50 protein-coding genes and 1 pseudogene (2 of these 51 only partly in view) are annotated in these 56834 nt (G+C 71.1%); 27 read left to right on the forward strand and 24 right to left on the reverse strand.

Going from position 1 to position 56834, the window contains the following annotated elements; translation table 11 throughout:
* Window positions 1-309 carry the 3' portion of a hypothetical protein gene (locus ACIBK8_RS24705; RefSeq protein ID WP_399044027.1) on the forward strand. 42 nt of this gene lie to the left of the window's left edge, so only the last 309 of its 351 coding nucleotides appear in the window; its start codon lies beyond the left edge, outside the window; it ends in the stop codon at window positions 307-309.
* Between the two features lie 30 nt (window positions 310-339).
* On the opposite strand, the gene ACIBK8_RS24710 is transcribed toward ACIBK8_RS24705, so the two are convergent.
* On the reverse strand, window positions 340-840 hold the full coding sequence (locus ACIBK8_RS24710) for a GNAT family N-acetyltransferase (RefSeq protein ID WP_399044028.1): 501 nt from the start codon (window positions 838-840) through the stop codon (window positions 340-342).
* Between the two features lie 238 nt (window positions 841-1078).
* Entirely contained in the window at window positions 1079-1642 is a 564-nt protein-coding gene (locus ACIBK8_RS24715) for a TetR/AcrR family transcriptional regulator (protein WP_399044029.1), read from the reverse strand.
* A gap of 124 nt (window positions 1643-1766) precedes the next feature.
* On the opposite strand from ACIBK8_RS24715, the gene ACIBK8_RS24720 reads away from it, so the two are divergent.
* The gene (locus tag ACIBK8_RS24720; protein WP_399044030.1) at window positions 1767-2672 is read left to right on the forward strand and encodes an SDR family oxidoreductase; all 906 of its coding nucleotides are present in this window, start codon (window positions 1767-1769) and stop codon (window positions 2670-2672) included.
* Window positions 2673-2757: 85 nt separating this feature from the next.
* Here the strand turns inward: ACIBK8_RS24720 and ACIBK8_RS24725 are convergent, their stop codons facing one another.
* Window positions 2758-3897, reverse strand: coding sequence for a lipase (locus ACIBK8_RS24725; protein WP_399044100.1), 1140 nt, complete (start codon window positions 3895-3897; stop codon window positions 2758-2760).
* A 135-nt stretch (window positions 3898-4032) separates the two neighbouring features.
* The gene (locus ACIBK8_RS24730; protein ID WP_399044031.1) at window positions 4033-5142 is read right to left on the reverse strand and encodes an FAD-dependent monooxygenase; all 1110 of its coding nucleotides are present in this window, start codon (window positions 5140-5142) and stop codon (window positions 4033-4035) included.
* Between the two features lie 197 nt (window positions 5143-5339).
* Between ACIBK8_RS24730 and ACIBK8_RS24735 the strand changes: the two genes are divergently transcribed.
* From ACIBK8_RS24735 to ACIBK8_RS24745, 3 genes are all read left to right on the forward strand, one after another.
* A complete protein-coding gene (locus ACIBK8_RS24735; protein ID WP_399044032.1) occupies window positions 5340-6290 on the forward strand; it encodes a TetR/AcrR family transcriptional regulator C-terminal domain-containing protein in 951 nt (316 codons plus the stop codon).
* Window positions 6291-6473: 183 nt separating this feature from the next.
* The gene (locus tag ACIBK8_RS24740) at window positions 6474-6800 is read left to right on the forward strand and encodes a plasmid stabilization protein (protein ID WP_399044033.1); all 327 of its coding nucleotides are present in this window, start codon (window positions 6474-6476) and stop codon (window positions 6798-6800) included.
* Between the two features lie 13 nt (window positions 6801-6813).
* Window positions 6814-7935 carry an amidinotransferase gene (locus tag ACIBK8_RS24745; RefSeq protein ID WP_399044034.1) on the forward strand — a complete coding sequence of 374 codons (1122 nt, stop codon included), beginning with the start codon at window positions 6814-6816 and terminating at the stop codon, window positions 7933-7935.
* Here ACIBK8_RS24745 and ACIBK8_RS24750 read toward each other — a convergent pair whose 3' ends face one another.
* The gene (locus ACIBK8_RS24750; RefSeq protein ID WP_399044035.1) at window positions 7936-8517 is read right to left on the reverse strand and encodes a TetR/AcrR family transcriptional regulator; all 582 of its coding nucleotides are present in this window, start codon (window positions 8515-8517) and stop codon (window positions 7936-7938) included. It lies immediately after the preceding gene.
* A 98-nt stretch (window positions 8518-8615) separates the two neighbouring features.
* Here ACIBK8_RS24750 and ACIBK8_RS24755 point away from each other — a divergent pair, with 98 nt between their 5' ends.
* Both ACIBK8_RS24755 and ACIBK8_RS24760 read left to right on the forward strand, forming a co-directional pair.
* On the forward strand, window positions 8616-9878 hold the full coding sequence (locus ACIBK8_RS24755) for an NADH:flavin oxidoreductase/NADH oxidase family protein (RefSeq protein WP_399044036.1): 1263 nt from the start codon (window positions 8616-8618) through the stop codon (window positions 9876-9878).
* A gap of 236 nt (window positions 9879-10114) precedes the next feature.
* Complete coding sequence (locus ACIBK8_RS24760) at window positions 10115-11089, forward strand: alpha/beta hydrolase (RefSeq protein ID WP_399044037.1); 975 nt, start codon at window positions 10115-10117, stop codon at window positions 11087-11089.
* A 10-nt stretch (window positions 11090-11099) separates the two neighbouring features.
* On the opposite strand, the gene ACIBK8_RS24765 is transcribed toward ACIBK8_RS24760, so the two are convergent.
* Complete coding sequence (locus ACIBK8_RS24765) at window positions 11100-12296, reverse strand: erythromycin esterase family protein (RefSeq protein WP_399044038.1); 1197 nt, start codon at window positions 12294-12296, stop codon at window positions 11100-11102.
* Window positions 12297-12512: 216 nt separating this feature from the next.
* Here ACIBK8_RS24765 and ACIBK8_RS24770 point away from each other — a divergent pair, with 216 nt between their 5' ends.
* Together ACIBK8_RS24770 and ACIBK8_RS24775 are read left to right on the forward strand one after the other, a co-directional pair.
* Window positions 12513-13361 carry a Crp/Fnr family transcriptional regulator gene (locus tag ACIBK8_RS24770; protein ID WP_399044039.1) on the forward strand — a complete coding sequence of 283 codons (849 nt, stop codon included), beginning with the start codon at window positions 12513-12515 and terminating at the stop codon, window positions 13359-13361.
* A 157-nt stretch (window positions 13362-13518) separates the two neighbouring features.
* Complete coding sequence (locus ACIBK8_RS24775) at window positions 13519-14013, forward strand: hypothetical protein (protein WP_399044040.1); 495 nt, start codon at window positions 13519-13521, stop codon at window positions 14011-14013.
* Window positions 14014-14165: 152 nt separating this feature from the next.
* Here the strand turns inward: ACIBK8_RS24775 and ACIBK8_RS24780 are convergent, their stop codons facing one another.
* Window positions 14166-15296 (reverse strand): PQQ-dependent sugar dehydrogenase, encoded by a 1131-nt coding sequence (locus ACIBK8_RS24780; RefSeq protein WP_399044041.1) that lies wholly within the window; start codon window positions 15294-15296, stop codon window positions 14166-14168.
* 677 nt (window positions 15297-15973) lie between these two features.
* Between ACIBK8_RS24780 and ACIBK8_RS24785 the strand changes: the two genes are divergently transcribed.
* From ACIBK8_RS24785 to ACIBK8_RS24820, 8 genes are all read left to right on the forward strand, one after another.
* Window positions 15974-16159 (forward strand): pyrroloquinoline quinone precursor peptide PqqA, encoded by a 186-nt coding sequence (locus ACIBK8_RS24785; protein WP_399044042.1) that lies wholly within the window; start codon window positions 15974-15976, stop codon window positions 16157-16159.
* A gap of 10 nt (window positions 16160-16169) precedes the next feature.
* Window positions 16170-17078, forward strand: a complete 909-nt coding sequence (gene pqqB / locus ACIBK8_RS24790; RefSeq protein ID WP_399044043.1) for a pyrroloquinoline quinone biosynthesis protein PqqB — start codon at window positions 16170-16172, stop codon at window positions 17076-17078.
* A gap of 5 nt (window positions 17079-17083) precedes the next feature.
* Entirely contained in the window at window positions 17084-17827 is a 744-nt protein-coding gene (pqqC, locus tag ACIBK8_RS24795; protein ID WP_399044101.1) for a pyrroloquinoline-quinone synthase PqqC, read from the forward strand.
* On the forward strand, window positions 17824-18081 hold the full coding sequence (gene pqqD / locus ACIBK8_RS24800) for a pyrroloquinoline quinone biosynthesis peptide chaperone PqqD (RefSeq protein ID WP_393686846.1): 258 nt from the start codon (window positions 17824-17826) through the stop codon (window positions 18079-18081). Before pqqC ends, pqqD begins: the two co-directional genes overlap by 4 nt.
* Window positions 18078-19226 (forward strand): pyrroloquinoline quinone biosynthesis protein PqqE, encoded by a 1149-nt coding sequence (pqqE, locus tag ACIBK8_RS24805; protein ID WP_399044044.1) that lies wholly within the window; start codon window positions 18078-18080, stop codon window positions 19224-19226. The genes pqqD and pqqE overlap by 4 nt, the downstream gene beginning before the upstream one ends.
* The gene (locus tag ACIBK8_RS24810; protein ID WP_399044045.1) at window positions 19226-20266 is read left to right on the forward strand and encodes a chitinase; all 1041 of its coding nucleotides are present in this window, start codon (window positions 19226-19228) and stop codon (window positions 20264-20266) included. The genes pqqE and ACIBK8_RS24810 overlap by 1 nt, the downstream gene beginning before the upstream one ends.
* Before the next feature lie 132 nt (window positions 20267-20398).
* Window positions 20399-21451: a DUF6801 domain-containing protein gene (locus tag ACIBK8_RS24815; RefSeq protein ID WP_399044046.1), complete on the forward strand. Its 1053-nt coding sequence runs from the start codon at window positions 20399-20401 to the stop codon at window positions 21449-21451.
* Window positions 21444-23615: an NACHT domain-containing protein gene (locus ACIBK8_RS24820; RefSeq protein ID WP_399044047.1), complete on the forward strand. Its 2172-nt coding sequence runs from the start codon at window positions 21444-21446 to the stop codon at window positions 23613-23615. The genes ACIBK8_RS24815 and ACIBK8_RS24820 overlap by 8 nt, the downstream gene beginning before the upstream one ends.
* A 74-nt stretch (window positions 23616-23689) precedes the next feature.
* Here the strand turns inward: ACIBK8_RS24820 and ACIBK8_RS24825 are convergent, their stop codons facing one another.
* The 4 genes from ACIBK8_RS24825 to dnaK form a co-directional block, all read right to left on the reverse strand.
* On the reverse strand, window positions 23690-24490 hold the full coding sequence (locus ACIBK8_RS24825) for an SAM-dependent methyltransferase (protein WP_399044048.1): 801 nt from the start codon (window positions 24488-24490) through the stop codon (window positions 23690-23692).
* A gap of 183 nt (window positions 24491-24673) precedes the next feature.
* A complete protein-coding gene (locus tag ACIBK8_RS24830; protein WP_399044049.1) occupies window positions 24674-26317 on the reverse strand; it encodes a serine/threonine-protein kinase in 1644 nt (547 codons plus the stop codon).
* Window positions 26318-26565: 248 nt separating this feature from the next.
* Window positions 26566-27147 carry a nucleotide exchange factor GrpE gene (grpE, locus tag ACIBK8_RS24835; protein ID WP_399044050.1) on the reverse strand — a complete coding sequence of 194 codons (582 nt, stop codon included), beginning with the start codon at window positions 27145-27147 and terminating at the stop codon, window positions 26566-26568.
* The gene (gene dnaK, locus ACIBK8_RS24840) at window positions 27144-29006 is read right to left on the reverse strand and encodes a molecular chaperone DnaK (RefSeq protein ID WP_399044051.1); all 1863 of its coding nucleotides are present in this window, start codon (window positions 29004-29006) and stop codon (window positions 27144-27146) included. The genes grpE and dnaK overlap by 4 nt, the downstream gene beginning before the upstream one ends.
* Window positions 29007-29265: 259 nt before the next feature.
* On the opposite strand from dnaK, the gene ACIBK8_RS24845 reads away from it, so the two are divergent.
* A complete protein-coding gene (locus ACIBK8_RS24845; RefSeq protein ID WP_399044052.1) occupies window positions 29266-30486 on the forward strand; it encodes an alpha/beta hydrolase family protein in 1221 nt (406 codons plus the stop codon).
* On the opposite strand, the gene ACIBK8_RS24850 is transcribed toward ACIBK8_RS24845, so the two are convergent.
* The 10 genes from ACIBK8_RS24850 to ACIBK8_RS24895 form a co-directional block, all read right to left on the reverse strand.
* Window positions 30476-31102, reverse strand: coding sequence for a TetR/AcrR family transcriptional regulator C-terminal ligand-binding domain-containing protein (locus tag ACIBK8_RS24850; protein ID WP_399044053.1), 627 nt, complete (start codon window positions 31100-31102; stop codon window positions 30476-30478). The genes ACIBK8_RS24845 and ACIBK8_RS24850 overlap by 11 nt on opposite strands.
* A gap of 89 nt (window positions 31103-31191) precedes the next feature.
* Window positions 31192-34290 carry an NACHT domain-containing protein gene (locus ACIBK8_RS24855; protein ID WP_399044054.1) on the reverse strand — a complete coding sequence of 1033 codons (3099 nt, stop codon included), beginning with the start codon at window positions 34288-34290 and terminating at the stop codon, window positions 31192-31194.
* A 102-nt stretch (window positions 34291-34392) separates the two neighbouring features.
* Window positions 34393-35637 carry a beta-ketoacyl-[acyl-carrier-protein] synthase family protein gene (locus tag ACIBK8_RS24860; protein ID WP_399044055.1) on the reverse strand — a complete coding sequence of 415 codons (1245 nt, stop codon included), beginning with the start codon at window positions 35635-35637 and terminating at the stop codon, window positions 34393-34395.
* Complete coding sequence (locus ACIBK8_RS24865) at window positions 35634-35900, reverse strand: acyl carrier protein (protein ID WP_399044056.1); 267 nt, start codon at window positions 35898-35900, stop codon at window positions 35634-35636. The genes ACIBK8_RS24860 and ACIBK8_RS24865 overlap by 4 nt, the downstream gene beginning before the upstream one ends.
* Complete coding sequence (locus ACIBK8_RS24870) at window positions 35873-36988, reverse strand: beta-ketoacyl-ACP synthase III (protein ID WP_399044057.1); 1116 nt, start codon at window positions 36986-36988, stop codon at window positions 35873-35875. Before ACIBK8_RS24870 ends, ACIBK8_RS24865 begins: the two co-directional genes overlap by 28 nt.
* A gap of 28 nt (window positions 36989-37016) precedes the next feature.
* Complete coding sequence (locus ACIBK8_RS24875) at window positions 37017-37859, reverse strand: SDR family NAD(P)-dependent oxidoreductase (protein ID WP_399044058.1); 843 nt, start codon at window positions 37857-37859, stop codon at window positions 37017-37019.
* Window positions 37860-37896: 37 nt separating this feature from the next.
* Window positions 37897-38946 carry a 3-oxoacyl-ACP synthase III family protein gene (locus ACIBK8_RS24880; protein WP_399044059.1) on the reverse strand — a complete coding sequence of 350 codons (1050 nt, stop codon included), beginning with the start codon at window positions 38944-38946 and terminating at the stop codon, window positions 37897-37899.
* Between the two features lie 14 nt (window positions 38947-38960).
* Window positions 38961-40826: an acyl-CoA dehydrogenase gene (locus tag ACIBK8_RS24885; RefSeq protein WP_399044060.1), complete on the reverse strand. Its 1866-nt coding sequence runs from the start codon at window positions 40824-40826 to the stop codon at window positions 38961-38963.
* Window positions 40798-41724, reverse strand: coding sequence for an acyltransferase domain-containing protein (locus tag ACIBK8_RS24890; protein WP_399044061.1), 927 nt, complete (start codon window positions 41722-41724; stop codon window positions 40798-40800). The genes ACIBK8_RS24885 and ACIBK8_RS24890 overlap by 29 nt, the downstream gene beginning before the upstream one ends.
* Window positions 41725-41992: 268 nt before the next feature.
* On the reverse strand, window positions 41993-43360 hold the full coding sequence (locus ACIBK8_RS24895) for a hypothetical protein (protein WP_399044062.1): 1368 nt from the start codon (window positions 43358-43360) through the stop codon (window positions 41993-41995).
* A gap of 438 nt (window positions 43361-43798) precedes the next feature.
* Between ACIBK8_RS24895 and ACIBK8_RS24900 the strand changes: the two genes are divergently transcribed.
* Both ACIBK8_RS24900 and ACIBK8_RS24905 read left to right on the forward strand, forming a co-directional pair.
* Window positions 43799-45001 (forward strand): hypothetical protein, encoded by a 1203-nt coding sequence (locus ACIBK8_RS24900; protein ID WP_399044063.1) that lies wholly within the window; start codon window positions 43799-43801, stop codon window positions 44999-45001.
* Between the two features lie 375 nt (window positions 45002-45376).
* A complete protein-coding gene (locus tag ACIBK8_RS24905; protein ID WP_399044064.1) occupies window positions 45377-45790 on the forward strand; it encodes a hypothetical protein in 414 nt (137 codons plus the stop codon).
* On the opposite strand, the gene ACIBK8_RS24910 is transcribed toward ACIBK8_RS24905, so the two are convergent.
* Window positions 45791-47023, reverse strand: coding sequence for a hypothetical protein (locus tag ACIBK8_RS24910; RefSeq protein ID WP_399044065.1), 1233 nt, complete (start codon window positions 47021-47023; stop codon window positions 45791-45793).
* Between the two features lie 379 nt (window positions 47024-47402).
* Here ACIBK8_RS24910 and ACIBK8_RS24915 point away from each other — a divergent pair.
* From ACIBK8_RS24915 to ACIBK8_RS24935, 5 genes and pseudogenes are all read left to right on the forward strand, one after another.
* Window positions 47403-48434 (forward strand): annotated as a pseudogene (locus ACIBK8_RS24915) (alpha/beta hydrolase family esterase); the annotation flags it as partial.
* A 207-nt stretch (window positions 48435-48641) separates the two neighbouring features.
* On the forward strand, window positions 48642-49436 hold the full coding sequence (locus tag ACIBK8_RS24920; RefSeq protein WP_399044066.1) for a 3-hydroxybutyrate dehydrogenase: 795 nt from the start codon (window positions 48642-48644) through the stop codon (window positions 49434-49436).
* A gap of 60 nt (window positions 49437-49496) precedes the next feature.
* Entirely contained in the window at window positions 49497-50891 is a 1395-nt protein-coding gene (locus tag ACIBK8_RS24925; RefSeq protein WP_399044067.1) for an MFS transporter, read from the forward strand.
* A gap of 12 nt (window positions 50892-50903) precedes the next feature.
* Window positions 50904-52826, forward strand: coding sequence for a helix-turn-helix domain-containing protein (locus ACIBK8_RS24930; RefSeq protein WP_399044068.1), 1923 nt, complete (start codon window positions 50904-50906; stop codon window positions 52824-52826).
* Between the two features lie 78 nt (window positions 52827-52904).
* On the forward strand, window positions 52905-53825 hold the full coding sequence (locus ACIBK8_RS24935) for a hypothetical protein (protein WP_399044069.1): 921 nt from the start codon (window positions 52905-52907) through the stop codon (window positions 53823-53825).
* A gap of 101 nt (window positions 53826-53926) precedes the next feature.
* Here ACIBK8_RS24935 and ACIBK8_RS24940 read toward each other — a convergent pair whose 3' ends face one another.
* On the reverse strand, window positions 53927-54823 hold the full coding sequence (locus ACIBK8_RS24940) for a zinc metalloprotease (RefSeq protein ID WP_399044070.1): 897 nt from the start codon (window positions 54821-54823) through the stop codon (window positions 53927-53929).
* Window positions 54824-55031: 208 nt separating this feature from the next.
* Between ACIBK8_RS24940 and ACIBK8_RS24945 the strand changes: the two genes are divergently transcribed.
* Window positions 55032-55349, forward strand: a complete 318-nt coding sequence (locus ACIBK8_RS24945) for a hypothetical protein (RefSeq protein WP_399044071.1) — start codon at window positions 55032-55034, stop codon at window positions 55347-55349.
* Between the two features lie 57 nt (window positions 55350-55406).
* Here ACIBK8_RS24945 and ACIBK8_RS24950 read toward each other — a convergent pair whose 3' ends face one another.
* Window positions 55407-56171 (reverse strand): hypothetical protein, encoded by a 765-nt coding sequence (locus ACIBK8_RS24950; RefSeq protein ID WP_399044072.1) that lies wholly within the window; start codon window positions 56169-56171, stop codon window positions 55407-55409.
* Between the two features lie 399 nt (window positions 56172-56570).
* On the opposite strand from ACIBK8_RS24950, the gene ACIBK8_RS24955 reads away from it, so the two are divergent.
* Window positions 56571-56834 carry the start of a M4 family metallopeptidase gene (locus ACIBK8_RS24955; RefSeq protein ID WP_399044073.1) on the forward strand. It continues 1356 nt past the right edge of the window, so 264 of the gene's 1620 nt are visible here — the first part of the coding sequence; the start codon lies at window positions 56571-56573; its stop codon lies off the right edge, out of view.

Below are 56834 nucleotides of genomic sequence, written 5' to 3' on the forward strand. Positions count from 1 at the left end.
CCCCAGCTCCACGAACTCGGCTCGGTACTCCCGCACTTGGTCTCCGAAGCCGTGGAGTGCCCCGAGGAACCGTACGACGGTGACCTGCAGCCGGGCGATGTGGAGATCCGCTTCCGGAAGCTGGGACCGCTGGACCGCTGCGGCCTGGACATCGTGATCGAGGTCCGCTCCAAGTGGTTCGAGAGCCGAGCCGCCAACCGCCAGGAACGCGTGGATACGCTGCACGACGCCATCGGCGCCGCGACCGGACTCAGCGACTTCGGCGTCTACTTGTCCCTCCCGGTGGCCGCGTGGTCGCAGGGAGACTGAAGCGGCCGGGTCCGCCGCCCGCCGCGTAGCTCAGCAGGCCGGGACGTCGAACGCGATCCAGACGTCGGGCGGCAGCTCCGGCCGTCCGGGCACCGGCCTGCGCTCCTCGGTCCATGCGTCGCCCGCTATCGCGGTGGCGACGCGGCGCCAGAAGCGCACCGCGGCCACGTTCTCGTCCTGGAAGGCGACTTCCCAAGGCCCGGGGTGCTCGGCCACCACCGCTCGCACCGCCCGCAGCCCGATCCCCGTCCGCCGCGCCCCACGCACCACGAAGAAGCTGTTCAACACGCGCGTCGGACCCGGAAGACCGCGCACGAACGCGAGGCCGACGGGGCTCTCGCCGCTGGTCAGGAGGTACGGTGCCCAGTCGCCGCGGGTGAGGGCATCATCCAGCCGGTCGCTGCGGAACGTGCCGTCCGGGCGGGGCAGCAGACCGTGGAACTCGGACAGGTCGTGACGGAACATCAGCCACAGGCGCTCCAGGACGGGGCGGTCGGCGGCGGTCGCCGGGCGCACGGATACGTCGGACATGAAACTCCTTCACCGGGACGGGGCCACACGGGCGGGGCCTTGCCGGGACCGGTGGTGGTCCCGGCAACGGCCGGCGCCCTGCGGAGAGGTGCGCGGTTCCGGGGCGATACGGCCACCGGGGCACGAAAAAGCCTCCCTGGCGGAGGTGCGTTTGGCCGGGAGGCTTACGGATGGCGTGACCCTAGCAGGTTCCCGGCCGCTTCGGAGGGGCGGCCGGTGCGCGCGTGGGTGCGCTCTCTCAGCCTGCGGTCGCGGACTTGAGGTGGTCGAGGGAGTCGCGGATGAGGTCGGACAGCGTCCGCCCGCCGGGTTCGCCGAGCCACCGCTCGAACGCGACCTTGAAGACCGCGACCGCGGCCTCGGCGGCGAGGCTCGCGGTCGGCTCCGTGACCCCGCGCCGGCGCAGCGCGTCGGCCGTCGCGGCGGCGAGCGAGGCGAGCTTCAGCAGTTCGCGTTCCCGGAGCGCGGCGTTCGCGGCGATCACGGTCCGGCGCTGCCCGGAGAGTTCGCGGCGCTCTTCGAACCGGGCGGACGCGGTCCGGATGGCGTCGGTCGCCGCGTCGATGGGGGCGGTGGCCTCGGGGGCGCCGGCGATGGTGTTCACGACGGTTTCGAGCAGCTCGGCCTGTCCGGAGAACAGCACTTCGCGCTTGTCGGCGAAGTGGCGGAAGAACGTCCGCTCCGTGAGGCCCGCGCGGTGGGCGATCTCCGCCACCGTCGTCCGCTCGAAGCCCAGCTCGATGTAGAGCTCCAACGCCGCCCGTTCAAGCCGCTCGCGCGCGCCCGGTTCCCATCGCCCCATGGCCTGATCCTACGTGATGACAGCTCCTGACATCAGGTGTACGGTGCGATGGCAGTCACTGACATCAGCTTGTCCGGGCGCAACCCCGCGCCGCGGACGGGCCTCTGGCATGGAGATCTCACTGATGCGTGTATTCGTCACCGGCGCGTCCGGTTTCATCGGTTCCGCCGTCGTCCCCGAACTCCTCCGCGCCGGCCACCAGGTCGTCGGACTCGCCCGCTCGGACGCCTCGGCCGAGAAGGTCGCCGCCGCCGGAGCCGAGGTGCACCGCGGTGCCCTCGATGACCTGGACAGCCTGCGCGCGGGCGCCGCCGCGGCCGACGGGGTCGTGCACCTCGCCTTCATCCACGACTTCGCGGACTTCGATGACGCCGCCAAGACCGACCTGCGCGCCATCGAGGCCATCGGCGGCGTGCTGGGGGGCTCCGGCCGCCCCCTCGTCGTCGCCTCCGGACTGATCGGGGTCGCCCAGGGGCGGTTGGCGACCGAGCGGGACCGGCCAGGACCCGGTTCGTCCGCGGGCCCCCGGGACGCCGGCGCGCGGGCGGTGCTCGAACTCGCCGAGCGCGGCGTGCGGTCGTCCCTCGTGCGTCTTGGCGCATCGGTCCACGACGAGGGCGATCACGGCTTCGTCCCGAGGCTGATAGAGATCGCGCGGGAGAAGGGCGTCTCCGGCTATGTCGGTGACGGGTCAGGCCGCTGGCCCGCGGTCTACCGGCTCGATGCCGCGCGGCTGTTCCGGCTGGCACTGGAGAGCGCCCCGGCCGGATCGGTGCTGCACGGCACCGCCGAGGAGGGCCTGCCGATCCGCACCCTCGCGGAGGTGATCGGCCGCCACCTCGACCTGCCGGTGACGTCCGTCCCCGCGGAGGAGGCGGACGCGCACTTCGGCTGGCTGGGCCGCTTCTTCGGCGCCGACATCCCGGCGTCCAACGAGCTGACGCGCGAACTGCTGGGCTGGCAGCCGACGGGCCCCGGCCTCATCGAGGACCTCGAAGGCGGCCACTACTTCCGCACTCGGGCCGTCTGAGGCCGCGGTCCGTCTGAGCCCGCCGCCCGCCGCGTTCGCGATCCGGCCGACGGAGAGCGCCAACCGCGCGGCGGGTGGCGGCCGTTCAGCGGAACGGACCGTCGGGTGTGAAGGCGTGGGCGGCGAAGCGCTTGCCCATCCGGTGGTAGGCGGCGGCGGTGGGGTGCAGGCCGTCGGGCAGGTCGTCCGTCTCGTCCGGGCCGAGCAGTTCGCGGCCGTCGAGGTGGTGGAGGTGGGGGTCGTGGGCCTGCCGGGCCGTCACGATCCGGGCGAGTTCGGCACGGACCACCGCCAGGGTCAGCGCCCCGCCCGCCACATCCGCCGGGTCGCCCAGGGCGATGACCTTGCCGTCCGGGCCCGTCGCGGTCGGGCCCGGGGTCTCCTCGAACGCCGGACAGCTCACCGGGGACACCAGCAGGAGCGGGGTGTCCGGGTGCCCGTCCCGGATCGTGTCGAGGAATCCGTGCACCGCCGGGCCGAACGTCCGTAGCCGGAAGGCGGCCAGGCTCACGATGTTGATGCCCACCTTGAGGCTGATCAGGTCGGCGGGCATGTCGCGGATCGTCCGGGCGATGTAGGGGTCGAGCATCGCGTTGCCCGCCTGGCTGAGGTTGATCACCTCGGCCCCGCCGAGTCCGGCCGCCACCACCGGCCAGGTGCCGGTCGGGCCGTCGGCCTCGATGCAGTGGCTGAGGGAACTGCCGTGGTGCACCCAGCGGCGCCGCCCGTCCGGCAGCGGCGCCAGCACCTCGCCGTCCGCGCGCAGCGCCACCAGTTCCGTGGGGGTCTGCTGCGGCAGCCACAGCTCGATGCTCTTCATGCCGGCCGGCAGCCCGGTGAACCGTACGGTCCCCGGCTCGCCGGGGATCAGCCGCTGCGCGGCACCGGGCCCCGCCATCCGCAGCACGTTGCCGAGCGGCGCCTGCCGACGCCCGGCCGGAGCGCCGTCCACCAGCAGATCCAGCATCCCGGTCGGCCGGGGCGCGGGGTCCGTATCGAGCTGTCCCGTGGAGGTGAGCATCTCGAACTCCAGCTCACGCGCATCGGTACGGAACACCAGCCGCACCCCCGAAGGCATCACGGTCACCCCGTAGGCCGACGGGTCCTGGTACTGCTCCTTGGTCCACGCGGGCAGCCGGCGCGGCATCACCCCCGCCTCCGTGACCTCCAGGTCCAGCGCGCCCCGCACCTCCACCGGCCCGCCCACCAGCGGAACCGTCCGCATCGTCACCGTCACCACTCCCACCCCTGGTTCACTGCCGCAACGAACCTACTGATCACCGCCCTTCGATGACAATCGACCCGCCTGCACCGCCCCCGCCGCGTCCGCCGTGCCCGGAGCCGGCGTCCGCCCGCGTCCTCAACCGTCCAGCGCGATGGCGTTCTTGGCCCGCGCCACCGACTCCTCGGAGGCAGGGCCGTCCGGATTCTCCGTCGCCAGGGCCTGGTTGAGCGCGACGAACGGCCGCATGCGCGCCTCGTAGCGGTTGAACGCGCCGCGGTGGCCGTCGCCCGCCCTGCCCAGTTCGTCGGCGAGTACGCGGGCACCGACCAAGGCCAGACTCGTCCCCTGTCCCGACAGCGGGGAGGCGCAGTAGCCCGCGTCCCCGAGCAGCGCGAACCGGCCCCGCGTCCAGTGATCCATCCGGATCTGGGCCATCGCGTCACAGAAGAAGTCGGGCGCTTCGGCAGCGGCCTTCGCCAGCCTCGTCGGCTCCCAGCGCAGCGCGGCGAGCTTGTCGGTGACCAGCCCGCGGAGCCACTCGGTGTCGCGGTGGTCGCCGTCGAGCGGGCCGGAGTGGAAGCCGAAGGCGATCCGCAGTTCCGCGTTGTCGCGTACCGGCATGATGCCGAATCCCGCGTCGCCGTCCTGGAGCCACAGCTGCCAGTTGTCCAGCGCCAGGAAGTTGTCCGCGCCGAACACCGATACATAGCTGCCCAGATGGTGGGCGAAGCGCTCTTCCGGGCCGAACACAAGACGCCGGACCGTCGAGTGCAGCCCGTCGGCGCCCACCACCAGATCGAAGGTGCGGGAGGGACCGTGCGCGAAGTCGGCACGCACACCGTCCGCGCCCTCGCTGAGCGCCGTGATGCTGTCGCCGAAGACGTACTCGACGTCCTGGCGCGTGTGCTCGTGCAGCAGGTGGACCAGATCGTCCCGCAGCAGCTCGATGTCGGCGCTGTCGAGCCGGCCACTGCTGAAGGTCGCCTCGGTGGAGCGGTCGATCTCGTTGCCGTCCGGGTCGAGTACCGACATTCCGCGCATCCGGGTGCGCATCCCGCGGGCCTGTTCCAGCAGGCCCATGCCGTCGACGACGTCGAGTGCGACACCGCGGACGTCTACGGCCTGACCGCCTCGGCGCAGGCCGGGGGCGCGCTCCACGACCACGGGTGCGAGGCCGCGCCTGTGCAGCAGGTGCGCGAGTGCGGATCCGGCGATTCCGCCGCCGGAGATGAGGACCGTCTTCATGTGAATACCCCTTTCATACGCTGTACGCGACTGAATGTACGGCGTATTTGAAGGGCCGGACAACCGTCTCAACTGTCGGCTGTACTAGGTCAGATAGGGCCGAAACGGCTGTCGTCGCTGCTAGGCTCTGCACTAGTACAGCCCGTACGGGCCTGAGAAGATTCACAAAAACGGGGCGACCGAAGAAGGGGCACAGCATGGCCGAGGTTTCCGAGCCGCCCTACGCGCGCATCGTCGCCGACATCCGGCGCCGCATCCGGGACGGCGAACTCGCCCCGGGCGACCGGATCCCGTCGACGCGACAGCTCTCCAAGGACTGGGGCGTCGCACTGGCCACCGCCACCAAGGCGCTGACCGCACTGCGGATGGAAGGGCTGGTGGAAACCCGCCCGCGCGCCGCCACGCTCGTCGCAGGGCACCCGGCACCCGCACGCCCGAAGCGGCGCACGCCCCTCCCCGGAGATCAGGAACTGACCCAGGAGGGGATCATCCGCGCCGCCATCGAGATCGCCGACGCCGAGGGGCTCTCCGCACTCTCCATGCGCGGTGTCGCCGCCCGCCTGGGCGTGGCCGCCATGTCTCCGTACCGCTACGTCGGCAGCAAGGACGAACTCGTCCTGCTGATGGCCGACGCCGCCTACGGTGAGCTGACCTATCCGGCCCCCGGGCCCGAGGGCTGGCGGGCCCGCCTGGAGCTGGGCGCGCGCACCCTGTGGCAGCTGAACCGCAAGCACCCCTGGCTGGCCCACATCGGTCCGCTCAACCGTCCCTTGATGCTGCCGAACCTGATGGTGCACGGCGAGTGGATGCTCAGCACGCTGGACCGTCACGGCCTCGACCCGGTGACCATGTTCGACCTGCACGTGCTGCTGTACAGCTACATCCAGGGCCTCGCGGTCAACCTGGAGCGCGAGGCGCAGGCCGAGGCCGCCACGGGGCTCACCGAAGATGAGTGGATGGAACGCCAGGCCGCATCGATGCGAGCGATCACCGAGTCGGGCCGGTACCCCGTGTTCACCCGGGTCGTCACGGGCTTCGCTGACGGCTACGACCTGAACCTCGACGCACTGTTCGAGTTCGGCCTTCGACCGCTCCTCGACGGCTTCGCCGGCATCGTCGAAGGGCGGAAGGAGTCGGCGAAAGCCTGAGCCGGTCGCAGCGCCGCCTGCCGGGCCGGGGGAGCGGTCGCGCCCCTTCGGTGCCTGCCGCACAGTGGACGAGGGGCCTGGTCACGGCAGGCAGCCGCGGTGGGAGCGAGCACCGCAGCGGCAACGAGGCCCCGCACCGCTCACCGGGCGGCGTACGGCCTCCCCGATCACAGGAGTCACCTCATGCCCGCAGGATCGAACAGGAAGCGCGAGCGGCAGTACGAGCACATCAAGGAACAGGCCGAAGAGCGCGGCACGTCCGAACGCCGCGCCAAGGAAATCGCCGCGCGCACCGTCAACAAGGAACGTGCCCGCTCCGGCGAATCGAGGACCGCGAGCGAGGTTTCCCTCCGCGATCCGAAATCCGCTGCGCAGCGCGGCGGCGAACGTTCCCACCGCGGACCGCAGAGCCCCACCCGCGACCAACTGTACGAAGAGGCCAAGCGGAAGAACGTCGAGGGGCGCTCGAACATGAACAAGGAGCAACTGCGCAAGGCCGTCGGCCGCTGACGCGGTTCTTTTCATGTCGGGGCCATCGGACACGATCGGTAACGCCGGGAAACCTCTCGGTTCCCCGGTCAATTCCCACAACGAGTGGGATCCGCTGGAGGAGATCATCGTCGGACGCCTCGAAGGCGCGACGGTTCCTTCCAGCCATCCGGTCGTGGCCTGCAACATCCCACCGTGGGCGGCACGGTTGCAGGGACTCGCCTCCGGCTTCAGGTATCCGCGCCGGATGATCGAGCCGGCGCAGCACGAACTCGACCGCTTCATCGCTCTCCTGCGGTCCCTCGGCATCACGGTCATGCGCCCGGACGCCGTCGACCACCGGAAATCCTTCAGCACTCCCGACTGGTCGTCGCGCGGATTCTCCAACACCTGCCCGCGGGACAGCCTGCTCGTGATCGGCGACGAGATCATCGAGACCCCGATGGCCTGGCCGTGCCGGTATTTCGAGGCCCATTCGTACCGAGCGATCATCAAGGACTACTTCCGGCGCGGCGCACGCTGGGCGGCGGCACCCCAACCGCAGCTCACGGACGCACTGTTCGAGAAGGATTTCCGGCCTCCCGAGGCCGGTGAGCCCATGCGCTACATCCTCACCGAGTTCGAGCCGGTCTTCGACGCGGCGGATTTTGTGCGCGCCGGACGCGATGTGTTCGTCACGCGGAGCAACGTCACCAATCGCCTGGGCATCGAATGGCTGCGCCGCCACCTCGGGACCGGCTATCGCATTCACGAGATCGAGAGCCGCTGTCGCACGCCGATGCACATCGATACGACATTTCTCTTGCTCTCGCCAGGAAAGGTGCTGGTCAATCCGGAATACGTCGATGTCAACCGGCTGCCCGACATTCTGAGTTCGTGGGACGTCCTGATCGCCCCCGAGCCCGACCCGATCGACGAGCCTTTGCTCAGGACCACGTCGTTGTGCGGGAAATGGCTCAGCATGAACATTCTCATGATCGACGAAAAACGGGTGATCGCGGAGCGGCATCACACCGGCATGCTGCGCGCACTCGAAAATTGGGGGTTCGAGCCGATCCCCTGCGACCTGCTGCACTACGCGCCGTTCGGCGGCTCGTTCCACTGCGCAACGCTCGATATCCGACGCCGCGGCACGCTCCAGTCCTATTTCCCTTGATTACACCGTCGCCGCGGCGGTGAACAGCGCGCGCACGGCGCTGCGGACCTGCCCGGCGACCGCCTCCGGGGTGGAGGTGTCGAGTTTGCCGTCGAGGTGCAGGAACGCCAGGCCGTGAACGAGGGCCCACACCGTGGTCGACAGGGCGTCCGGGTCGGCGCCGGGGAAGGCGTTGCGGACGGTGTGGTGGACGTACGCGGAGATGGCGGCCGTCGCCTGGACCCGGTCCTCGTTGTCCGGGTCGCAGGGCTCCGCGAACATCGCCCGGAACAGCGCGGGGTGGTCGAGCGCGAAGCGCACGTAGGCGACGGCGACCGCGGCGAGATCGTCGGGCGTCGTGGGCGCGGGGTGCGCCGCGGCCAGCTGCCCGGCGAGTTCGCGGTAGCCCTCCGCCGCGACCGCGGAGACGAGTGCGTCGCGGTCCGCGTAGTGGCGGTAGGGGGCCGTCGCCGATACGCCGGCCCGCCGCGCCACCGCCCGCAGGGACAGTCCGGCGCTGCCGTCTTCCTCAAGCAGCTCTCGCGCGGCGCGCAGGCAGGCGGCGCGCAGATTGCCGTGGTGGTACGCACTCGCTTGCGACATGGTTCACACCCTCTCATGTTTGCATCGCTCACATCGCGCCCTAATGTGAACAGTGCATACATCGTATCGATCGTCGAGACGAAAGAGGGGAAACGCGGATGACCAGCGAGCTGTTCTCGCCGCTGTCCTTGCGCTCCGGAGCGGCGCTGGGCAACCGGATCGTGAAGGCGGCCATGGAAGAGAACATGGCGGCCGACGGCCAGTTGCCCGGACGGCAGCTACTGGCGCTGTACCGGCGCTGGGCCGCCGGCGGCACCGGACTGTTGATCACCGGCAACGTCATGGTGCACGCCGAGGCGCTGACCGGCCCTGCGGGCGTCGTGCTCGACGATGCCGCGCCGCTGGAGCCGTTCACCGAGTGGGCCGCGGCCGCCAAGTCCGGCGGCGGGGCCGTGTGGATGCAGATCAACCACCCCGGCCGCCAGATTCAGGCGGACATGCCCGGTGTGGTGTGGGGCCCTTCCGCGGTGGGTGTCGACCTGGGCCGGCACAGCAGCCGTTTCGGCCGCCCCGTCGCCATGACCCCGGAGCAGATCGAGGCCACCGTCACCCGCTTCGCGGTCACAGCCGCGCGCGCCGAACAAGCGGGGTTCGACGGTGTGGAGATCCACGCCGCGCACGGATACCTGCTGTCGCAGTTCCTGTCCCCGCTGGTCAACCGGCGCACCGACGCGTGGGGCGGGTCGCTTGAGAACCGGTCCCGGATGCTGCTGGACGTCGTCCGTGCCGTCCGCGCCGCCGTCTCGTCGTCCTTCGCGGTCGCGGTGAAGCTCAACTCCGCCGACTTCCAGCGCGGCGGGTTCGACGCCGACGACGCCCGGCAGGTGATCGCCATGCTCGAACCGCTCGGTGTCGATCTGGTCGAACTGTCCGGCGGCAGCTACGAGAGCCCGGCGATGTCCGGCCGCCCCGCCGACGCCCGCACCCGGACCCGCGAGGCCTACTTCCTGGACCTGGCGAAGGACCTCGTCAGGACCAGCCCCCTCCCGCTGATGCTCACCGGCGGCATCACGCGACGCGAAACCGCCGAAACGGTGCTCGCCGGCGGCGTGGCGCTCGTCGGGATGGGCACCGCCCTCGCCGTCACCCCTGACCTGCCCGACCGCTGGCGGGACGGACGCGAGGCCGGCCGGCAGCTGCGGCCGGTGACCTGGTCCGACAAGGCACTCGCCTCGGCGGCAGGCATGGCGCAGGTCCGCCACCAGATGCGCCGCATCGCGCGCGGCAGCGACCCCACACCCGGCACCCACCCGGCGCGCGCCCTGATCGCCGAGCAGCTCCAGCAGCGCCGGGCGCTGCGCCGCTACCGCGCCTGGCTGCCCGCGGCACGCGGCGCCGCCGCGGCGGGCCGTCCCGCGTGAGCAGGTCGCGGCCGGCGCCCGTGCACCGGCCGCGACCATCTGCGGCACCTCTGGTCGAGGCGGCGATCCGGCCTCCGGCACGGCCGGTCGGTGGTGGCGCGTAAGGTCTGCGGCGGGTTGCGCGGTGCGGGCCGGGAGCGAACGATGGGACGCGGGTTTCCACCGGGGGACGACAAGCAGCCGCGGCCGGTGCCGCCGCGCGACAGGGCACTTGGTGCCCAGGGCATGGAGTGGACATGACCGAGCTTCCGCCGCCGATCACCCCCTACCTCGAACCCGCCGCGAAGGAGCTGGCCGAGGCCACCGACCCGCACCCCCGGATCTACGAGGTCCCACCGGAGCAGGGCCGTGACATCCTGCTCGGCCTCCAGAGCGGCGCCGGTGTGGCCCGCCCGGACGTCGACGAGGAGTGGGTCGACGTGGACGCCGGCCGGTGGGGCACGGTCCGTACCCGCATCATCCGGCCCAAGGGGGCCGGCGGGCCGCTGCCGGTGGTGTTCTACATCCACGGCGCCGGCTGGGTCTTCGGCGACGACAGGACCCACGACCGCCTCTTCCGCGAACTGACCGTCGGGGCGGGAGCCGCTGGTGTCTTTCCCGTCTACGACCGGGCACCGGAGGCCAAGTACCCCACCCAGGTCGAGCAGAACTACGCCGTGGGCCAGTGGGTCCTGGAACACGGCGCGGAGCACGGTCTGGACACCTCGCGCGTCGCTGTCACCGGAGAGTCGGTCGGCGGCTGCATGTCGGCGGTGTTCGCGCTGATGAACAAGGAGCGCGGCGGCATCGGCCTCAAGGCCCAGGTCCTGCTCTACCCGGTGACCAACGCCGACTTCGACACCCCCTCCTACCTGCAGTTCGCCGAGGGCTACTACCTCACCCGCGACGCCATGAAGTGGTTCTGGGACGCCTACACCACCGATCCCGCCCAGCGCGCCGAGGCGTACGCCTCCCCGCTCCGGGCGCCCCCGGAACAGCTCAGGGGACTGCCCACCACCCTGGTCATCACCGACGAGGCCGACGTGCTGCGCGACGAGGGCGAGCAGTACGCCAACAAGCTGCGCGAGGCCGGGGTCGACGTCACCTCGGTCCGGGTGGCCGGCATGGTCCACGACTTCCTCCTCCTGGACAGCCTGCGTGACACCCGCGCCGCCAACGTCGCCCGCACACTCGCCGTCGACGCCCTGAGGACGGCGCTGCACGGCAGTTGAGAGAACGTGCTCACGGCAGCAAGCGCACCGGAGACACCCGGTGAAGGTGGATGAGCACGTCGAAGGCGTCGGCGAGGGAAGCGAAGGCGAGGTGCGCGATGTCGTCACGGGACGGGTCGTAGACGCCGCCGATGACGCGGGCCTTCGCCGGGCCGTCCCATCGGCGGCGTACCGCGTCGCGGCGCAGGTCGAGCCAGTGGTCGGGCGGGCCCGCCGCGCCGAGCCGCGCGTCGATCAGGTCCGCGGCCGGTTCCGGGACGACGGCGGCACCGAGATCTCCGTGGTGGAAGCCGATCGCCACCGAGACGTACCGGGCGCCGTACCGCTCGCGCAGCAGGCTGCCGACGCCGGGCTGCGGGCCGCGCTCGGCGGCCATGCCCAGGACCGCTTCGGCTGCCGAGGTGTGCGCGATGCCGTCCCAGTAGACGAGGCGCAGGCCGGAGCTGCGCTGGGCGTCGCAGAGGGTGTCCGCCCACACCGTGGCGTCGCCCGCGTAGCTGTCCCGTCCGGCGACGCTGTGTTCGTGGAAGTCCACGATCAGACGCATCCGCGCCAGGACGGAGTCGTCCCGGCCCGCTTCGGGCAGCGACCTGACCAGGGCGAGCGCGTCGCGGGCGTGGTCGGCGAACGGGCGTCCCGGGTGCGTTCCCCGGGCGCGCTGCAGGTGTTCATCGGTGTGGTGGGCGGTCCGGATCGGGTCCAGGTGGGATGCGGCTTTTGCCAGCCGTTCCGGCGCCGACGCACGGACGTGGTCCAGGACGGTGTCGTAGTCGTCGGGCTGCGCCTGCGCGGGCTTCACGCCGAAGATCCGTATCGGGTCGTCCGGATGGTCCTGGTTGAACTCCCGCATCCACGTCAGCGCCTCGGCCATCTCGGCGGTGCGCCAGGGACGCCAGGCGCCGTCGAGCGCGGCTGCGGCCGAACCCCCGCCGCCGCGTACGTACGCGTCGAGGCGGACGGCCACGTCGGCGCTGTCCTGCACGGCCAGCGCCCGGAACCCGTGGCGCCCGACCAGCCGGCGGAAGAGCTGGTCCCGCACGCCGAAGGTTTCCCTGGCGGCCCGGGTGGACTCCCCGATGCCGACGATCGTGGCCGCGTCGGCGAGCCTCCCGGCCAGCTCGTCGAGGGCGCCGCCGGACAGCGGGCCGGCGTCGGTGTGCTGCGGGACGGACGGGTACGTATGGGAAGGGGTGGTGTCGGTGTTCATGCCCTGAGCCTCTTACCTGAAGTGTGGTTGAGGTCAAGGGGGTTGGCGGGCAGGGCATCAGGGGGCGGCGAAATCTCACGTCGGGCGGCAGCGGGCGCGAGGCCGTCAAGGCCGCCCCGGCCCACGGCGCGACGCGCTCGCCGACACCGCCGGGCGCACCATCCGCGGGTGCGCCTTTGCCGCCACGGGCATCGCTATCATCCCCACGACCAGGCCGTGGACGAGTCCGACCGGGACGCCGGTCAGCGCACCGGCGGGATCCGGCCGGTGGACGACCGTGGCGTACAGCAGGCCGAAGGCCACCGTGCCGCCGAGGGCCGCCCCGACGCGAAGGACTGTCACATGGTGCAACCGCAGCAGCACCACGGCCGCCGCCCGGCGACCGTCACCGAATCGGCCCAGGACCAGCTCAAAGCCGCGGCGTGGGTGGCCAGATCCCTCGGACGCGGCGAGCACGCGCCGCTGCGCTCGGAGGACGTGGTGGCGCTCGCCGACATTCTGCGGCCGGTGCCCGTGCGCCCCGGGACCGTCGTCACCGCCGCCGGCGCCGCGCCGTCCGGGGTGTGGATCCTGCGCAGTGGCAGCGCCGAACTCGCCGTCGGCTCCGGCTCCCGTCAGGTCGTCGTCCAGATCCTGCATCCCGGCGACATCGACGGGGACGTCCAGATGCTGCTGCGCATGCCGCTGCCCTACACCACCAGGGCCCTGGAGACCGGGGAGTTCCTGCACCTGTCGAACGCCGACTTCGACCGCGTTCTCCAGAGCCGCCCGGCCGTCGCCCGCCGCTGGCTGACCAGCATCTCCATCCGGCTTGCGCACAGTCAGGCCAGGCTGACCACGCTGCTCGGCGGCACCCTGATCCAGCAGGCCGCCCGCCTGCTCCTCGACGAAGCGGCCGACGGCGCCGTCCGCCTGCCCCAGCGCACGCTCGCCGCCATGCTCGGCGCCCGCCGCCCCTCCCTCAACAAGATCCTCAAAGAACTCGAACAGCGCGGCGCCATCCGCCTGGCCTACCGCACCATCGAAATCAGCGACGCCGCCGCCCTGCAAAAGCTCGCGACATGAACACCGCCCGGCACCACAAGTGCCGGGCGGTGGGCGCCTCTTCGCGCGGCGGGTGCGTTTCCCCGCTGCCTCGCGCGTGGCGCTGAACGCCTGGCGGCCGGGCGTTTTCCGGCCCGGCCGCCAACCGTTCACTCAGATCCTTCTCTCATCACCGGCCGTGACCGCCGCCACCGCCGCCGCCGTGGCCACCGCCACCGCCGCCGCCGTGACCGCCGCCGCCACCGTGGCCACCGCCACCGTGACCGCCGCCGTCGCCATGACCGCCGCCGTGGCCGTAGCCACCGCCGCCGTGGCCGTAACCGTCGCCATGACCGCCGCCGTGGCCGTAACCGCCATAGCCGCCATTGTGGTCGTGACCGCGGTAACCGTCGTTGTCCCAACCCCATCCGTCGGAGTCGTGGTGGGCATTGGTGCTGACGGCAGCAACGTGTCCGGTAGAGCTCTGCTGTGCCTCGGCAGCGGAGGCTGCGCCGCCGGCCGCTGCCAGCGTGCCGGCAGCCAGGAGTCCGGTGGCCGCAACAGCGGCGAGGCGCCGAATCGACTTACTCATGAGTACTCTCCTCGCTTCAGAGGGGCGGCCGATGGCCGCCTGCCTCAAGTCAAGAATGAGTCCGCCGATGGTGTGACTGCGCCCGAAAAGTCACAAAGGTGACATAGGTTCCGCGATCGTGACATAGGTTCCGCGCTCTCCTGCCCGAGGTGCCACGGTGAGCGCCCGGCCGCCGGTGATGGCGGCCCCCGCAGCGACCTCGCCGCCCCCCACTCCGGGCCGGTTCACTCCAGGTCGATTCACTTCAGGCCGATTCACTTCAGGTCGATCCGGAACACCTTGTCCGAGCCGGGGCCGCCGTCGCCGTTGTTGTCGGCGTTGGTCGTCGTCAGCCACAGCGTCTTCTTGCCCGGCACCGCCTCGACGGTGCGCAGCCGCCCGTAGTCCTTGGTGTAGTACGCCTTCGGGGTGCCCGCGGTGGTGCCGTCGACCGGGATGCGCCAGAGCCGCTGGCCGCGCAGCGCCGCCAGATAGAGCGCCCCGTCCGCGTATGCGACGGCGCTGGGTGAGGCTTCCTTGACCGGCCACTGGCGCTTCGGGCTGGTCATCCCGTCGGTCGAGCAGCTGCCCTCGCAGGTCGGCCAGCCGTAGTTCTTGCCCGGCTCGATGAGGTTCAGCTCGTCGTACTTGGCGTTGCCGAACTCGGCCTCCCACAGGTGGCCTTCGGCGTCCCAGGTGAGGCCCTGGGGGTTGCGGTGGCCGTAGGAGTAGACGAGGCTGCCGAACGGGTTGCCCGGCGCGGCCTTGCCGTCCGGCGTCATCCGCAGGATCTTGCCGTTGAGTGACTTCTTGTCCTGCGCCAGGTCGGGGGTCTGCGCCTCACCCGTCGTGGCGTAGAGGAAGCCGTCGGGGCCGAACTTGATGCGGCCACCGTTGTGGTACTTGTTCTTCTTGATCCCCTTGACCAGCACGGTGTAGTCGCCGAGCTTGCCGTCCTGGTACGTCAGCCGCGCGATGCGGTTGCCATCCGACGCGGTGTGCATCACGAAGACGTGGTGGTCGCTCTCCCAGTGCGGGGACACGGCGATACTCAGCAGACCGCCCTCGCCGTCCGTCGTCACCACCTCGGGCACCTTGCCGACCTCCTTCTTCGTCCCGTCCTGGGTGAGCGTGAAGACCTTGAAGGTGTCCCGCTCGGTGAGCAGCGCGGAGCCGTCGGGCAGCCAGCTCAGGCCCCACGGGATGGACCAGCCGTCCGAGACGGTCGCCGGTGTGCCGGGGGCGGAATCGGCCGTGGCCCGGTCGGCGGGGCGCGGCGGATGCGCGGGGCCCGCCGCTGCGGGGCCGGCTGCTCCGGCGGCGAGCAGCAGTCCGACGGCCACGGCGGACGCACCGAGGCTGCGGGGGGAGAGACGGTGGGGGCGGATGGGGATGCGCTTGCGCATGGGGGGCCTCCGGTCAGGAAGGTGCGGCAGGACATGCCCTGGGGGAGCGGTGAACGGTGAGCCGGGACGCACGGGCGGGCGGACGCCCCGTCCGGGCGGCGTCGGCGGGGCGGACCACCCGGAAGCTGATAGGAAAGTTTCCTGTTTGTTGACTGGCGGGGAACCTACTGCGGGCTCCGGGCACCGTCAAGAGACCGGGCGCGGGCGTGCGGAGCGCACGGCCACCTCCAAAGTTCCCCGTCCCGACGGGAGTTACCGCACACGCCCTGGAAGCCACGGACGGCGGACGCCGACCGGAAGAAGTTTCCACGACCGCGGACCGGACCCCACAAACGCCTCCCACCAGGGGAGTTGACGCACACGGAAGCGCCGGGGAACGCCCCGCGACGCCGCGTGGACCGGCCCCATGCCGCCCGGCCCCATTGACGGCGGCGCTCATGGGCGGTGATTCTGCGGTGCGGTACGGAGCGTCACGGCGCGGCGGGGCGCCGGCCCGCTTCCGTCGGCGCCGCACCTCCGGCTGCCCGCGCGCCAACACCCCTGCGTGAAAGGGGATTTGGGCGCAACGGCGGACCGGTGCCGGGTGACCGGCGCGGCGACGCCCGGAGCGCGGCGCCGCCATGCCGGAAACGCTCCGTCTCCCCCCAACCACCTGCTCCAGCGAAGGGCGGACCCCCATGACCAGCCTCCAGGCCGTACCCACCGCGCACCGCGCGCCGCACACCCCGCAGGCCGACGCACCGAAGGACGCGCCCCGTTCGCACGATGCCGGAACCCGGACCGCGACCGCCTGGCGCACCCCCGGCTACACCGTGATCGACACCGCGCTCGAAGTCACCGCGTACCGGCTCGCCGACCGCTGACCGCCGCCGCATGCTGCTCAAGGTGCTCGGCACCGCGGCGGGCGGCGGCGTGCCCCAGTGGAACTGCGCGTGCCCCGGATGCGCCGGGGCACGCGCCCACCCGGAACGCCGTCGCCGCCACGCGTCACTCGCCGTACGGGCCGACGAAGGTCAGTGGTTCCTGATCAACGCCACCCCCGACATCGCCGACCAGATCGAAGCCACCCCCCAACTCCACCCCGGCCCCGCCGCCCGCCGCACCCCGGTGCGCGGACTGATCCTCACCGACGCCGAACTCGACCACACCCTCGGCCTCGCCAGGCTCCGCGAGGCCGACCGCGTCGACGTCCTCGCCACCGCCCCGGTCCGCAGGGCACTGTGCGAACGGCTGCACCTGGCCGACGTACTCGGGCCGTACACCGACCTCACCTGGCGCGAGCTGGGACCTGACCCGCTGCCGCTCACGGACACCGGCACCGGCATCGAGATCAGCGCCCTGCCCGTCTCGGCCAAACGCCCCCGCTACGCGGCCGGTCCTCCGGTGGCCGACGCCGACGATCCGACCTGGGTGATCGCCCTGCGGCTGCACGACCCCGCCACCGGGGGCACCGCCGTGTACGCCCCGTGCCTGAGCACCTGGCCACCGGGGCTCGACGCGGCACTCGCCGACGCCGACTGCGTCCTGCTCGACGGCACCTTCTGGGACGACGACGAGCCACACCGCAGCGGCTTCTCCACCCGGAGCGCCACCGCCATGGGCCACCTCCCCATCGACGGCCCGCACGGCACCGCCCACCGCCTCGCCCCCCTGCGCGCCCGCTGCCTCTACACCCACCTCAACAACACCAACCCGCTCACCGACCCCGGCGCACCACAGCACGGGCACCTCGCCGCACGGGGCCTCGCCGTCGCGGTGGAAGGGATGGAGATCGCACTGTGAACGGCCTGCCGGGAACCCCGCCCCGCCCCGCGTCCCAGGCGGTACGGGCCTCGTTCGAGGAACGTCTGCGTGCCGTCGCACGCGAGCACTACCACGACCGTCATCCCTTCAACATCCGTATGCACGAAGGGCAGTTGACACCAGACGAGCTGCGTCGCTGGATCCGTAACCGGTTCCACTACCAGCGCCACATTCCCGTCAAGGACGCCCTGATCACCGCGAAGCTCGACACCCCCGCACTGCGCCGGATGTGGCTGCGCCGGATCCGTGACCACGACGGCGACCGGGAGGGCGAGGGCGGCATCGAGCGCTGGCTGCGGCTCGGCGAGGCCGCCGGTATCGACCGTGCGCTGCTGCTCGACGCCTCCGGCGTGCTGCCCGGCGTCCGGCTGGCCGTCGACGGCTATGTGAACTTCTGCCGCCTGCGCTCGCCGCTGGAAGCTGTCGCCGCATCTCTCACCGAACTGTCGGCCCCGGACATCATGCGCACCCGGATCGACGCCTTCGAACGCCACTACCCGTGGATCGAGCAGGACGGCCTGACCTACTTCCGCGACCGGCAGGGCCAGGGCCGCCGGGACAGCAAGGAGGCGCTCGCCCTGGTCATCGACGGAGCCAGGACCGCCGAAGACCAGGACCTGGCCGTCGCCGCCCTCGCCTTCAAATGCGAGGTGCTCTGGGCCCTCCTGGACGCCGTCGAACGCGGCGGCCGGCCGCAGACAGGGGCGGAACAGGGGGTGCAGCCATGACCGCCTGGCATCCGGGCCCCGCCCCCGGCGTCCTCCTGCGCGCCGACCGGGTGCGCGGCGTCGACCTGCTGCTCCTGCCCGAGCGGGTCGTGGTGCTCGACGGGTCGGCGGGTGAGGTGCTGCGTCTGTGCGACGGCACCCGCGACGTCCCGCAGATCGTCCGGGAGCTGACCGCCCGTCACCCCGGCGCGCCCGTCGCCGCCGAGGTGCCCGCCTTCCTCGACCGGATACGGAAGGAGGGCTGGCTGCGATGACCGCACCGCCCGCCCCCGGCGCCCCGGCGGCGGACACAGGACCCGTACCGCCGCCCTGGGCACTGCTCGCCGAGCTGACCCACGCCTGCCCGCTGCACTGCACCTACTGCTCCAATCCCGTCGAACTCACCCGCCGCAGCCGGGAATTGACCCTCGCCGAATGGCAGGACACGTTCCGGCAGGCCGCCGATCTGGGTGTGGTGAGTGCCCACCTCTCCGGCGGTGAGCCGCTGCTGCGCCGGGACCTGACGGAGATCGTCGCGGCGGCCGACGGCGCCGGGATCCACACCCAGCTGATCACCAGCGGCGTCGGCCTCACCCGCGACCGGCTGGCCCGCCTCACGGGCGCCGGACTGCGCAGCGTCCAGCTCTCCGTCCAGCACGCCGACCCGGCCCACGGCGACCGGATCGCGGGCCACCGCGCCCACGCGGCCAAGGAACGCGCCGCGGCTCTCGTCACGGACGCCGGACTGCCCCTCGGCCTCAACGTCGTGCTCCACCGCCACAACCTCGGCGCCCTCGACGCGCTGATCGACCTCGCTCCCGCCTGGGGCGCGGACCGCATCGAACTCGCCAACACCCAGTTCTACGGCTGGGCACTCCTCAACAAGGCCGAACTCCTGCCCACCCGCGCGCAGTTGGTCGATGCCGAAGCGACCGTACGGTGCCGACGGCAGCAGCTCGACGGCCGCGTCGAGATCATCTGGGTCGTCCCCGACCACTTCGACGGCACCGCCAAACCCTGCATGGGCGGCTGGGGCGCCGTCTCGCTCACCGTCACCCCCGACGGCACGGTCCTGCCCTGCCCGGCCGCCGCCGCCATCCCAGGACTCGACCCGCCCGGCGTCCGCGACCGGCCGCTGCGCTGGATCTGGGAGCGCTCCACGGCCTTCACCCGCTACCGGGGCACCGACTGGATGCGCGACCCCTGCCGCAGCTGCGCCCTGCGCGAGCGGGACTTCGGCGGCTGCCGCTGCCAGGCGTACGCCCTCACCGGGGACGCCGCCGCCACCGACCCGGCCTGCCGCCACTCCCCGCACCACAGCCTCGTCCGCGACCTGGTGGACGCGCCCGCGCCACCAGCCCAGGCACTGGGCCGCCCCCGCCGGCCCGGCCACCCGTCCCGCAGAGTGGAGACCCCCTGATGGACCGCACCGCACCACAGCCCCGCCACCGGATGCGGCGCCGCCGCGCCCTGCTGACCGCATCGGCGGCGACCCTCCTCATCGCCGCCACGACCGGCGCCGCGGCCGGCACACCTGCCGACGCGCCCCGCCGGGCCGCCCCGAAGGCCGCTCCGTCGATGGCCGCCGCGCCCTACGAGTACCTCGGCTGGGGCGACCCGCAGCCGCCCACCGAGGTGATGGCGGCGACCGGCACCAAGTGGTTCACCCTCGCCTTCATCCTCTCCGACGGCGGCTGCAACCCCGCCTGGGACGGCAACCGGCCGCTGACCGGCGGCAGCGACCAGGCCGCCATCGACGCGATCCGCGCCAAGGGCGGCGACGTCGTCATCTCGGCGGGCGGCTGGAGCGGCGCCAAGCTGGGCGAGAAGTGCGACAGCGCCGACGCCCTGGCCGGCGCGTACCAGAAGGTGATCGACGCGTACCGGCTCAAGGCGCTCGACATCGACATCGAGGACACCGAAATGAGCAACGCGACGGTGCGCCAGCGCGTCGTCGACGCCCTGAAGAAGGTCAAGGCCGCCAACCCGGGCCTGGTCACGTACGTCACCATGGGCACCACCCCCGAGGGGCCGAACGACGACGGCAAGGATCTCATCAGGCGCGGCGCCAAGGCGGGTCTCGACAACGACGGCTGGGTGATCATGCCGTTCGACTTCGGCGGCCACAGCGGCACCATGGGCGAGGCCACCGTCAGCGCGCTCGACGGCCTCGCAGCCGAGGTCAAGTCCGCCTACGGCTACAGCGAGGCGGACGCCTACCGCAGGACCGGTGTGTCCTCCATGAACGGCCACACCGACCAGGCCGACGAGAACGTCACCCTCGACGACTTCCGCACCATCCTCGACCATGCCCGCACCCACCACCTCGCCCGCTTCGCCTTCTGGGCCGTCAACCGCGACCGGCCCTGCGGCTCCGGCGGCAACGCCGGCGACAACTGCAGCGGCGTGGACCAGGAGCCGTATGCCTACACCAAGATCGTGGCCCAGTACGAGGGTTGAGTCTCCAGCACTGTGGACCGGGTGGGAACGGAGCGATAACTGCTTTTTGTTCCGATGTAGTTCTGGTGCAAGGAGTAAAGATTTGGCCCTTTCGGCTGTGTTTTTCGAAATGCCTGCGTAAAGTGCGTAGGCATGCTTGCTGAGTTATCGACGGTCGGCGCGAGAGGACGCGTTCTCCGTTTGTTCACGACCGTGGCCTTCGTCGGAGGCGTCGGGATGTCCGGAGCCGGTTCCGCTGTCTCGGAAGCGGCTCCGCGGACCTTTCACTACACCTGTTCGTACCGACTGATCGGTGACCATCCGATGGCGGCATCGGTCGTGTGGAACGCGCCGCACACACACGTGGTCGGCCGGGCCACGCCCCGTTCACCCATCAACACCGCGGCGACGGTCAGTTCCGCCGTCACGCAGGCGCTCCGCCTCGCCGGTGCGGCAACCGTCGACGGCATCGCCGACGTGAGCGCCGTCGTGGCCTCACCACAGGGCGACATCCCCATGTCCATGCGACTCAAGGTGCCGGTGACCAAGGTCCCGGGTTCCGGTGCACTGACCGTCAAAGCGAGTGGGACGCTGCCTTCGCTCGTTTTCCGCAAGCCGGGAGAAGGAAAGGTCATTGTCGGCGGGATTGCCATGCACATCACGCCGAGAGACGCGAGTGGCGACGAGACCGCATTGGGCAAGGTCGACTCGACATGCGCTTTGAATTCCGGTCAGGACGGTGTTCTGGCGGCATTCAAGATCCGGCCGGCCGATCCGCGTCCGACACCCTCGCCGACGCAGGGGAAACCCACGGCCGAGCCGGGCGGGTCGGGGGGAACCGGCGGATCGGGCGGAGCGGGTGGACCGGGTGGGTCAGGTGGATCGGGGGGACCGGGCGGGCCGGGCGGATCGGAGGGAACGGCCGGGCCGGACGCGTCGGGTTCCGGACGGCCCACCTCCGCAGCCCCGGACGCCGACCCGTCGGGCACCGCGAGCGGCAAGGCGGATCCCCCGGCCGACGGCGTCCCGACCAGTGCTTCCCCCACCGCCGCCGCGACCGGCGGCTCGGACCTCGCCGCCCCGCTCCGCGCGGTCATCGGCGTCCTCGCCGTAGGAGCCGTGGCAGGTGCCGCCGCATGGGGAGGCGTCTGGTGGCGCAGGCGGCACCGGACCGACGCCGACGGGCCGGAGGGCCGACATGGCTGACGTCCCGTCTGCCGGCGCCGGGCCTTCGGTGCACAACGAAGTGAGCGGCTCCACCACCGGGCCGGTGATCCAGGCCGAAAAGATCGAGGTGGTGAACGTCGGCGGCGCCCCGGAGCGGGCACCGCAGGGCGAGCTGGCCAAGACCGCCGACACACTCGCCGCCGCGGTGGAGGAACGCTGGCAGCACGAGGAGGAACGACGGAAGATCCAGGACCCCAGACCACTGCCGGTGCGCTGGAAGACCGCGCGCAAGGGCCTGATGGACCGCTGGGAGAACATCCGCCGGACGCCCTACGGGGAAACGGCCGAACCCCTGGACCTGGACGGGTCGTTGGACCGGATCACCGAGATCTACGAAAAGGTCCCTTCCCGCCGCCTTGTGGTGCTGGGCCGGGCCGGCTCGGGAAAGACCATCCTGGGCCTGCGGTTCGTGCTGGACCGGCTGGAGGTCCGCGACCCCGGCGAACCCGTTCCCGAGATCTTCAGCCTCGGATCGTGGAACCCCACCACCGACTCGCTGGTGGACTGGCTGAGCAGCCAACTGATCCGTGACCAGCCGGGCTTGACCACGATCGGCGACGACGGCAGGACGCTGGCCGCCGCACTGGTCGCGCGGGGCTACATCCTGCCCGTCCTGGACGGATTCGACGAGATCGCCGAGCGCCTCCGCCCCGCCGCGCTGAAGGAACTCTCCCGCCTCAGCCTGATGCCGCTGGTCATGACCAGCCGTTCCGACGAATACGCCGCCGCGAAGCGGAAGAGCGCCAGAGGTCTGACGCACGCCGCCGCCGTCGAGCTGACCGATCTCACCTTGAAGGACTCAGGGGAGTACCTGGTTCTCAGCAGCGCCGAGGACGACATGCCCGGATGGGCCGACGTACTGGCCGAGCTCCGCAACCGACCGGAAGCCCCCCTCGCCGCGGTGCTGGCCACCCCCTTGATGGTCTCCCTCGCCCGCACCATCTACAGCGAGACCGACGAGACCGACGAGAGCGAGCACGAGCACGGGAGTGAGCGGGACGAGCCGAGGCGCAGCCCGGCAGCGCTGCTGACCGACGACCGGTTCACCACCCGCGAGAGCCTTGAGGACCATCTCCTGAGCAGCTTCCTGCCGTCGGTCTACGAGCGGCGGCCGGGCGACCGGCGTACCGCGTCCACCCGGAAATGGAACCCGCAGCGCGCCCAACGCTGGCTCGGCTACCTCGCGGGCCACCTGAAGCAGCTCGACACCCCGGACCTCGCCTGGTGGAAACTCGGCACCTCGATGAGCCGCACGTCGCGCACCGCCCTGATCGCGTTCCTCGCGGGGCTGTCCTTCGCGGTCGTCACCTGCATCGGCAACATCCCCATCGACCTGATCGCCACCTCACACGGGCTGGAGTTCGCGATCCGGCGCGGGGTCGTTGTCGGACTTCTGCACGGGCTCGTGACGGGAGGGGCGTTCGGCTTTGTCTACTGGCTCGCCGACGGCAGTGAGCTGCTCAAACCCTCGCCCGTACAGGTCCGTCTCTTCGGCCGTCCACAGCACCTGGGCGCACGGTTCTCCGCCAGGGTCATGACGCGGGTCATGACCGGAGTCCTGATCGGTTTCGCGGTCGCGTTGGCGCTCCTGCTCGTCGACAGACTCGCCGTACCGCGGCTCGGGCTCGATGACGGGCTCGGGGGCGGGCTGCTGTCCGCGCTCGTCTTCCCGCCCGAGGTCGGCCTGTCGGGAGGGATCGTACTCGGGATCATGACCTGGCTGGAGATCCCGCTCAAGGTGGAGGCCGCAGCACGCTGCGCCGACCTGCTGCGGTCGAACCGCGCGAACGTGATCTCCCATCTCCTGGTCTGGGCACTCGTACTCGGACTCGTGGCCGGACTCGTCGGCAGCATCACCGCCGACCCCATCAGCAGCCTCCAACTCGGCCTGGCCTTCGGCATCGAAGGCGCCTTCGGCGCCGGAATCGGCTACGGCCTCTGCCTCACCGCCTGGGGCCAGTGGGTCGCACTCGCCCGCATCTGGCTCCCCCTGACGGGCCGACTGCCCTGGAGACTGGTCACGTTCCTGGAAGACGCCTGCAAACGAGGCGCCCTGCGCAGGGCCGGAGCGGTGTACCAGTTCCGCCACGCGCGCCTCCAGGATCACCTCACCGGGACGCGCAAGGCGGTCGAGGAGGGCTGAACCGACAGCAGGGGCCCCGCCGGTCGCACGGCCCCAACGGCCCGTGGCGGCACCGGCCTTGCGCTCCGGGCGGGTCAGAGCCGGCCGACCCCGCCGTAGTAGCCGACGCCGCGGGCGTCGTCCGGCAGCGGCCCGTCCGGCCGCCAGAAGGGGACCTGGACCAGGCCGGGTTCCACGAGGTCGAAGCCGTCGAAGAACCGCAGGATCTCGGCGTGACTGCGCAGCTTCAGGGCGGCGGTTGAGCTGTTGTACACGGCCTCGGCGTCGGTACGGTCGCGATAGATGTCGTTGGCGGTGTGCGACAGCATCAGGTAGCTGCCGGCCGGAAGCGCGTCGCGCAGGGTGGCGACGATGCCCCAGGGGTCCTGGGCATCGGCGATGAAGTGCGTGATGGCGACGAGGGACAGCCCCACCGGCCGGTCGAAGTCGATCACCCTGCGGACGTCGGGGTGGTCGATGATGGCCTGCGGATCGTGCAGATCGGCCATCACGATGCTGGTGTTGCCGACGCCCCGGCCGGCCATCAGCGCGTTGGCGTGCACGTTCACGATGGGGTCGTTGTCGACGTAGGCGACTCGGACATCGGGCGCGATGCCGTGCGCGACCTCGTGGACGTTCGGCGAGGTGGGCAGGCCCGTGCCGATGTCGAGGATCTGCCGGATGCCGTTGTCGACGAGGAAGCGGACCGCCCGCTGCATGAAGGCGCGGTTCTCCCTGACGCTCACGAGTACTTCGGGGGCGGTTTCCATGACGCGGTGCGCCGCGATCCGGTCGACCTCGTAATTGTCCTTGCCGCCGAGGAAGTAGTCGTACATGCGGGCCGGATGCGCCCTGCTGGTGTCGATCTCCTCGGCGGGGGTGCCGCGGTCGGCCATGGAAACGCTCCGTTCGCTGGTGCCACTCGTGTGTTCCCGGGCGCGGGTCATCCCCTCGCCCTTCAGGACCGCACGGCCGCAGATGCTTGTCCCCGGACGCGGGCGGCACGTGTGAGGAGGAGAATACTTGTTGCCATGATCACCGATGCCGGAGGGATGATCACGGCACGGCCGCCGGGACCGTCAGGACCGGCCCTTGGGGATGTCCGGCATCCGCAGTCCGGCGACGACCTTGTTGTAGAAGGCCGTTGGCTCGTCTCCCTCGACCTCCTTCCCGGGGCCTCGTGCCCAGACGTACAGGGAGTACTCGACCTCGGAGTCCTTGGTGATGACCTTGAGTTGGAGACCGCGGCTGAGGATGCCCGCGGCCTTGTCGCCCGGGGCGTAGTACCGGGCGTCGAGCGTGGAGGCCGGCCGGCCGCCGAACGTGGCGTGGTCGTTGAGCGTGTAGTTGCGGAGTTCGCGGCCCTCGGCGCGGTAGAAGCCGGCGAGGTCGTTGGCCGTGCCTTCGCCCGGTGTGGCGTCGGCGGTGTGCGGATTCCGGTAGATCTGGATCCTGAACTGGAGCCCGGGAGGCTGCTTTTCCCCCACGGTCGTGGTGCCGAAGTCAGGCGACTGGTACTGGACCGCGGGGTTCACGGCGTCGTCCGGCGTACCACGCTGGTATCCGACGGGTGCGGGCAAGCTGACCCGCGCCTCGGTCTCGTGGACCGTCTGCCAGCGCGCGGGCATCGCGGCCGGGCCGTTGTAGGGCGGTGCCTCGGGCGACAGGACGAACGCCAGGACCGGCACCGTGAGCGCCGCCGCTGCGATCACGACAGTGACCACCCGCCCCCGTGTGGTGCGGTACCACCGTCGGCGTACGGCCCCGCCGTCGGGGATCCGCAGGACGGGGGCGGCGGTCTCCTGCTCCGGTGGCCGTCCGTCGGTCCGCTGCGGCTCCAGCGCCTGCGCGTGCGCCACCGTGTGCGCCACCGCGTTGAGCGCTTCCCTGACCTGCGCGGCGTCCGGACGCGCCGAAGGTTCCTTGTGCAGCAGCGCGGTGATCAGGGGGGACAGCGCCCCGGATCGCGTCGGGGTCGGCGGGCTCTCGTCCCGCACGGCAAGCATCGTCGTGATCGAACTCGACCGCCGGAAGGGCGACCAGCCCTCCACCGTGACGAAGAGCAGCACCCCCAGCGACCACATGTCCGACGCGGGGTCCGGGCGTATGCCGGACACCCGCTCCGGCGCGATGTACTGCGGTGACCCGATGATCGCGCCGGTCTCCGTCAGCGACGCGGCGCCCTCGACGTAGGCGATGCCGAAGTCGGTGAGCATCACCCGGCCGTCCTCGGCGAGCAGCACGTTGGCGGGCTTGACGTCGCGGTGCAGCACACCCGCCGCGTGCACCGCGGCCAGTGCGTCGATCACCTCCAGGCCGATCCGCGCGGCCTCCGGCGGGGCGAGCGTGCCCTCGTCGAGCAGGTCGGCCAGGGAGCGTCCCCGCACCAACTCCATGACGAGCCAGGGCCTTCCCTCGTCCATGACGACGTCGTGCAGCGTCACGACGTTGGGGTGGGTGACGCTGGCGACGGCCCGCGCCTCCCGCAGCATCCGGTCCAGGAACCGTTGGCCTTCGGCCTCGGAAAGGCTGTTGGGGATCCGCGGCTCCTTGACCGCGACGTCCCGGTGCACCCGCTCGTCGCGAGCCCGCCAGACGGTGCCCATGCCGCCGTGGCCAAGCCGTTCCACGAGCCGGTACCGTCCGGCGACCATCCGGCCGTCGCCTTCCCGGCCGACAGCCCCGGCACCGGCATCCCCCGCGCCTCCGTTGCCCGCGTCCACCGTCGTCGCTCCCTTGGTCAGCTGCCCGCGTACCCGAGCAATGTAATGGCTCCGCCGTACGGTGACGGCTCAGGCCCGAGTGCGGCAGGCGGATGGGCAAGTGCAGGGGGTGGGCGGGGGAGAGGGCCGCGATGGGAGACGGTGCCGGCCCGGGAATTCCCCGGCGCCGAGCCGTCCGCCACCGGCCGCACCGCTCCCACGCGAGCGCGGCTCGGGACCGCACGGGGACGGCCTGCCGCGCGTCGGCTCTACGGCCGCGTCGCCGTTTCCTCCGGTCCGGTGACCGTGACCTGTGCGGGGCGCAGGAGCTGCTGTCCGACGCGGTAGCCGCGGCGCAGCAGGACGGTGCAGGTCGGCCGGTCGACAGCGTCGGACACCTCGTGGGTGACGGCCTCGTGCCGGGTGGGGTCGAAGGAGTCGCCAGGCGCTCCGACGGTCTCCAGGCCGAGCGCGCCGAGCCGGTCTTCCAGCAGCTCGGCGACCGCCTTCAGGCCGCCGGTCAGTTCGCCCTGTTCCCGTGCCCGGTCGATGGCGTCCAGTACGGGAAGCAGTCCGGTGAGGGCGTTGGCGACCGCGATCTCCCGGACCGCCAGGCGGTCGCGCTGTACGCGCTTGCGGTAGTTGTCGTAATCGGCTTTGAGGCGTTGCAGGTCAGCGGTGCGCTCGGCGAGCCGCGTGGCGAGCGCGGCGTCCTGGCCTTCCCCGGCCGGGGCGGTTCCGTGGGCGGTGCCTTCCGGCCCCGGAACGGCCACCGGGTCGGTGCGCCGGTTGTCGCGTACCGGGACGGGGAGTTGCTGCCGTGGCGGCCGGGAGACAGGCGTCCGGTTCATCCTGCACCTCCCTTGTCCCGTTCGTCATCGACGATCTCCGCGTCGACGACCTCGTCCGCTCCGCCGTCCGGCCGGTCCCGGGAGGCGGATCCGGTGTCACCCGCGGCGCCCTGGGCCTGGGCGTAGAGGGCGTTGCCGATCTTCTGCGAGACCGCCGCCGCCTTGTCCATGGCGGCACGGACCGCGGCACTGTCCTCGCCCTTCAGCTTCTCCCTGACGTCTGCCAGGGCGTCTTCCGTCTCGGCCTTCACCTCGTCGGGGATCTTGTCGGCGTTGTCGGCCAGCAGCTTCTCCGTCTGGTAGACGAACTGCTCGGCCTGGTTGCGGGTCTCGGCGGACTCGCGGCGCTGCCGGTCCTCCTCGGCATGCGCTTCGGCCTCCCGCATCATGCGATCGATCTGGTCCTTGGGCAGTGAGGAGCCGCCGGTGACGGTCATCTTCTGTTCCCTGCCGGTGCCCAGGTCCTTCGCGGTCACGTGCATGATGCCGTTGGCGTCGATGTCGAAGGAGACCTCGATCTGCGGCAGACCGCGCGGGGCCGGCGGCAGACCGGTCAGGTCGAACCTCCCGAGCATTTTGTTGTACGCCGCGATTTCGCGTTCGCCCTGGTAGACCTGGATCTGCACGGACGGCTGGTTGTCATCGGCCGTCGTGAAGACCTCGGACCGCTTGGTCGGGATCGTCGTGTTCCGCTCGATGAGCTTCGTCATGATCCCGCCCTTGGTCTCAATACCGAGGGACAGCGGGGTCACGTCGAGGAGCAGGACGTCCTTGACCTCACCCTTGAGGACACCGGCCTGGAGAGCGGCGCCGATGGCGACGACCTCGTCCGGGTTCACGCCTTTGTGCGGATCCTTGCCGGTCAGCTCACGGACCAGACCGGTCACCGCCGGCATGCGGGTGGAACCGCCCACCAGAATCACGTGGTTGATGTCCGGGACACTGATCCCCGCGTCCTCGACCGCGTTGTGGAACGGGCCCTTGCAGCGGTTGAGCAGATCGGCGGTGAGATGCTCGAACTGCGCCCGGGTGAGCTTCTCGTCCAGGTGCAGCGGGCCCTCGGCGGATGCGGTGATGTACGGCAGGTTGATCGCCGTCTCGGTCGCGGACGACAGCTCGATCTTCGCCTTCTCCGCGGCCTCGCGCAGCCGCTGGGTGGCCATCTTGTCCTGCGCCAGATCGATCCCGTAGGCGTTCTTGAACTGCTGGGTCAGGTGGTCGACGATCCGCTGGTCCCAGTCGTCACCGCCCAGATGCGTGTCGCCGTTGGTGGACTTCACCTCCACCAGCCCTTCGCCGATCTCCAGGAGGGACACGTCGAAGGTGCCGCCGCCGAGGTCGAAGACCAGGATCGTCTGGTCGTTCTCCTTGTCCAGGCCGTACGCGAGCGCGGCGGACGTCGGCTCGTTGATGATCCGCAGCACCTTCAGACCGGCGATTTCCCCGGCTTCCTTGGTGGCCGTGCGCTGACTGTCGTTGAAGTAGGCAGGGACGGTGATCACCGCGTCCGTCACGTCCTCACCGAGGTACGTCTCGGCGTCGCGCTTCAGCTTCTGCAGCACCCGCGCCGAGATCTCCTGCGCCGTGTACTGCTTGCCGTCGATGTCACCGCTGTCAGGGAAGCGCCACTGCGCCTCGCCCATGTGCCGCTTCACCGACCGCGCCGTGCGCTCGACGTTCGTCACCGCCTGCCGCTTGGCGACCTCGCCGACCAGCACCTCACCCTTCTTGGCGAAACCGACCACCGACGGGGTGGTGCGGGCACCCTCCGTGTTGGTGATGACCGTCGGCTCGCCGCCTTCGAGTACGGCGACGACGGAGTTGGTCGTCCCCAGGTCAATGCCCACTGCCCGTGTCATCACGCGCTCCTTTCAGAGCGGATCGCACGCGTCACACACCGTCGGCAGCGCTCGGAGCAGGGCACCGGCCTCCTCACGGCACGCGTCCACGGGCATGACGACACCCTCTATTTAACGCGCGTCCGCACACTTCACAAAAGCCAGCTATCCATGACATACAGGCAATAAAAGGCGGCTTAATGTATGGCTCCTTGCATTAGCAGTCGGTCGCTGCCATAGTCACTTAACGCAGGTTCACTTACATTAAGGAGCGTTCCTCATGAAGCAGCTGCTCTTCCACGAGAACGAGAGCTTCTGGTTCGAAACGCTGCGGTTGCTGGGGCACAGCGCCTACGGCGGTGCGGACTTCGGAGAGGTTCTGTACACGGCCGGCCGGATCACGGCCGGCGACTACGACAGCTGGTACGACGAGTGGTCCGCGACCGCGGAGCGCCTGTGGAAGGTGGCCGTCGAGGCGCAGCGCGGCGGCCATGCCGTCACCGCACGGGACACCTACCTGCGCGCGTCGAACTACTACCGCACCGCGGAGTTCTTCCTGCACGGCGACCCCGGCGACCCCCGGATCCGGACGGCGTACGACAGGTCCATCGACGCCTACCACCGCTTCGTGGACCTGTCAGAGCCCACCATCGAGCGGGTCGAGGTGCCGTACGAGAACACGACGCTGCCGGGCTACTTCTACCCGAGTCCGCTGCCCGGCCGTCAGCCGCTGATCGTGATGCACAACGGATTCGACGGCACGGCCGAGGAGTTGAGGTTCCTCGGCGCGCTCGCGGCGCAGGAGCGCGGCTACCACGTGCTGTGCTTCGACGGCCCGGGGCAGCCCGGCACGCGGCACTCCCAGGGACTGCTGTTCAGGCCCGACTGGGAGAAGGTCGTCGGCCCCGTGATCGACTACGCGCTCGGCCGGCCGGAGATCGACCCCGACAAGATCAGCCTTTACGGGGTCAGCCTCGGCGGGGAGCTGTGCGTCCGGGCCGCCGCCTTCGAACCGAGGCTGAAGGCGGTCATCGCCAACGACGGGGTGTACGACCTCGGCGCCTTCGCCATGAAGTTCGTCGGAGGTGACCGCGCGGAGGCCGAGCGGGCGCTGACCGCCGAGTCGGCGCCCGAGACCGACGCCGCCATCGCCGCCGTGATGCGGAGCAACCCCAGTGCCCGCTGGGCGTTCGAACACGGGCAGTTCGTGATGGGCGGCGCCACGCCACGGGAGTTCGCGGCGCGGATGCTGGACTACCACCTGCGCGACGGGATCGCGGAACGCGTGACCTGCGCCGTGCTGGTGTGCGAGGCGGCCGACGACCTGTTCTTCGAGGGCCAGCCCGAGCAGGTCCACCACGCGCTGACCACGTCGGACAAGACCCTGCTGCGATTCACCGAAGAAGAGGGCGCCGACGCCCACTGCCATTTCGGCGCGCAGCGCTACGCGTTCGGCAAGATGCTCGACTGGCTCGACGGCCGCACTCCGGTCAACCGCTGAACGGAACTCCGGTTCCCTGGCCGGGCCGCGCGGCGGCCAGGGCACGGTCGACGAGCATCTCGACGTCGTCGGGGGACGCGTAGCCCCACAGGGCCCGGAGGTAGAGCGGCGCCAGGATCAGGTCGAGCACCATCTCCACCGTCGGCGGGGTGCCGCCCTTCTCGGTCTCGCGGTCCAGTGCGCTCTGGATCTGCTCGACACGGCTTTGGAGGTAGTCCCTCGCGTACAGCGGAGTGTCCTCGGTAGGGGCGCCGAACGCGGGGGACACGGCGGCGGCCAGCGCTTTGAAGAAGACGAACCCGTCGCCCCGGTGCAGCTGCGCGGCGACGGCCTTCGCCCAGGTGAGCAGGTCGGCGCGGAGTTCACCTGTGCCGGGGAAGGGCGCTTCCTCGTTCAACTGGGCCGTGGCGACGTCGAGCACGAGCGATTCGATGGAACCCCAGCGGCGGTAGATCGTGACCTCGTGCACGCCGGAGAGTTCGGCGACCTCCCGCGCGGTGAGGTCCGTTCTGCCGTCGGCGAGGAGTTCCCGCACGGCGTCGTGCACGGACGCACGCGTCCGCGCCGTGCGGCCACCGGGACGCCGCCGCGGAGCTGGGGTGGAAGCCGGGGACATGGGGTCAGGGTATCGGCTCCGGGGGAGGGACCTCTCGCGGAGTTCGCCGGTGGCCCTTTGGCCCTTATCGGAGAAAGGACGCCGTGTTGTCAGATGACCTGGGTGAACACGCCCGGGAGGTCGAAGGTGGTGACGCGGGTGCCGTCGGGGGTGTGGCAGGCGGAGAAAGTCATCCTTCTCAGGTTCTCGAACCGTGTGAAGGCGTAACGGTCGTTGGGCACGACGCAATTGTGCATATACAGGTGTGTCAACGAGGGCGGGGCGCTCTTGAGCGTCGTGAGCCATGCGTTCACGTCATGCTGGGAGAGGAAAAGGCTGTCGAGACCGGTCATTGTCGCGAGATCCGTGAAACCCAGCCCCGTGCACGCGTCGGCGCCGACCAGGTGCAATCCCTGCACGTCGGAGAGGGTGGTCAGCGGGCTCAGATCCTTTTCCGCCGCGATCTTGGAGAGGCTGAGGACTTCCAGTTCGGGAAGCAGACGCAGGGTGTTCAGGTCCCATTCCTCCGGGAGGGGAAGTGCCAGCCCGTTCAGTTCCGTGAGGTCCGCGAGCGCCGATGCTCCTCTTATCGGCCCGTTGCCGAACAGCAGGAGTTGCTTCAGACCGCGATGGCCCCGCAGTGAGGTCAGGTCGGCCCCCTGCAGAAGAGATCCCGCCCACAGCCATTCGAGGGGAGGGAAATCGGCGAGAAACCCGAGTTCCCGTACGGGATGAGGTATGTCAACGCGTGTCAGCGAACGCAACCGGCTTGCCGCGTGGATCTGGCCGGAATGATTGAGCGATACCGTGCGTTCCGTCAGCGGAAGCCGGGACAGAACGTTGTCCACGTAGGTATCCGCGTCGAAGTAGTCCCATGCGTGGATGAGTTCATCGACGACTCCGTCGCGCTCATCTCCGACGTACCCCGCCAACCGCTCCAGGCACTCCTCACCCCCGATCAGCGCCACGGTCCGTACCGTCTGCGCCGCGGCCTTCTCGGTCAGCTGGCCCAGGGACCGCGGCAACCAGCGCAGCAGGCCGGCCCCCACCGCCGCCAGCGCCGGCGGGTCCGTCTTCCGTCTTGCCGGGAGCAGCTTGGTCACGGCCTGGTCCAGGCGGTCCGCGAGGTCGTCCGATACGGAGGGCAGGGTCTCCTGGCAGGCCGCGGCCAGGAGTCGGAGCGTGCGGGCGTGGCGGGGTTCGTCCTCGGCTCGGTCGAGGATGCCGCCGAGGAGTTCCTCCCGTTGGCGGGTGGTGGCGTGGCCCGCCACCATGATGATGGTCTCTCGCCACAGGTCCAGGTGTGCTCGGCCGACCAGGTTGCCGATGCGGTCCTCCTCCGTGGCCTCCTTGGCGGCGAGGTATTCCTGGAAGGTGCGGTGCACGAAGTCCATGCGGCCCTGGGCGGGGGAGCGGAGGATTCCGGAGCGGTGCCGCAGCTGCTCCAGGACCTGGTTGCCGTCCAGGATGTCCAGGTGGCGCAAGGCCCTCAGCTTGGCCGCGACGTACTCGGCGGCCCTTTCCAGGTCGATCTCGCTGCGGTTGTTGTCCGACAGCCGCCAGGCGAGGTCTCTCAGGATGACGAGCTTGTCGCTGAGGCTGAGCTTGCTGTCCACCGCGCTCGGTACGTTGCGGTCGGCGTCCCGGTCGTGGACGAGTGTGTGCAGGGCGTTGCGGTACAACTCCATGCGGTCGCGGGGGAGTTGGCGGCCCCTGTTCAGATGCATCGCGCACAGCATGGCCGCCAGCAGTGGTGTGCCCGCCAGGGATTGGAGGTGGGCGCGGTCCTTGAGGCTGGTGAGCAGGGACTGCTCGTACTGGGGGAGTTCGTCCACGGAGCAGGGGAGTTCGCCGCCCAGTTCCCTCACGGCCTGGTGCCACTGGCGGACGAATGCCGCCAGGTCCGGTGGGGTCATGCGGTCCAGGTGGAGGGCGGTGAAGTCCTCGCGGTGCAGCCAGTCCGCGCCGGCCGCCGCTGGGCGTGAGGTGACGATCACCCGTACGCCGTCGTACTGGCCCAGCAGCTTGCGCAGCCAGTCACGTACCGCTCGGCGCTCCCGGTCGAGCAGTTCGTCCACGCCGTCGATCAGAAGCAGTGCCTTGCCGCCGTCGAGCTGGCGCTCCACCCACCCTCTGGGCATGATCCCGGTGATGGGTCCGGCGATTCCGTCGAGCATCGCCTCCGGGTTGGGTGGCGTGCGGTCGCTGTACTCGCGCAGCTTGACGAAGAGGGGGGTGAGTCCGTTCCAGTCGGCCAGCTCGCCCGTGAAGGCCCCGCGTGCCGCCATGACGGCCAGCCAGCGCAGCAAGGTCGTCTTGCCCGAGCCTGCCTCGCCCCGCAGGAGGACCCGGGACGCACCGCTCAACGCGGCCTCGACCCGCATCCCGGAACCCTCACCGCCGGCCTCTTCCCAGTCGCTCATGTCGGGCCTGAGCGCGGGCAGCGAGCGGGCGGCGCGCCGGCGTTTCCCGTCGTCACCGGTGGCCCGCAGGCTGACGTACGCGACGGACAGCCGTACGCGGGGCGCGGTCGCCTGATCGGACGTGCTCCGGAACAGCTCCACCTCGTCCAGGTCCCTGCTGACCAGCTCCAGGTAGGTACGGCGGAAGGCGGTGTCGTGGTCCGCGCCGTCCGGCGCGAACAGCGAGCGGTCCGGGAGGCGTTCCAGGATTCGTGCCACCTCGGTGCCCAACGTGGCCGTGCGCACCAGCAGTTCCCCCGCGGCCCGCTCCTCGAAGACCGGCAGGCTGCGCACGATGCGGACGTAGTACTCGACGCACTCGGCGAAGAGCACCTCGTAGAGCCGGGTTTCCGCCTCGTTCAGGCCGACCGGTCCGCGCACGGAACGGGTGATGTGGCGGACGAGTTCGGCCGGGCGGGCGTTCGCGGCGAGGAGCGCCTCGTCCGAGAGGTCGGCCCGCGCGAAGGTGTCGGCCACGCCGTCGATCACGGCCTGGCGACCGCCTTCCTCCAGGCGCTGGAACGCGTGCTTCAGGAACGGTTCCAGCCGGTCGAACACCGCGTTGGCGATGTGCTCGAACTGCTGCCTGACCTCGCGTTGAAGCCGTATGCCCGGCACCCGTACCCGGATCAGCTCATCCATCGGCAGCAGACGCTCCTGCTCGCGTTGCCTGCCCTTCAGCCACAGCCGGCCCGCCGCGTTCGCCACGGTCGTGCCCAGCCGTAACGCCGCCGTCTCCGCGAGCATGCGCACCCCTCCCCCGTATGAACTCCTCCATATAACCCAGGCATTGTGGCAGGGGGAGGGCGGGGTCGGAGATCCATCTGATGCGTCGAGTCCGTCGCTTCGTCAGGTCGTCGGCCGGAAGGCGAGCACTGTCACATGGCCCCCGAAGCCCAGCGAGTTGCTCAGGGCGAGGGGGATGGTCTGGGTGCGGGGTGCATCGGTGACCAGGTCGAGGGTGGGGGAGTCGGGGTCGGGGTGGTGGAAGTTGGCGGTGGGTGGGACGTGGCCGTGCTTGACGGTCAGGGCGGTGAGTGCTGCCTCGATCGCTCCGGAGGCGCCCATGGTGTGGCCGAGTACGCCCTTGGCCGAGGTCACCGAGGGCCCGGCGGGGCCGAACAGCTGGGCCAGCGCGGTCGCCTCCGTCCGGTCGTTGAGAGGTGTGCCGGTGCCGTGGGCGTTGATGTGGGCGACGTCGGACGCCGTGGCGCCGGCCGAGCGCAGGGCCTGTGCCGTCGCCAGACGCAGGCCCCGGCACTCGGGGTCGGGGGCCACCGGGTGGTGGGCGTCGGCGGCGATGCCGTAGCCGGCCAGGTGGGCCTGGACCGGTGCCCGGCGGGCCGCGGCGTCCGCGGCGCGCTCCAGGACGAGCACGCCGGCGCCCTCGCCGAGTACGAAGCCGTCCCGGTCGGCGTCGAACGGCCGGGAGGCGCGGGCGGGTGCGTCCCGGCGCCGGGAGAGGGCTTTCATCTGAGCGAACGCGGTCGCGCACAGCGGGGTGACCATGGCGTCCGTACCGCCTGCCACCGCGACGTCGCAGGTCCCGGAGGAGAGCAGGAGCGCCGCCAGGGCCACCGCGGACGCGCCCGACGCGCAGGCCGTCGAGGTGTGCAGCACCGGGCCCCTGGCGCCCAGCGCGATGGCCACCTGCCCGGCCGCCATGTTGGGGAGGAAGGCGGGGAGGGTGAGCGGGGAGACGGCCTGCGGGCCGCTGTCGGTGAACTTGCGGCACTGGTCCTCGTAGGTGCCCACGCCGCCGGCCGCCGAGCCCAGGACCACCGCGATCCGGGCGGCGTCCCGGGCAGCCGGGTCCAACTCGGCTGCGGTGACCGCCTCGTGGGCGGCGGCCAGCGCGAACTGTGTGGCGCGGTCGTGCTGCCAGGGCCGGGGGCCCGGCACCAGGTCGCGCGGGTCGAAGCCGGGGACGCGGCAGGAGAACGCGACGGGCAGGCCGGCGAGTTCCGGGTCGGGTGCTGCGGTGCCCCGGCCTGCGCAGACCCCTTCCCAGGTGGCGGCGGTGCCGGAACCGGCCGGGGTGACCAGGCCGATTCCGGTGACCGCGAGCCCCGCGCCGTCGTCGGGAGCGCTCACCGCGGTGCTCCGTCGTGTTCGGCTTCGGCGGCGGGCAGTTGGGCCGTCACGGCCCGCGCCACCTGCGCCACGGTCAGTTCGGCGGCGGAGTCGTCATCCGCCAGCGGCACGCCCCAGCGTTCCTGGAGGGTGACGTACAGCTCGACGACGGCGAGGGAGTCCAACTCCAGCCCGGCGAGGGTCATTTCGGGGCGGATTTCCTCGGCGTCCACCTCGAACTTGTCGGTGAGGACGGTCACGAGGTGGTCGTAGACAGCGGCCATGAGGGGTTCCTCCGGTGGGTGGGCCGGGTGGTGGGAGAGGTGGCGGAGTCGGCGGTGCGGGGGTGTGGCGGGTGGTCGCAGGGGCGGGCCTTGGGCCAGGTCATGGCGGCCGACGCCCAGGTCAGGCCGCCGCCGAAGGCGGTCAGAAGGGTGGGGGTGCCGGGTGGGATCCGGCGGTGGGCCGCGGTGTCGGCGAGGGCCAACGGGACGGAAGCGGCGGCGGTGTTGCCGACGTCGCGGAGATTGCCGTAGCGGTGCCGTGGCGGGATCCCGACCCGGTCGGCGACCGAGTCGAGGATGCGCTGGTTGGCCTGGTGGCCGATGAACGCCCCGACCGAGGACGGTGGCCAGCCGGCCTTCGCCAGCACGGCGCGCGAGGACTCGGTCATCCGGCGCACCGCCTGCCCGTAGACCTCTCTCCCGCGCATCCGGAAGCAGTGCTCCTCGCGGCTCATCCGGTGCGCCGGATCGGGCTGCCGCGCGCCGCCCGCGGTGATCGCGATGAGGTCGGCGCCGGTGCCGTCGGCGCCCCAGTCGGTACCGGCGAGCGCGCCGGGCTCGGCACGGTCACCGGCCCGCAGCAGCGCCGCGCCGGCGCCGTCCCCGAAGATCACCGCGGTGTCCCGGTCCAACGGGTCGACGATCCGGGAGTAGGTATCGGCGCCGATCACCAGCGGCCGGGCGCAGACCCCGGTGCGGACCAGGGCGGTGGCCACGACCAGGCCGTAGAGGAAGCCGGAGCAGACCGCGGCCAGATCGAAGGCGGGCACGGTGCCGAGGCCCAGCCGGTCGGCGACCTCGGGTGCGGTCGCCGGGCAGCGCCGGTCGGGGGTGGTGGTGGCGACCAGCACCAGGTCCGCGCGGTCCGCGGCGGACTCCTGCGCGGCCCGTCCTGCGGCCACCGCGAGATCGCCGGTGCTGATGTCGTCATCGGCCGCCCGGCGCCTGGCTATTCCGGTACGGGAACGGATCCACGCGTCGCTGGTGTCCAGGACACCGCGGCGCCGCACGTCGTCGTTGGTCAGTACCCGCGGCGGCAGGCAACTTCCCAGGCCGACGATCACGGCTGTGGGGATCACCTTGGTCATGAAGGACGCTCCTCGGTGCGCGGGACGGTCAGGCGGGGAACGGGGAGGGCGGCTTGGCGATACCGGCCAGGCCGCCGTCGGGGACGGAGACCCCGCCGTCGAGCACCAGCGCCTGCCCGGTCAGGTAGGACGCGGCCGGCGAGGCGAGGAACAGCGCGGCGTGGGCGACTTCGTCCGGCTCCGCCCAGCGGCCCAGCGGAACGTGCGCGGTCAGCCAGTCCGACAGCGGTGCCTGGGAGTGGGCGAAGGACGTCATGTCCGTCCGGGTCCAGCCGGGGCACAGGGCGTTGACCCGGATGCCCTGGCGCGCCCAGCCCACCGCCAGGCTGCGGGCCAGCGCGATCTGCGCCGCTTTGGAGGCGCCGTACGCCTCCATCCGCGGGGCGCCGACCACGCCCGCCAGCGAGGACGTCAGCACCACACTGGCCCGCGAGGAGCCGACGAGGTGGGCGTGGGCCCGCCGGCACAGTGCCGCGGTGGCGTTGAGGTTGACCGCCAGCACGTGGTCCCAGTCGGCCTGGTCGGACTCCTGGAGCGGCACCAGGGTGGGGGTGCCGTCCTCCTGGGCGGGCAGCACACCGGCGTTGTGGACCACGACGTCGAGGCCGCCGAGCGCGGTCGCCGCCTCGTCCACCACCGTCTCGGCGGCGCTCGACGCGGCGAGGTCACCGGGGACGAGCACCGCGGGGCGCCCCTCGTCCTCCACCAGCGCGGCGGTCTCCTTGAGCGCGCCCCGGCTGCGCGCGGACAGCGCCAGGTCGGCCCCGGCACGGGCGAGCGCCAGCGCGGTGGCCCTGCCGATGCCCCGGGACGCGCCGGTGACCAGGGCGCGGGCACCGTCCAACCGGAACGGGTCACGGTTCGTCGTCATGCGGAACTCCTTTGCGTACGGGTGTGGGGAGGGGTGCTCACGCGCGGGTGTGCAGCGGCGCGACGCGGATGGCGGACGCACCGGTCCAGGTCAGCAGAGCGCTGCCCCAGGTCACCCCGGCGCCGAAGACGGCCAGCAGGATCCGGCCGCCGCGCGGCAGCTGTCCGGCGCAGGCGGCCCTGGCCAGGGCGTACGGGGCGCTGGCGGCACCGATGTTGCCGACCTCGTCGCCGACGATGACCAGCCGCCCGTCCGGGATGCCGATGCGCTCGCCCAGGCCGCGCAGCAGGGCGGGGTTGGGCTGATGGGTGATGAACGCGTCGATGTCGGCCAGGCGCAGGTCGTTGCGGTTCAAGGTCTCGCGCACCAGCCGGGGGAAGACGTCGGCGATGAAGTCCCGCACCGCGCGGCCGTCCATGTGGATGTGGTGCCCGCGTGCGTCGAGGGTGGCGGGTCCTGCCGGGGCGCGGCTGCCGCCGGCGGGGATCAGCACGTGATGCGCGCCGGTGCCGTCCGAGCCGAGGTGGAAGTCGCTGAAGCCGGCGCCGTCCGGTACGGGCCCCAGCACCGTGGCGGCTGCGCCGTCCGCGAAGAGCACCGCCGTGGCCCGGTCGGTGGGGTCGAGGAACTTCGAGAACACGTCCACGCCGACCACCGCCGCGTAGCGGGCGCCGCGGCTGCCGCGCAGCCAGTCGTGCGCCACCTTGGCGGCGAACAGCCAGCCGGCGCAGGCCGCGTCGACGTCGAGGGCGACCGCGTTGCGGGCCCCGGTCAGCGCCTGGACGCGGCAGGCGGTGGAGGGCACCAGCTCATCGGGGGTGGAGGTGGCGGCGATCAGCACGTCGAGCTGGTCGATGTCGATGCCGGCGGCGGCCACCGCGGCGCGGACCGCGTCCGCCGCCAGGTCGGACGCGGCCTGGTCGGGGGCGGCGATGTGCCGGGTGCGGATCCCGGTGCGCTGAGTGATCCATTCCGGGGTGACGTCGACCGTGGCGGCGACGTCCTCGTTGCTGCGGGTGCCGTGCGGCAGGTAGCTGCCGGTGCCCAGGACGCCGATGCGCGGGACGGGGGAGGGGCGGGAACTCATGACGGCCTTTCCGGTCACCGGTCGAGATGGGTGTACAGGGCGGCGGCATAGTCGTCGGCGCCCAACGGCGCCGGGACGACGTCCTGCGGTGCACCCATCGCCTCCCACAGCAGCGGAAGATGGGGCAGCAGCTGGTCGCAGAGGCCGTCGATCACCTCGGGAAGGGCGCGGACGGCGGCCGGCGCGAGGGTGCCCGTCGCCAGCAGCCCGCCGGCCGACCGGCGCGCCTCCACGGCGCCGTACAGCGCCGCCAACGTCTCGACGACGAAGCGGAGTTCGGGATCGCGGACGGATGCGACGGTGGCGGCCACCGTGTCCGCGACCAGCCGGGTGCCGTACGCCTCGCCGAGTTCCTGGGCCGCGGCCAGCAGCGGGTTCCACAGCCCAAGGCCCGTCCGGCCGGCCTGGGAGCGCTGCCGGACGGTCCGGGTGCGCTGTCGGACGGTCCGGTGCAGGTCGCTCTGCAACCGCGCCTCCTGGGCGCGGGCGACCGCGGGCCACCACCCGGAACGGTCCGCGGGCACGTCGGGCAGCGGCCCGGCCGGCTGTCCCCCGTCCTTCTCCTGGGCGAGTGTCCGCCCGGCGTCCATCAGGATCAACTGGCTGTCGCCGCCCGCGGTTTCGAAGACGTGGGTGCAACGACGGTAGCCGTCGAGCCCGTTGGGGCCGAGGAAACCGGCGAGCCCGCAGCGGTGCTGGCACTCACCGGCCACCCGGACGGCGCCGCGTACCGTGACCGCCTTGAGAACCGCCAGCGGCCGGTCCACCGCGGTCCACGGCGAGAAGGTCATCCCCTCGGCGCGCGGCCCGGAGGCGCCGTGGCCGTCGGCGGCACACCGGCGGGCCCACAGGCCCTGCGCGCTCCGCCCGGCGCAGGTCAGCGCGAACGACTCGGCCAGCGCCCCGAGCAGGGCGTGCTGCTGGTTGCGCAGGTCCAGCAGGCGGGCGCCTGGCGCCAGTCGGCCGTGCGCCCGGCGGTGTGCGGAGAAGCGCAGCGCCTGCACGGAACACTGGCGGGCCACGGCGGCGACCGCAGACGGAAGCGTCGCCCACAGGGCCTGGCCGACGGACAGGGTCCGCGCCAGCCGGGCGTCCGGACCACCCAGCGGATCGTGGAAGGCGTCGTCCGCGTCGATGCGCGCCCCGTCGCGCAGCCACTGCCGGTACGGCACCCGGACACCGTCGAACCGCACCAGCGCGTAATCCAGCGGCAGCGACGGCGCCTCGACGGTGGGGGAGACCGTCACACCGGGCAGCGGGCCCGCGTCGTCGGTGAGTTCCACCACGAACGAGAACACCCCGCGGTCGCTCCCGCCGACCTGGAGGCGGGCGCACACCACGGCCGTCTGCGGCACGCCCGACCCTCCGACACCGGAGAACTTCGCCGCGCCCGCCGACGGCGTGCTGAGCACGAACTCCCCGGTGGCCGGGTCGAACCGGGCGGTGGTCCGGATGCCGAGCTGGCTGCTGGCTTCCCCGATCTCGGTCAGCAGGAACAGGCCCTTGGTGCGGCCGGTGGCCAGGGCACGCCACGGTGCGCCGATCCCCGCCGGGTCGTCGGTCAGGGCCACGATGGACCTCAGGCACAGGACGTAGTGGTTGATGACGGCCATGTAGAGGGGCGGCTCGACGAGCGCCGCGCACTCGCTGAGCACCGCCAGTTGCTCCGGGTCGCGCAGCAGCTCGGCCACCGGCGGCAGGTTGCCGGCGAGCAGCCGCAGCCGCCGGTGCACGTGGCGGGCGCGGTCATCGGCGGCGTCGGCCGACGGTGTGCGGTCGGTGGCCAGGGCGGTCAGCAGACGGTCGCGCAGGGCGGTGCCGGCGGGGGAACCGCCGATGAGGTCGGTCAGTTCACCGGGCGGTGCGGTACGGGTGGTCATCGTGGTGGCTCCAAAGTGCGGTGGGCGAGTGGTGGTTGGCCGGTCCCGATCCGGGCGGCGGCCAGGGGAAGGCGGGCTCGGCGAGCGGCGCGTGGGCGGTGGCCGCGCCGGGCGGCAGGATGTGCCGGATGTTGCGGGTCAGCGCCCGGCCGGTGCCCGCCTCGACGAACACGGCGCGGCCGACGGCTGCCTGACGGAGCACCGGCGGCATCCGCACGGGGTGGACCAGGCAGTCGGCCAGCCTCCGGTGGACGTCGTCCCCGGGGCCGTAGGGGCCGCCGCGGACCGCGGAGAGGACCGGCAGCCGGGCCTGATGTGCGGTGAGCGGCCCGATCGCGGCGGCGAAGGCGTCCGCGGGCCCGGTCAGCGAGGGGTGGTGGGAGGAGAACGGCAGCCGCAGCCGTGACGCCGTGACGCCGCGCCGCTCCGTTAGCTCCTCCAGTGCCCGCAGGTCCGGCAGCGGACCGCTGACGACGGTCTCCTTGGGGCCGTTCACGCACGCCACCGCCAGATCCGCGCGACAGGAGGCGCGCAGCAGCTCCCGCGCCGCGTCCTCCCCGGCGCCGAGCACCGTCATCCCCCCTTCGCAGCGGGCGAGTTGACGTGCCAGCAGGCATGCGATCCGGGCGCCTTCGGTGAGCGTGCAGACCCCGGCCGCGGTGAGGGCGGCGATCTCCCCGAAGCTCACCCCGAGCACCTGGTCGGGGCCGAACCCGGCGGAGCACAGGGCGCGGTGCACCGCCATCGATGAGCAGTACAGGGCCAGTTGCGGCGTCCCGAGCGGTCCGGCCGCCAGCGTCCTTCCACTGGGCGGATCCTCGCCCAGCAATTCCTTCGCCAGGGGCGGGATGCCGAATGCGGCGCCCACCTCCTCGGTTTCTTCGAATACCTCGCGCACGCCATTTCGTACGCCGGGATGTTCCCGAAGTGCCCGCACCAACGGGCTTATCGCGAAATCCCCCTGCCCGGGAAAGACATGGACGATCTGCGGCGGTGCAAGGTCGTCATTCACAGGGGTGACCACGGTTCGGCCACGCATTTCTCCACCCCGTTTCCGGTGGTTTCCGGTCGATGTCGTGCCATTCAACATCGGCCACCGGTGTCCTGCCCGTGGATTCACGAACGGGACTGTTGAAGGGGGTGAAACCGCAGACCGCGGACCCGTATCAGGAGGGCCCGGCAGGTGACACCACGGGGAATGCCCGCTGCAACACCGCGTTCGCCGCCTGGAGTTTACGGAACGGCGTCAGGAGTTGCCGCATACGGCCCGCTGCCTGATCCGCCGAGCCCGAGCGCAGCTGGGCGTGGTGATCGAGAAAGGAATTCCAGGCGGCACAGGCTTCTTCCACGTGCCCGAGCCCGACGAGGATTTCCGCGAGCTGGGCGTGGCTGAGCGCCATTCCCCGGTGGTCGGCCCCCGGCCGGCGCGCCAGGGAGTTGGTCAGCGCGGTGCGCGCGGCCGACAGGTCGCCGGTGTACCGGAGCACCTCCGACCGCTGGAATTCCAGGGAACCGGACGAGTACGTGGTGAAGGGCTCCGCCGTGCCGGCGCCGGCGCCCTTGGCCAGTGCGTCCTCGGCGCCGGCCATCGACACACGCGCCGACCGGTGCCGTCCGCAGGCCGCCTGCGCCACCGCGAGCTGGGACAGCAGAAACGCCCTGGCCGGGCCATCGGGCGCCCTGCGGGTTGCGGCAGCCGCCGCCTCGGCCGCGTGCAGCGCGCTCTGCCGGTGCCCCAGCGCGAGCCCCTGGGCGCTCAGCCCGCGCAGCACGACGGCACGGGCCATCGCGTCCCCGGACTCGTCCGCGAGCCGCAGCGCGGTGCCGAAGTGCTGCTGCGCGAGCCCGTGGACGGCGGTGTCCTGGTGCATCCGCGCCAGCAGGAACGACAGCCGGGACGCCTCCACCAGCAGCCCGCGGTGCGGTGCGCCGTCGTCCTGCTCGCGCAGCAACGGCGCGATGTCATCCGCGAGATACGCGGCCAGTGCGGTGCGTGCCCGGTGCCCGCCGTGCGCGTCGAAGGAGGCGGAGAAGAACCGCACCGCGAGCCGGACGGCACCGAGTTCGTCGTCGGCTTCGCGGGCGGCATGCGGCGTCCCCGGCGCCTGCACCGGCGCCGTGGCCCTGGCCAACTGCGCCAACTCCGCCTCCCGGTACGGCAGGAGCCGGGTGGCGGCCCGGCGCGCCGGATCGTTCTCCATGCCGCACAGCTCGGTGAGCACGGTCCCTATCGGCGTGTTGAACCCGGGAAGCCGGCCGGCCGCAGGGCCGGCGGCCTCACCGTCGAGCCCGGTGGCGGCCGGGGAGACCGCGCGGCCCAGGCGGCGGGTGAACGCCTCGGCTATCAGATCCGGCACCGGGGGCACCGGCTGCGTCCCGCTGAGCCAGTGGGCGACGGCCGTGCGGTCGTAATTCAGGTCGAGATCGATTTCCGCGGCGAGGGCATTGACCGCACGCGCCAGCGCGGCCTGCGGCCAGCGGGCCTCGGAGAGCAGGGCTCGCAACTTCTCGTTCCGGCGACGGGAAGGCGCCACTTACGGCTCCCGCCACCGAGTCGCGGATTCCGGCCCGGTGATCAGGCCCGCGGCATTCGACGTGATGTCCTCTGCCGCACGGAGAGCGACGGGAGGAGAGGCGAAACGGGAGAAACTGACGTGACAAAGGAAGCTCATGGAGAGTGTCGTCCATTACTGGGAATGCCGTCGCTGCTGGGTCCTGTTGGATGTGTGCCCGCCTTCACCGCTTCGTGACGGTGCCTGCGAATTCCTCCGATGCGGCCTTGCGGTGGCCGAGAGGCGCCCTTGCGAACCGTTCATCCATAGACAAGGGCCGTGCACCAAAGGAACCATGAATCGAGCCTGGGTGGAACATCTGATCGCAGCGGGAAGCGTGAAAGTGTTGAAAGTCGCTGCCGTGACACCAAGTGCTCACTGAGGTTATCCGGCCTGACCAGTGAGCGAGGAAGACAGCCCATGACGCCTCCGCGCCACCCCAACCGTATGCCGGCGGCCCCATGGGCAGCGGCCGACCGGACCGCCACCGACGCCTCCCGGGCCGGCAACGCCCCGGGCGCCGAGCCGCCCGCCCCCGACCCCTCGGCGTTGAGCGCCGCACTGCGCGGCGGCGACCCGGCCCACCGCCTGGCAGCCCTCTGCCACGCCGACGCCGACCCCGCCCGACGCGCAGCCCTCGCGCGAGCCGTACGCGCCACCCCACCACCGACGTTCACCAGCTGGGACGCCCGGCCCCCGGAACACACCCCGGCCGACCCGCGCACTCCCCGGGCGCCCGCCGGCACCCCGGCCCGCCTGGAGGCGATGGCGATCCGCACCGCCCTCATGGGGGAGCGGCACGGCGGCGCCCACGACCGTTCGGCGCTGGCCGGTATTCTCGCCAGGGACGTGGCGCCGCTGCTGATCGCGCCGGCCCACCCCACGGACCGCCGCTCCCTGCTCACCTGCGCCGCCCAGCTCACACTCCTGCTCGCAGGACGTACCGACGAGACCGGTCACCCGGCGCTCGCCCGGCACTACTACGACATCGCCCTCGGCCTGGCACACGCCGCCGGAGAGACCGCCTCCTACACGATCATCCTGCGCTGCCTGAGCGTGCAGACACACCAACTGGGCGACCACCACCGGGCCGTGGCCCTGAGCGAGGAGGCCGTCGACCTCGCCGGAGCCGCAGTGCCCCACGCCGTCCGCGCCTTCCTCCACGCCGGGCGCGCGGTCGTACGGGCCGGCGCAGGCCAACGCCGCGAGGCAGCCGCTGACCTGCTCACCGCCGAGCAGCACCTGACGCGCGCCCACGGCCCCGAAGGCCCCTTCACCAGCTATCCGGAGACCGCCCTGCGCTACCAACGGGCCGAGATGCTCTCGCACCTGGGTGAGCACAAGTCGGCCCTGGTCGAGCTGGAGAACTCCCTGGCCTGCCGCCCCGCCGACCACCACAAGGCCCGCGCCCTGCTGCACGCCCGCCTCGCGCACACCCTGCTCGCCCTGCACGAGATCGACGGGGCGGTGGACCACTCCTTCCAGGCCCTGCGCCACCACCGGCAGTTGGCCACCGGCTCCGCCCACGGCATGCTGCCCCGCCTCGCCCGCCGTTTCCAGCCCTACCAAAGCAACCCGCACGTCAGGAACTTCCGGGAGTCTCTGCGGGCGACCGCCCGGTGAGCCCGGAGCCGACCGGCTCCTTCCTCCAGGAGCCGTCGCCCCGCACGGTCGCCGAGCGGCACTCCTCCCCGCTGCCTTCCACCGGCGCCGCGGGAAAGCCACCCAGCAGCACCATCGCCATGTCTACGGGATCGGTCATAAAGGAATAAGTCGGTCAGACGGTTCAGCTTTGCCTCTGGGCGCGCCCCGCCCACCACACTCTTCACCCATAAGCACGAAGCCGCCTGCCCGGCCACCCTCTTCCAGCCCCCACAGGCCACGAAGGGCACGGCCCACACACGCACGGAACGGCCCACACGCGCACGGGACCGCCGGTCTCACCCATAACCGGAACGATCACTGACGACTTCTGGCGTTTTCTTACGCCATCCATCGATGCACGCTACTTTCCTCTGCGAGGTGCTCCATACCGGAGGCATCGAGAAAAAGGGGGAAATAAGTATGCGCAAGATCGCGATATCCGCCGCAGGTCTGTCCCTCGCCGTGGGGCTCGGACTCGCCGTGGCGCCCAGCGCTGCCGCGGCGACGCCCTGCCCGTCCGGAGCGGTCTGCATCCGTGAGACGAACGGCACCATCCTGAGCAAGAACATCTTCTACAGCTACGGCGCCCACAACCTGTCGAACGTCACCGGCATGCGCGTGGTGGTCAACAACCAGACCGGCGGCGCGGGTGTCAAGCTCTGCCTGGGGTACAACGGCACCGGAACGTGCGGCGCCCTGGTCCGTGACGTGGGTGAGTACGGGCCGGGCGACATGACGCCGGTCAACTCCGTGGTCCTCGTGAGGTGATCAGCACCTGTCGTCAGGGGCTCCATCGTCGCTGGAGGCAGAGCGATCGTCCCAAGCGCGGTCGTCCAGGGTGATGGTGACCGGCCGGCCGTGCGGGGAGAGGCCGGTCAGGCTGGACCGGATCCGTTCGTAGAGGGTGGCGGCCAGCTCCTGGTCGCCGTCGCCGTCGCCGGCCGTGTGACCGACGGAGTGCAGGCTGATCAGCAGGGCGATCAGGGAGCGTCCGGACACGGCGGCCCGGATCCGCTCCTGCCCCTCGCCGGCGACCTGCGGCGGCACCCGGAAATGCGGGTGCCGCCCCGCGTGCGCGGTGAGGAACTCCCAGACGTCGCGGTGGCACAGCAGGTCGACGGACGAGACCCGGGCCGCCTGCCTCAGCAGCTCGCTGTGCTCCGTACTCACCTCGACGGCCACCGTCCCGCCGTCGGCGGGCCGCAACTGCTCCAGTCCGGCCCGCAGCGCGACCACCTCATCGCGCAGAGCGGCGAACTCGGCGCCCGTCTCCCTGCGGACCACGTCCAGCTGTTCACGCAGCTCCCCGGCCACCTGGCGCAGCTGCGCCTGCACGTCATCGCGGACAGCGGCAGCCGCTTCACCCTGCGCATCCGTCTTCTCCGTCAGGAGGAAGCGGAGCGAGGAGAGTTCTTCGGCGACGGCGTCGCGGACGGTCTGCCGGATCAAGTCCACCGACGGCACGGGGGCCTCCGGGGACGTGCCGTCGCCGCCGTCGCGCTGTGCCGGGATCGTGGCGCCGACAGATTCCGCCGGACGGCCGTCGCGTTCGGCGGCGGTGGCCAACGGGGCGGTCTCCGGCGAGGTGTTGAGGCCGGAGGCGGGCCCTGGCGCATCGTGGCCGGCGGGCCGGTACGGGGGCGCCGGATCCGGAGTACCGGCGGTGGCGAGCGGTGTCCGAGCGGCCGGGGCGATGTTCCCGACGACCTGCCGGAGGTCGCGCATCTCGGCCTGTAGCTGGGAGACGGCCTGGCGGACTTCCGAGTTCAGCAGGTCGGCGCCGGTCGACAGCCGCTCCCTCGCCTCACGGAGGTTGTCGCGCATCCGGCCGAGTTCGTCGACCACGATCCTGGCCGTGTCCTGCTGGGCACGCTGCCCGCTCGCCTCCAGCTTCTCGACGCCCTTGTCGAGAGCGTCCCGGAGTTCCTTGCCCGTGTGCATGACGTCGGCGTGCAGCATCGTCAGTGCGTTGGCGAAGTCCGGGTTCGTACCCCGTGGCATCTGGCCCCCTGCGAGTTTCGCGATAGCGGTGAGTAGTGGTTCGCGTCCGCTGCGCATGCTGCCACCGGCGGGGCGCACGCTGCTGACTCATCGCGTCAACTCGCCCTTGAACAAAGCCATTTGGCCAACGGCGCAGCCGAAAAGGGCCGTGCGGATCGCACTCCGGGACGAGCCTGCGACGCGACTTCGGACAGCAGACGCCGACAGCTGACACAACCCATGCGGGTGGCACATCGCGCCCTGCCGGGTGTGGCGCTCCACGCCATACCGTCGCGCGCCGAACCGCCCCTACGGTGCGGGGTACCGGGCAGCTCCCGCTGATCCATGCCAGGGGAGCACCGCCCGGGTGCCCTCCCCACATGACGCCGAAGGAGCTGCCATGCAGTCACCGCCCGTCCACCCGCTGCCGCGTCTCGCGGGGCGCACCTGGCGTGGCTTGCTGTCCCGCTTCGTGGCCGTCGCCGCTCTCGTCCTGGCAGGGGCCGTGGTCGGCCCGGCGCAGGCCGCCCACGCTTCGGCCGGTCTGACGCAGGTCACCGACTTCGGTGACAATCCGGGCCGGTTGACCATGTACGTGTACCGGCCCGAGTCTCTGCCCGCGAAGCCGGCGGTGGTGTTCGCGCTGCACGGGTGCACTCAGGACGCCCGGACCTACGCCGACAACTCCGGCCTGCCCCAACTCGCCGACCGCGACGGCTTCTTGCTCGTGTTCGCGGAAACCACGTCCGCGAACAACATGAACAAGTGCTTCAACTGGTTCCAGCCCGGCGACAACCGCAGAGGCCAGGGCGAAGCCGCCTCGATCAAGCAGATGGCCGCGCACACCGCCGCCGCCTACGGTACGGACGCACAGCGGACCTACGTCACCGGACTGTCCGCAGGAGGTGGCATGACGTCGGTGATGCTCGCCGCGTATCCGGACGTCTTTCACGCGGGTGCCGTCATCGCCGGTCTGCCTTACGGCTGCGCCGACGACGTCATCAACGCTTACACGTGCATGAACCCCGGGATCGACCGCACTCCGGAGCAGTGGGCCCGGAGCGTCAGGGACGCGTTTCCCTCCTGGACGGGCGCCCGGCCGCGCGTGGCCATCTGGCACGGCGACAAGGACACCACGGTCGCACCGCGCAACGCGGACGAATTGCGTGACCAGTGGACGGCCGTGCACGGCATCTCCCAGACGCCGAGCCGCACTTCGGAAATCGGCCCGGACGCCACCCGGCACGAGGAGTACCTGGCTGCGGACGGCTCGGTGGCCGTCGAGGTGAACCGCGTTCCGGGCATCGGCCACGGCACCCCGGTCGACCCGGGCAGCGGCGGCGAGCAGTGCGGCAGCACGGGTGCCGCCTATTTCCTGGATTCGATCTGCTCCAGCTACTGGATCACGCGCTTCTTCGGCCTGGGGGGATCCGGCGCGACCGGGCGCTGAGCACCAGGTCAGGCAGGGCGTCGCCGTACACCACCGGCATCGGTCCGTGCCGGCCGACCGCGGTCACCACCCCGCCCATGGACCGTCCCGGCCTCCCGCCCCCATAGCCGCATTCGCCACAGGTCCAACGCTCTTTGTGGCGGTCGCAGACATAGGTGTGGCAAGGCGGCGTCCCTAATGTTTCCGGCCATGACGAGCAGGAATCCTTCTCTTCCCCGTCGTGCCTCTCGGGAGGCAGGCGTGGATCTGACGTCCCGGTCCGCCTTGGTCACCGGCGGCGGCAGCGGCATCGGCAAGGCGTGCGCCGTGGCGCTGGCAGCGGTCGGCGCCACCGTGCACGTCGTGGACCGGGACGCCGCGGCGGCCAGGGCGGTCGCGGCCGGCATCGGGGCCGAAGCGCACGTCGTCGACCTGGCCGACCAGGCTGCGATCGAATCCCTGCCGACCGGAGTCGACATCCTGATCAACAACGCCGGACTCCAGCACGTCGCGCCGCTGACGGACTTCCCGCCCGAGCGGTTCGCCCTCATCCAGCAGGTGATGGTCACGGCACCGTTCCTGTTGATGCGCCGCAGCCTGCCGCACATGTACACGCAGGGCTGGGGACGGGTGATCAACGTCTCCAGCGTCCACGGACTGCGGGCCAGCGCTTACAAGGCGGCGTACGTCACCGCCAAACACGCCCTGGAAGGGCTGAGCAAGGTGGCCGCTATCGAAGGCGCCCCGTACGGGGTGACCAGCAACTGCATCAACCCCGGCTATGTCCGCACCCCCCTGGTCGAGCACCAGATCCGCGACCAGGCCGCCGCACACGGAATCAGCCCGGCAGACGTACTGCGCGACGTACTGCTGACCCGCTCGCCCATCAAGCGCCTGCTGGAGGCGGACGAGGTCGCCGCCGCCGCGCTGTGGCTGTGCACGGATCACAGCGGCTACATCACCGGTGCCTCGCTGCCCATCGACGGCGGCTGGGGCGCCAACTGACCTGCACCGCCCGCCACTTCACCCTTTGTCCTTGCCCGTATGCGAGAAGCCGGTGACCGAATGACCGAGACCACGTCCGCCCAGCCAGGCGCGCGCCGCTCCGGCGGCATCGCCCGGATCGTCGGCGCGAGCCTGATCGGCACCACCATCGAGTGGTACGACTTCTTCCTCTACAGCTCTGCCGCCGCGCTGGTGTTCAACGACCTCTTCTTCCCCTCCAGCGACCCGCTGGTGGGCACCATGATCGCCTTCATCACCTACGCGATCGGCTTCGCCGCCCGGCCGCTCGGCGGCGTGGTGTTCGGACACTTCGGCGACAGGATCGGCCGCAAGAGACTGCTCGTGCTCAGCCTGCTGATGATGGGTGGAGCCACCTTCGCCATGGGCCTGCTGCCCACCTACGGCACCTTCGGCGTCGGCGCCCCGATCCTGCTCACGGTGCTGCGCCTCGTCCAGGGCTTCGCTCTGGGCGGCGAGTGGGGCGGCTCCGTGCTGATCGTCTCCGAGCACGGCGGCGACAAGCACCGCGGTTTCTGGGCTTCTTGGCCACAGGCCGGCGCTCCGGGCGGCAACCTTCTCGCCACCGGTGTCCTCGCGCTGCTGGCCGCCGCGCAGTCCGATGACGCGTTCCACTCCTGGGGCTGGCGCATTCCCTTCCTGCTCTCCGGCGTCCTGGTCGTGATCGGACTGTGGATCCGTGTCTCGGTGTCCGAGTCCCCGGTCTTCCTCGCCGCACAGGCCGAGGCCGAGGCGGACGCCGCCCGAGGGATCCAGAAGAAGCCGCCGGTCGTCGAGGTCTTCCGCCGCAGCTGGCGCGAGGTGCTCGGCGCCATCGGCACCCGGTTCGGCGAGAACATCTCGTACTACATCCTCACCTCCTTCATCCTGGTCTACGTCACCAGCCACCTGGAACTGCCCAAGAGCACCGCGCTGAACGCCGTCCTGATCGGCTCGGCCGTCCACTTCGTCACCATCCCCCTGTGGGGGGCACTCTCCGACCGGCTCCGCCGCAAGCCCGTGACCATGATCGGCTCGGTCGGGATGGCCGCCTGGGCGTTCGTCTTCTTCTCCCTGGTCGACACGGAGTCGTTCGCGGTGATCACCTTGGCGGTCACCGCGGGGCTGCTGCTGCACGGCGCCATGTACGGGCCGCAGGCCGCCTTCATCTCGGAGATGTTCGACACCAAGGTCCGTTACTCGGGCGCCTCCATGGGATCGCAGCTCGCTTCGATCGTCGCCGGCGCCCTCGCGCCCGTCATCGCGGTCGAGCTCTTGAAGGATTTCGCGTCCCCGACCCCCATCGCGCTGTACCTTTGTGCCGCCGCAGTGATCACCACCGTCACCGTCGCCGTCATCAAGGAGACCCGAGGCCGCGACCTGACCCGCTCCGTCACGACGCCGCCGACGCCGCCGAGCGGGCACGAAGCACCGGTCGTCAGCACCGGCCGGGGCTGAAGGGACCGCCCCATGACCACAGCGAACGAACCCGCGGGCGCGGCGACAGCGGCACTCCGGGAACTGCTCGACCTGCTGACCACCGACACGTCGGCCGAGCAGCTGTCCCGGCCCGCCGACCGGGCACGCGCCGCCGGGGCGAACACGCAGGAACAGCGCGCGATCGACGACGCCACCCGGGTCGCACGGGACATCCACCGGACCCTGACCCAGCGCCGGAGACGAGAAGCGGAACTCGCCGCACTGTTCGACACCGCAAGCGACTTGGCCGCACTGCGCGACCTGGACTCCGTGCTGCGGGCCATCGTGCAGCGGGCCCGTACCCTGCTGGGCACCGACATCGCCTACCTCACCCTGATCGACTTCGGGGTGGGGGACACGGTCATGCGGGTCACCGTCGGCTCGGTATCCGCCAAGTTCCAGCAACTGCGCCTGGCCATGGGCGAAGGGCTCGGCGGCCTCGTCGCACAGACCGCCCGCCCCTACGCCAGTACCGACTACCGCACCGATTTCCGCTTCACACACACCGGCAGCATCGACGAAGGCGTGGACGAAGAAGGACTGCGCGGCATCCTCGGCGTCCCGCTGCGGGTCGGCTCACAGGTCATCGGCGTCCTGTTCGCCTCCGACCGGACACCACGCGAGTTCACTCCCGACGCCATCGCCCTGCTCGCCTCGCTCGCCGACCACGCCGCAGTCGCGATCGACGGCGCACGCCTCCTGGAAGAGACCCGCTCGGCACTCGTCGAACTGAACGCGGCGAACGAGAAGGCCCGCGCGCACAGCGAAGCGATGGCCCGCGCGGCCGACACCCACGACCGGCTCACCGATCTGGTCCTCACCGGAGGCGATGTCGACGACGTCGCACGCGAGATCGCCGCCCTCCTCGACGGCGGCCTGGCCCTCCATGACGCGGACGGCACCGAACTCGCCCGCGTGGGTACCGCCCCCCTGACCCCGCCCGAGCAGGGGATCGAAGCCTCCCGCACCGGCGGACGGGCCGTCCCCGTCGACGGCACCTGGGTCTGCGCGGTCCTGGCAGGCCCCGAACTTCTCGGCAGCCTGCTGCTCACCGGCCGGGCCGGCCTCACCGCCGACGACCGCCGCCTGTTCGAACGTGCCGCCCTCGTCACCGCGCTCCTGCTGCTGCTGCGCCGGTCCGTGGCCGAGGCCGAGGACCGGGTACGCGGCGAACTCCTCGACGACCTGCTCACCGTGCCGCCCTCAGGGGGGCTCCGCGACACCGGCAGCCTGGCGCTGCGCGCAAGGAAACTGGGCATCAACCTCACCCGTCACCACGCCATCCTCGTCGCCAATTGCGACCCTGACCTGCGATCACGTCTGCTGGCCGAAGCAGCACGCCGGGCCCGCATGCTCGGCGGCCTGGCCGGGACGCGCAACGGGTACACCGTCCTGCTCGCGCCCACCGCGGACCCGGGACCACTCGCTCACGACCTGGCCCAGGAACTCACCCGCGGCCTCGGCACTCCCGTCACCATCGGCGCGGCGGGCCCCACCACAGGGGCCGAGTGCCTTCCCGACATCTACGACGAGGCACACCGCTGCCTCGGAGCCCTGGAAACGCTCGGTCGCTTCGGCGAAGGAGCCGGCCCGGCCGAACTGGGCTTCCTGGGCGTCCTCTTGGGCGAGCGCGCGGACATCGCCGGATACGTGGACCGCGTCCTGGGCCCGGTGATCGACTATGACACCCAACGCGGCACCGAACTCGTCCGCACGCTCGACGCCTACTACGACCACGGCGCCAGCCTCGCCAGATCCAAAGATGCCCTGCACGTCCACGTCAACACCGTGGTGCAGCGCCTCGACCGCGTCACACAACTCCTCGGACCCGACTGGAACACCCCCAGCAAAGCCCTGGAAATCCAAGTCGCCCTGCGCCTGCACCACCTCGTCCAACAGCGCACTCACCGTTGACCTGCGATGCGGTGACACAAAGTGCACACTCGCTCCCTCTGGGTTACGTTCCGGGTAGTCGCCAGTGGGAGAGACAACATGAGTTACACGCTGTTGCGTGGCCTATTCGTCATCCGTTACCCCGACCTGCCCCGGCAGGGGCCGGAGCCGGACGGTGACACGGTCAAGTTCAGGCCGGACTCGCCCGCCCTGGTCGAGGGGCTGCCCCGGCCGTCGGGGATGCCGCCGGACATCAATGCCAGAGGCATCTCGGTGCGCCTTGAGGCGATCGACGCGCTGGAGACGCACTTCGGTGGGACTCACCAGGAGCTGGTCGGCGCGAACGCCGCCCGCGAAAGGTTGCTGGCGTTGCTGGGCTTCACCGGCGTCACTTTCTTCGAGGACCACCCGAACAAGGTCGAGGCGGCCGACCAGGACAGCCTTCGCGGCTATGTGCTCTCCAACGGGATCGACGCCAACGGGCGGCTGATCGGGTTCGTCTTTCCCGGCGACCCCGTCGAGCCGGACGGGGCGGACGTGTTCCTGGAAGAAGCCCGGGTGGACGCATCGCCCAACGCGACGCTGATGACGGAGGGGCTGGCCTACCCGGCGTTCTACGCGACCCTGCCCGTCGCGCTGCGCATCCACCTGGCAGGGAAGTCGCGGGCGGCACGGGCGGCGAAGGCCGGGCTGTGGCGAAACTCGACGGCCGACCCGAACGGCAAGGCCACCGTCGCGGACCTCAACGCGCTACGGCAGCTGGTGATGTGGCCCAAGCTGTTCCGGCGGCTCGTGCCCTACTTCGCGGCCGGGGCCACCGACTTCACCGGGTTCGATGCCTGGTTGCGTGCCGACAAGGTGCACCGCGACGACCCACTCTTCCTCCTGGACCGGGGCGAATTCGGCAACCTGCACGACGTGATCAGCGCCGGGGGCAGCAGCATTCAGCTCACGGTCTGGCCTGAGGAGTTCATCATCAGCCCCGACCCCGCACCGCCAGGGGTGTCCACCTCTCCGTAGGCAACGAGGCCGGGACCGTCGAGGAACTGAAGCAGCACGGCGGCCTCCGCGCGCAGTTGCGCGGCTCGGCCGGCATGCGCGGGCGCTGAACTCCCCACCCCTCAGGCGCTGTTGAAGGACGACCTGGCGCTGTCGAGGGTGGCCTCCATGCGGGCGACCTGGCCCCGGGTGAACATGAACATGGACTTGTCGTCGGTGTAGTCCATGTAGTTGACGAACATGTCGCCGTCCGGCCCGTTGCTGCATGACAGCCGGGGGAAGGCCGGGGTCTGGAAGTTGGGGCCGCCGGAGTTCGGGGTGTCCGCGACGAGGTCGCTGCCGTTGCAGCCGTTGTCGTCGTCGCCCCAGATGTGCAGCAGGTTGAGCCAATGCCCCACCTCGTGGGTGGCCGTGCGCCCACCGTTGAAGGGGGCGGAGGCGGTGCCGGTCGTACCGAAGAACCGGTGGCCGATGACCACCCCGTCCGTAGCCGCGGGGCCACCCGGGAACTGGGCGTAGCCGAGTATCTCGTTGGAGTCCCTGGGGTCGAAGATGCGCGGACAGACCCAGAGGTTGAGGTAGCGGTCGTCGGGCCAGGCGTCGTGGCCGCCGCTCGACGCGTGTTTGGCGGCGTTGGTCCGTATGTTGAATTGCGTGTTCTGTGTCTGTGTGCGGGTGATGCCGTCGGTGGGCTGCCCCTGCGGATCCTCTGTGGCGAGGTGGAACTCGATGCGACTGTCGGCCACGAGCGGTTTCCAGACCTCGGGAACCCTGTCGATGTCCGGATTGAGGGCCCGGAAGTCCCGGTTCAGCACGTCGATCTGGCTGGTGACCTGGTCCTCGCCGATGTTCTGTGCGGCGGTGTTGAACAGTACGTGCACCACGACCGGGATGCGGGTCAAGCCGACGCGTTCCGTTGCTGCGATGCCGATTTCGTAGGCGAAGGCCTGGTTCTCGATCTGGATGCGGTTCGCGGCGTATGCCGGGTCATCGGCCATCAGCAGATGGTGCACAGGCATCGTGCCGCAGCCTCGGCGGGTAGGAGTAGTGGTCGCATTATTCTCTGACATATCGCACCTCCAGGTTTGGCCGCGGGGCGCGGCTGTGGCCGGTGAGGTATTGCAAGTAGTCTAAATAAGCCATGATGGTGCGAATGCAATAATCCACTAACAGGCTAGCATTTGTTGCGAATCGGGGCAAAAGATGCTTCGGCGGAAGGTCGGAACGATGAGCGAGCTGCCTGCCGAACTGTTCCGGCAGTGGACCCACTCCTACGAGGAGGACGCCGAAGGCGTGACCGTCTACCGTCCGGTCGGCTATCCGTTTCCGCCCGCGCGCGGTCGCAGGGGCATGGAGATCGTCGCGGACGGCACCTACATCGATCACGCCATCGGCGCTGCCGACGTACCCGATATCGTCCCCGGCCGCTGGTCGACGGCGGACGGGCGGTCACTGGACATCAGCTTTCCCGGCACCGACCGGCCGGTCCGCCGGCTCGAAATCCTGCAGTGCGACGGCGAATTGCTGACGGTACGTGCTTCCTGAGGCAGCCGCATTCCCCCGGCCCTCCCGTCCGTCCCCGTCGTTCCGATTCCGCTCCCGCTACCGGGTCAGGTGCGCGCGGGCAAGGGCGGTGAGTGCGCTGCGGGTCTTGGACGTCTGCGGTGAGGGAGGCTGGAGGCCCAGGTCGAGGAAGGCCCGTTCCAGCAGGTCCTGTGCACCGGATGCTTCGGCAGGGTGCGCCCGGAGTGACAGCTCCACGAGGCGCAGGTCGGGGCCGACGCTCCAGAATTCCGCGGTGAGCGGGTGGATCAGGTCGCGGCGGGAGGGCTTCCACTTGATGGCCTGGACCGGGCCGAGCGGCACGAGGTCCGCCAGGTCGTCGTCGGTGACCTCGACGCTCGCCAGCAGCTCTCGCTGGTCCCGGGTCAGCCGGGGCCGACGCGATTCCCTGTCCCCCTCTCCCTCATCTGCGGTGGGCCGGCCGAAATCGCCTTCCACCTTCAGCGAGGCCGCCCAGGCGCGATTGCGGCCGGTCCAGTCCTCCTCGATCGTGAACTCCCAGTCCTTCCCTTCGCGATTCACCCGCCAGTCGGCAGGCAGCGCGTCCAGGACGCACGGCCGCAGTTTCACGGTCAGGTCGTCCGCATCGCCCTTCGCGGACTTCCGCAACCGGATGACAACTCCCGCCTCCGACAGGGGAAGACGGACGTTGTCGCCGTCCGTCCACGGTTTTTCCCAGAAGTAAATCGTGAGGCCCTTGCCGTCATCCGCCTCCAGCCCGAGCATCCGAAGCGCGGAATCGGCCGCCTCACCGGACATACTGAGCTTGACTTCGACATCGGCGTTCTTCAGCGCATCCGCCATATTCCCTTTATCGCATGCGGGTACCCGGCGCGCATCCCTCATCCCGTACGCGAAAGGGCACGGGTGAGGGCACGCGAGAGGGCACGCGAAAGGGCACGCGCGCCGAAAGCACCTCACACGGCTCCTGCGGTGCACGAAGGCCAGTCGTTGATATGTGGCCACCTGACGGAAAATCACCGCACCGGCATCAGTGACATGCGGAGGCGAAGTTACCGCCCGCCGTCCGGTTGCCGACCCCGCTGGGGCATGTCACGGTGAAATGAGGACGCATGCGAAGGGCGGGGCCAGCCAGAGGCGAGGGGCCCGACGAGGGGTACAGCCATGCCAGGCTTTGAACGGTATCGCTACCACGCAAGCGACGATCCGGAGGCGGGTGGCGCACATCCGGGGCCTGAGGCGGTGCGCGGGGTAGGCGCGCCGGAGGGCGCCGAGGACCGGGGAGCCTTCAACTCGGCTGAGACCGCCGCACGTTTCTACCTGGCCGAGAAGCTCGGCAGGGCGGAAGCTCCGGAGCTTCGTGCCGCGGTCAGGGAGGACCGGCCCGAGCGGGTTCCCGATCTGGCCCTGCGCGGGGCGCGCCGCCAGGTCGGCACAGGCACCACCCTGGTCCGCTTCGACCAGACTCAGCAGGAGATCCTGGTCTTCGGCGCCGAGGCGCTGGTC

Source organism: Streptomyces sp. NPDC050161, from assembly GCF_044460025.1.
In the GTDB taxonomy this organism is placed as follows: Bacteria; Actinomycetota; Actinomycetes; order Streptomycetales; family Streptomycetaceae; genus Streptomyces.

Coding starts and splice junctions, on each gene's coding strand:
- ACIBK8_RS24710 (WP_399044028.1), bottom strand. CDS start 840: ATGTCCGACGTATCCGTGCGCCCGGCGACCGCCGCCGACCGCCCCGTC.
- ACIBK8_RS24715 (WP_399044029.1), bottom strand. CDS start 1,642: ATGGGGCGATGGGAACCGGGCGCGCGCGAGCGGCTTGAACGGGCGGCG.
- ACIBK8_RS24720 (WP_399044030.1), top strand. CDS start 1,767: ATGCGTGTATTCGTCACCGGCGCGTCCGGTTTCATCGGTTCCGCCGTC.
- ACIBK8_RS24725 (WP_399044100.1), bottom strand. CDS start 3,897: ATGCGGACGGTTCCGCTGGTGGGCGGGCCGGTGGAGGTGCGGGGCGCG.
- ACIBK8_RS24730 (WP_399044031.1), bottom strand. CDS start 5,142: ATGAAGACGGTCCTCATCTCCGGCGGCGGAATCGCCGGATCCGCACTC.
- ACIBK8_RS24735 (WP_399044032.1), top strand. CDS start 5,340: ATGGCCGAGGTTTCCGAGCCGCCCTACGCGCGCATCGTCGCCGACATC.
- ACIBK8_RS24740 (WP_399044033.1), top strand. CDS start 6,474: ATGCCCGCAGGATCGAACAGGAAGCGCGAGCGGCAGTACGAGCACATC.
- ACIBK8_RS24745 (WP_399044034.1), top strand. CDS start 6,814: ATGTCGGGGCCATCGGACACGATCGGTAACGCCGGGAAACCTCTCGGT.
- ACIBK8_RS24750 (WP_399044035.1), bottom strand. CDS start 8,517: ATGTCGCAAGCGAGTGCGTACCACCACGGCAATCTGCGCGCCGCCTGC.
- ACIBK8_RS24755 (WP_399044036.1), top strand. CDS start 8,616: ATGACCAGCGAGCTGTTCTCGCCGCTGTCCTTGCGCTCCGGAGCGGCG.
- ACIBK8_RS24760 (WP_399044037.1), top strand. CDS start 10,115: ATGACCGAGCTTCCGCCGCCGATCACCCCCTACCTCGAACCCGCCGCG.
- ACIBK8_RS24765 (WP_399044038.1), bottom strand. CDS start 12,296: ATGAACACCGACACCACCCCTTCCCATACGTACCCGTCCGTCCCGCAG.
- ACIBK8_RS24780 (WP_399044041.1), bottom strand. CDS start 15,296: ATGCGCAAGCGCATCCCCATCCGCCCCCACCGTCTCTCCCCCCGCAGC.
- ACIBK8_RS24785 (WP_399044042.1), top strand. CDS start 15,974: ATGACCAGCCTCCAGGCCGTACCCACCGCGCACCGCGCGCCGCACACC.
- pqqB (WP_399044043.1), top strand. CDS start 16,170: ATGCTGCTCAAGGTGCTCGGCACCGCGGCGGGCGGCGGCGTGCCCCAG.
- pqqD (WP_393686846.1), top strand. CDS start 17,824: ATGACCGCCTGGCATCCGGGCCCCGCCCCCGGCGTCCTCCTGCGCGCC.
- pqqE (WP_399044044.1), top strand. CDS start 18,078: ATGACCGCACCGCCCGCCCCCGGCGCCCCGGCGGCGGACACAGGACCC.
- ACIBK8_RS24810 (WP_399044045.1), top strand. CDS start 19,226: ATGGACCGCACCGCACCACAGCCCCGCCACCGGATGCGGCGCCGCCGC.
- ACIBK8_RS24815 (WP_399044046.1), top strand. CDS start 20,399: ATGCTTGCTGAGTTATCGACGGTCGGCGCGAGAGGACGCGTTCTCCGT.
- ACIBK8_RS24820 (WP_399044047.1), top strand. CDS start 21,444: ATGGCTGACGTCCCGTCTGCCGGCGCCGGGCCTTCGGTGCACAACGAA.
- ACIBK8_RS24825 (WP_399044048.1), bottom strand. CDS start 24,490: ATGGCCGACCGCGGCACCCCCGCCGAGGAGATCGACACCAGCAGGGCG.
- grpE (WP_399044050.1), bottom strand. CDS start 27,147: ATGAACCGGACGCCTGTCTCCCGGCCGCCACGGCAGCAACTCCCCGTC.
- dnaK (WP_399044051.1), bottom strand. CDS start 29,006: ATGACACGGGCAGTGGGCATTGACCTGGGGACGACCAACTCCGTCGTC.
- ACIBK8_RS24845 (WP_399044052.1), top strand. CDS start 29,266: ATGAAGCAGCTGCTCTTCCACGAGAACGAGAGCTTCTGGTTCGAAACG.
- ACIBK8_RS24850 (WP_399044053.1), bottom strand. CDS start 31,102: ATGTCCCCGGCTTCCACCCCAGCTCCGCGGCGGCGTCCCGGTGGCCGC.
- ACIBK8_RS24855 (WP_399044054.1), bottom strand. CDS start 34,290: ATGCTCGCGGAGACGGCGGCGTTACGGCTGGGCACGACCGTGGCGAAC.
- ACIBK8_RS24865 (WP_399044056.1), bottom strand. CDS start 35,900: ATGGCCGCTGTCTACGACCACCTCGTGACCGTCCTCACCGACAAGTTC.
- ACIBK8_RS24870 (WP_399044057.1), bottom strand. CDS start 36,988: ATGACCAAGGTGATCCCCACAGCCGTGATCGTCGGCCTGGGAAGTTGC.
- ACIBK8_RS24875 (WP_399044058.1), bottom strand. CDS start 37,859: ATGACGACGAACCGTGACCCGTTCCGGTTGGACGGTGCCCGCGCCCTG.
- ACIBK8_RS24880 (WP_399044059.1), bottom strand. CDS start 38,946: ATGAGTTCCCGCCCCTCCCCCGTCCCGCGCATCGGCGTCCTGGGCACC.
- ACIBK8_RS24885 (WP_399044060.1), bottom strand. CDS start 40,826: ATGACCACCCGTACCGCACCGCCCGGTGAACTGACCGACCTCATCGGC.
- ACIBK8_RS24900 (WP_399044063.1), top strand. CDS start 43,799: ATGACGCCTCCGCGCCACCCCAACCGTATGCCGGCGGCCCCATGGGCA.
- ACIBK8_RS24905 (WP_399044064.1), top strand. CDS start 45,377: ATGCACGCTACTTTCCTCTGCGAGGTGCTCCATACCGGAGGCATCGAG.
- ACIBK8_RS24910 (WP_399044065.1), bottom strand. CDS start 47,023: ATGCCACGGGGTACGAACCCGGACTTCGCCAACGCACTGACGATGCTG.
- ACIBK8_RS24920 (WP_399044066.1), top strand. CDS start 48,642: ATGACGAGCAGGAATCCTTCTCTTCCCCGTCGTGCCTCTCGGGAGGCA.
- ACIBK8_RS24925 (WP_399044067.1), top strand. CDS start 49,497: ATGACCGAGACCACGTCCGCCCAGCCAGGCGCGCGCCGCTCCGGCGGC.
- ACIBK8_RS24930 (WP_399044068.1), top strand. CDS start 50,904: ATGACCACAGCGAACGAACCCGCGGGCGCGGCGACAGCGGCACTCCGG.
- ACIBK8_RS24935 (WP_399044069.1), top strand. CDS start 52,905: ATGAGTTACACGCTGTTGCGTGGCCTATTCGTCATCCGTTACCCCGAC.
- ACIBK8_RS24940 (WP_399044070.1), bottom strand. CDS start 54,823: ATGCCTGTGCACCATCTGCTGATGGCCGATGACCCGGCATACGCCGCG.
- ACIBK8_RS24945 (WP_399044071.1), top strand. CDS start 55,032: ATGAGCGAGCTGCCTGCCGAACTGTTCCGGCAGTGGACCCACTCCTAC.
- ACIBK8_RS24950 (WP_399044072.1), bottom strand. CDS start 56,171: ATGGCGGATGCGCTGAAGAACGCCGATGTCGAAGTCAAGCTCAGTATG.